Annotated in this window: 69 protein-coding genes, 1 rRNA gene and 2 other annotated features; of the genes, 2 read left to right on the top strand and 68 right to left on the bottom strand. The window is 40.7% G+C overall.

Annotated elements, in window-relative coordinates; genetic code table 11:
* Positions 1–139: 139 nt before the first annotated feature.
* Together M3182_RS22930 and M3182_RS22925 are read left to right on the top strand one after the other, a co-directional pair.
* Positions 140–1,411: an MFS transporter gene (locus M3182_RS22930; protein WP_251435825.1), complete on the top strand. Its 1,272-nt coding sequence runs from the start codon at positions 140–142 to the stop codon at positions 1,409–1,411.
* Entirely contained in the window at positions 1,365–1,985 is a 621-nt protein-coding gene (locus tag M3182_RS22925) for a TetR/AcrR family transcriptional regulator (protein WP_251435822.1), read from the top strand. Before M3182_RS22930 ends, M3182_RS22925 begins: the two co-directional genes overlap by 47 nt.
* 360 nt (positions 1,986–2,345) lie before the next feature.
* On the opposite strand, the gene M3182_RS22920 is transcribed toward M3182_RS22925, so the two are convergent.
* The 68 genes from M3182_RS22920 to rrf all read right to left on the bottom strand — a co-directional run bounded on the left by M3182_RS22920 (position 2,346) and on the right by rrf (position 56,857).
* On the bottom strand, positions 2,346–3,317 hold the full coding sequence (locus M3182_RS22920) for a hypothetical protein (RefSeq protein WP_251560266.1): 972 nt from the start codon (positions 3,315–3,317) through the stop codon (positions 2,346–2,348).
* Positions 3,318–3,599: 282 nt separating this feature from the next.
* On the bottom strand, positions 3,600–3,992 hold the full coding sequence (gene rpsI / locus M3182_RS22915) for a 30S ribosomal protein S9 (protein ID WP_251435815.1): 393 nt from the start codon (positions 3,990–3,992) through the stop codon (positions 3,600–3,602).
* A 20-nt stretch (positions 3,993–4,012) separates the two neighbouring features.
* Positions 4,013–4,450: a 50S ribosomal protein L13 gene (gene rplM / locus M3182_RS22910; RefSeq protein ID WP_251435812.1), complete on the bottom strand. Its 438-nt coding sequence runs from the start codon at positions 4,448–4,450 to the stop codon at positions 4,013–4,015.
* 169 nt (positions 4,451–4,619) lie between these two features.
* A complete protein-coding gene (gene truA, locus M3182_RS22905; protein WP_251435809.1) occupies positions 4,620–5,366 on the bottom strand; it encodes a tRNA pseudouridine(38-40) synthase TruA in 747 nt (248 codons plus the stop codon).
* Positions 5,367–5,374: 8 nt separating this feature from the next.
* Complete coding sequence (locus tag M3182_RS22900; protein ID WP_251435806.1) at positions 5,375–6,172, bottom strand: energy-coupling factor transporter transmembrane component T family protein; 798 nt, start codon at positions 6,170–6,172, stop codon at positions 5,375–5,377.
* On the bottom strand, positions 6,169–7,038 hold the full coding sequence (locus M3182_RS22895; RefSeq protein ID WP_251435802.1) for an energy-coupling factor ABC transporter ATP-binding protein: 870 nt from the start codon (positions 7,036–7,038) through the stop codon (positions 6,169–6,171). Before M3182_RS22895 ends, M3182_RS22900 begins: the two co-directional genes overlap by 4 nt.
* Positions 7,014–7,853, bottom strand: a complete 840-nt coding sequence (locus M3182_RS22890) for an energy-coupling factor ABC transporter ATP-binding protein (RefSeq protein WP_251435799.1) — start codon at positions 7,851–7,853, stop codon at positions 7,014–7,016. The genes M3182_RS22895 and M3182_RS22890 overlap by 25 nt, the downstream gene beginning before the upstream one ends.
* Positions 7,854–8,318: 465 nt before the next feature.
* Positions 8,319–8,681, bottom strand: coding sequence for a 50S ribosomal protein L17 (gene rplQ / locus M3182_RS22885; protein ID WP_251435796.1), 363 nt, complete (start codon positions 8,679–8,681; stop codon positions 8,319–8,321).
* A gap of 77 nt (positions 8,682–8,758) precedes the next feature.
* On the bottom strand, positions 8,759–9,703 hold the full coding sequence (locus tag M3182_RS22880) for a DNA-directed RNA polymerase subunit alpha (RefSeq protein ID WP_251435793.1): 945 nt from the start codon (positions 9,701–9,703) through the stop codon (positions 8,759–8,761).
* Positions 9,704–9,870: 167 nt separating this feature from the next.
* Positions 9,871–10,260: a 30S ribosomal protein S11 gene (gene rpsK, locus M3182_RS22875; protein ID WP_046524788.1), complete on the bottom strand. Its 390-nt coding sequence runs from the start codon at positions 10,258–10,260 to the stop codon at positions 9,871–9,873.
* Between the two features lie 24 nt (positions 10,261–10,284).
* On the bottom strand, positions 10,285–10,650 hold the full coding sequence (gene rpsM, locus M3182_RS22870; RefSeq protein WP_251435790.1) for a 30S ribosomal protein S13: 366 nt from the start codon (positions 10,648–10,650) through the stop codon (positions 10,285–10,287).
* A gap of 22 nt (positions 10,651–10,672) precedes the next feature.
* The gene (rpmJ, locus tag M3182_RS22865; protein ID WP_003156543.1) at positions 10,673–10,786 is read right to left on the bottom strand and encodes a 50S ribosomal protein L36; all 114 of its coding nucleotides are present in this window, start codon (positions 10,784–10,786) and stop codon (positions 10,673–10,675) included.
* A 35-nt stretch (positions 10,787–10,821) separates the two neighbouring features.
* On the bottom strand, positions 10,822–11,040 hold the full coding sequence (gene infA / locus M3182_RS22860) for a translation initiation factor IF-1 (RefSeq protein ID WP_251435786.1): 219 nt from the start codon (positions 11,038–11,040) through the stop codon (positions 10,822–10,824).
* Between the two features lie 149 nt (positions 11,041–11,189).
* A complete protein-coding gene (gene map / locus M3182_RS22855; RefSeq protein ID WP_251560264.1) occupies positions 11,190–11,936 on the bottom strand; it encodes a type I methionyl aminopeptidase in 747 nt (248 codons plus the stop codon).
* Positions 11,936–12,586, bottom strand: a complete 651-nt coding sequence (locus tag M3182_RS22850; RefSeq protein WP_251435780.1) for an adenylate kinase — start codon at positions 12,584–12,586, stop codon at positions 11,936–11,938. Before M3182_RS22850 ends, map begins: the two co-directional genes overlap by 1 nt.
* Before the next feature lie 56 nt (positions 12,587–12,642).
* The gene (gene secY, locus M3182_RS22845; RefSeq protein WP_251435777.1) at positions 12,643–13,938 is read right to left on the bottom strand and encodes a preprotein translocase subunit SecY; all 1,296 of its coding nucleotides are present in this window, start codon (positions 13,936–13,938) and stop codon (positions 12,643–12,645) included.
* Positions 13,938–14,378: a 50S ribosomal protein L15 gene (gene rplO / locus M3182_RS22840; RefSeq protein WP_251435774.1), complete on the bottom strand. Its 441-nt coding sequence runs from the start codon at positions 14,376–14,378 to the stop codon at positions 13,938–13,940. Before rplO ends, secY begins: the two co-directional genes overlap by 1 nt.
* A gap of 29 nt (positions 14,379–14,407) precedes the next feature.
* Positions 14,408–14,590: a 50S ribosomal protein L30 gene (gene rpmD / locus M3182_RS22835; RefSeq protein ID WP_251435771.1), complete on the bottom strand. Its 183-nt coding sequence runs from the start codon at positions 14,588–14,590 to the stop codon at positions 14,408–14,410.
* A 13-nt stretch (positions 14,591–14,603) separates the two neighbouring features.
* Complete coding sequence (gene rpsE, locus M3182_RS22830; protein ID WP_251435768.1) at positions 14,604–15,104, bottom strand: 30S ribosomal protein S5; 501 nt, start codon at positions 15,102–15,104, stop codon at positions 14,604–14,606.
* Between the two features lie 24 nt (positions 15,105–15,128).
* Complete coding sequence (gene rplR / locus M3182_RS22825) at positions 15,129–15,491, bottom strand: 50S ribosomal protein L18 (RefSeq protein ID WP_251435765.1); 363 nt, start codon at positions 15,489–15,491, stop codon at positions 15,129–15,131.
* A gap of 33 nt (positions 15,492–15,524) precedes the next feature.
* Entirely contained in the window at positions 15,525–16,061 is a 537-nt protein-coding gene (rplF, locus tag M3182_RS22820) for a 50S ribosomal protein L6 (protein WP_251435762.1), read from the bottom strand.
* A 31-nt stretch (positions 16,062–16,092) separates the two neighbouring features.
* Entirely contained in the window at positions 16,093–16,491 is a 399-nt protein-coding gene (rpsH, locus tag M3182_RS22815; protein ID WP_251435759.1) for a 30S ribosomal protein S8, read from the bottom strand.
* A gap of 30 nt (positions 16,492–16,521) precedes the next feature.
* Positions 16,522–16,707, bottom strand: coding sequence for a 30S ribosomal protein S14 (gene rpsN, locus M3182_RS22810; protein ID WP_251435756.1), 186 nt, complete (start codon positions 16,705–16,707; stop codon positions 16,522–16,524).
* A 25-nt stretch (positions 16,708–16,732) separates the two neighbouring features.
* On the bottom strand, positions 16,733–17,272 hold the full coding sequence (rplE, locus tag M3182_RS22805; protein ID WP_251435753.1) for a 50S ribosomal protein L5: 540 nt from the start codon (positions 17,270–17,272) through the stop codon (positions 16,733–16,735).
* Positions 17,273–17,299: 27 nt separating this feature from the next.
* Entirely contained in the window at positions 17,300–17,611 is a 312-nt protein-coding gene (gene rplX, locus M3182_RS22800; RefSeq protein ID WP_251435750.1) for a 50S ribosomal protein L24, read from the bottom strand.
* 34 nt (positions 17,612–17,645) lie between these two features.
* Positions 17,646–18,014 carry a 50S ribosomal protein L14 gene (gene rplN, locus M3182_RS22795; RefSeq protein ID WP_251435746.1) on the bottom strand — a complete coding sequence of 123 codons (369 nt, stop codon included), beginning with the start codon at positions 18,012–18,014 and terminating at the stop codon, positions 17,646–17,648.
* Positions 18,015–18,055: 41 nt separating this feature from the next.
* On the bottom strand, positions 18,056–18,319 hold the full coding sequence (gene rpsQ, locus M3182_RS22790) for a 30S ribosomal protein S17 (protein ID WP_251435743.1): 264 nt from the start codon (positions 18,317–18,319) through the stop codon (positions 18,056–18,058).
* Positions 18,320–18,343: 24 nt separating this feature from the next.
* On the bottom strand, positions 18,344–18,544 hold the full coding sequence (gene rpmC / locus M3182_RS22785; protein WP_090749663.1) for a 50S ribosomal protein L29: 201 nt from the start codon (positions 18,542–18,544) through the stop codon (positions 18,344–18,346).
* Positions 18,534–18,968: a 50S ribosomal protein L16 gene (gene rplP, locus M3182_RS22780; protein WP_203557171.1), complete on the bottom strand. Its 435-nt coding sequence runs from the start codon at positions 18,966–18,968 to the stop codon at positions 18,534–18,536. Before rplP ends, rpmC begins: the two co-directional genes overlap by 11 nt.
* A gap of 1 nt (position 18,969) precedes the next feature.
* On the bottom strand, positions 18,970–19,626 hold the full coding sequence (gene rpsC, locus M3182_RS22775; RefSeq protein WP_251435739.1) for a 30S ribosomal protein S3: 657 nt from the start codon (positions 19,624–19,626) through the stop codon (positions 18,970–18,972).
* A gap of 3 nt (positions 19,627–19,629) precedes the next feature.
* Positions 19,630–19,971: a 50S ribosomal protein L22 gene (gene rplV, locus M3182_RS22770; protein WP_251435736.1), complete on the bottom strand. Its 342-nt coding sequence runs from the start codon at positions 19,969–19,971 to the stop codon at positions 19,630–19,632.
* A gap of 19 nt (positions 19,972–19,990) precedes the next feature.
* Positions 19,991–20,269 (bottom strand): 30S ribosomal protein S19, encoded by a 279-nt coding sequence (gene rpsS, locus M3182_RS22765; RefSeq protein WP_251435733.1) that lies wholly within the window; start codon positions 20,267–20,269, stop codon positions 19,991–19,993.
* A 57-nt stretch (positions 20,270–20,326) separates the two neighbouring features.
* Entirely contained in the window at positions 20,327–21,157 is an 831-nt protein-coding gene (rplB, locus tag M3182_RS22760) for a 50S ribosomal protein L2 (protein ID WP_251435730.1), read from the bottom strand.
* Between the two features lie 29 nt (positions 21,158–21,186).
* Entirely contained in the window at positions 21,187–21,471 is a 285-nt protein-coding gene (gene rplW / locus M3182_RS22755) for a 50S ribosomal protein L23 (RefSeq protein ID WP_251435727.1), read from the bottom strand.
* The gene (rplD, locus tag M3182_RS22750; protein WP_251435724.1) at positions 21,471–22,094 is read right to left on the bottom strand and encodes a 50S ribosomal protein L4; all 624 of its coding nucleotides are present in this window, start codon (positions 22,092–22,094) and stop codon (positions 21,471–21,473) included. Before rplD ends, rplW begins: the two co-directional genes overlap by 1 nt.
* 25 nt (positions 22,095–22,119) lie before the next feature.
* Complete coding sequence (gene rplC / locus M3182_RS22745; protein WP_251560262.1) at positions 22,120–22,749, bottom strand: 50S ribosomal protein L3; 630 nt, start codon at positions 22,747–22,749, stop codon at positions 22,120–22,122.
* Positions 22,750–22,784: 35 nt separating this feature from the next.
* Positions 22,785–23,093 carry a 30S ribosomal protein S10 gene (rpsJ, locus tag M3182_RS22740; RefSeq protein WP_046524765.1) on the bottom strand — a complete coding sequence of 103 codons (309 nt, stop codon included), beginning with the start codon at positions 23,091–23,093 and terminating at the stop codon, positions 22,785–22,787.
* Between the two features lie 539 nt (positions 23,094–23,632).
* The gene (gene tuf / locus M3182_RS22735) at positions 23,633–24,820 is read right to left on the bottom strand and encodes an elongation factor Tu (RefSeq protein ID WP_251435717.1); all 1,188 of its coding nucleotides are present in this window, start codon (positions 24,818–24,820) and stop codon (positions 23,633–23,635) included.
* A gap of 120 nt (positions 24,821–24,940) precedes the next feature.
* A complete protein-coding gene (gene fusA / locus M3182_RS22730; protein ID WP_251435714.1) occupies positions 24,941–27,019 on the bottom strand; it encodes an elongation factor G in 2,079 nt (692 codons plus the stop codon).
* Positions 27,020–27,067: 48 nt separating this feature from the next.
* Entirely contained in the window at positions 27,068–27,538 is a 471-nt protein-coding gene (rpsG, locus tag M3182_RS22725; protein ID WP_251435711.1) for a 30S ribosomal protein S7, read from the bottom strand.
* A 39-nt stretch (positions 27,539–27,577) separates the two neighbouring features.
* Positions 27,578–28,000, bottom strand: coding sequence for a 30S ribosomal protein S12 (gene rpsL / locus M3182_RS22720; protein ID WP_251435708.1), 423 nt, complete (start codon positions 27,998–28,000; stop codon positions 27,578–27,580).
* Positions 28,001–28,308: 308 nt separating this feature from the next.
* Positions 28,309–31,911 carry a DNA-directed RNA polymerase subunit beta' gene (gene rpoC, locus M3182_RS22715; protein WP_251435705.1) on the bottom strand — a complete coding sequence of 1,201 codons (3,603 nt, stop codon included), beginning with the start codon at positions 31,909–31,911 and terminating at the stop codon, positions 28,309–28,311.
* Between the two features lie 195 nt (positions 31,912–32,106).
* Positions 32,107–35,667 carry a DNA-directed RNA polymerase subunit beta gene (gene rpoB, locus M3182_RS22710; RefSeq protein ID WP_251560260.1) on the bottom strand — a complete coding sequence of 1,187 codons (3,561 nt, stop codon included), beginning with the start codon at positions 35,665–35,667 and terminating at the stop codon, positions 32,107–32,109.
* Between the two features lie 227 nt (positions 35,668–35,894).
* Entirely contained in the window at positions 35,895–36,503 is a 609-nt protein-coding gene (locus M3182_RS22705) for a class I SAM-dependent methyltransferase (protein WP_251435699.1), read from the bottom strand.
* 103 nt (positions 36,504–36,606) lie between these two features.
* A complete protein-coding gene (gene rplL, locus M3182_RS22700; protein ID WP_251435696.1) occupies positions 36,607–36,972 on the bottom strand; it encodes a 50S ribosomal protein L7/L12 in 366 nt (121 codons plus the stop codon).
* A 53-nt stretch (positions 36,973–37,025) separates the two neighbouring features.
* Positions 37,026–37,526, bottom strand: a complete 501-nt coding sequence (gene rplJ, locus M3182_RS22695; protein WP_251435692.1) for a 50S ribosomal protein L10 — start codon at positions 37,524–37,526, stop codon at positions 37,026–37,028.
* Positions 37,527–37,561: 35 nt separating this feature from the next.
* Positions 37,562–37,699, bottom strand: a sequence feature (ribosomal protein L10 leader region).
* Positions 37,700–37,749: 50 nt separating this feature from the next.
* A complete protein-coding gene (gene rplA, locus M3182_RS22690; RefSeq protein WP_251435689.1) occupies positions 37,750–38,448 on the bottom strand; it encodes a 50S ribosomal protein L1 in 699 nt (232 codons plus the stop codon).
* A 211-nt stretch (positions 38,449–38,659) separates the two neighbouring features.
* On the bottom strand, positions 38,660–39,085 hold the full coding sequence (gene rplK, locus M3182_RS22685; RefSeq protein WP_251435685.1) for a 50S ribosomal protein L11: 426 nt from the start codon (positions 39,083–39,085) through the stop codon (positions 38,660–38,662).
* 180 nt (positions 39,086–39,265) lie between these two features.
* Entirely contained in the window at positions 39,266–39,799 is a 534-nt protein-coding gene (gene nusG / locus M3182_RS22680) for a transcription termination/antitermination protein NusG (RefSeq protein WP_251435683.1), read from the bottom strand.
* A 114-nt stretch (positions 39,800–39,913) separates the two neighbouring features.
* Positions 39,914–40,093, bottom strand: a complete 180-nt coding sequence (gene secE, locus M3182_RS22675; RefSeq protein WP_251435681.1) for a preprotein translocase subunit SecE — start codon at positions 40,091–40,093, stop codon at positions 39,914–39,916.
* Between the two features lie 44 nt (positions 40,094–40,137).
* Positions 40,138–40,302, bottom strand: coding sequence for a 50S ribosomal protein L33 (gene rpmG / locus M3182_RS22670; protein WP_285869275.1), 165 nt, complete (start codon positions 40,300–40,302; stop codon positions 40,138–40,140).
* 93 nt (positions 40,303–40,395) lie between these two features.
* Positions 40,396–41,046, bottom strand: a complete 651-nt coding sequence (gene sigH, locus M3182_RS22665; RefSeq protein WP_251435677.1) for an RNA polymerase sporulation sigma factor SigH — start codon at positions 41,044–41,046, stop codon at positions 40,396–40,398.
* A 71-nt stretch (positions 41,047–41,117) separates the two neighbouring features.
* A complete protein-coding gene (locus M3182_RS22660; protein ID WP_251435675.1) occupies positions 41,118–41,627 on the bottom strand; it encodes an NYN domain-containing protein in 510 nt (169 codons plus the stop codon).
* 1 nt (position 41,628) lies between these two features.
* Positions 41,629–42,372 carry a 23S rRNA (guanosine(2251)-2'-O)-methyltransferase RlmB gene (rlmB, locus tag M3182_RS22655; protein WP_251560258.1) on the bottom strand — a complete coding sequence of 248 codons (744 nt, stop codon included), beginning with the start codon at positions 42,370–42,372 and terminating at the stop codon, positions 41,629–41,631.
* On the bottom strand, positions 42,365–42,787 hold the full coding sequence (locus M3182_RS22650; RefSeq protein WP_251560256.1) for a Mini-ribonuclease 3: 423 nt from the start codon (positions 42,785–42,787) through the stop codon (positions 42,365–42,367). The genes rlmB and M3182_RS22650 overlap by 8 nt, the downstream gene beginning before the upstream one ends.
* Positions 42,788–42,790: 3 nt before the next feature.
* Positions 42,791–44,188 (bottom strand): cysteine--tRNA ligase, encoded by a 1,398-nt coding sequence (gene cysS / locus M3182_RS22645; RefSeq protein WP_251435667.1) that lies wholly within the window; start codon positions 44,186–44,188, stop codon positions 42,791–42,793.
* Positions 44,169–44,837 carry a serine O-acetyltransferase gene (gene cysE, locus M3182_RS22640; protein ID WP_251435663.1) on the bottom strand — a complete coding sequence of 223 codons (669 nt, stop codon included), beginning with the start codon at positions 44,835–44,837 and terminating at the stop codon, positions 44,169–44,171. Before cysE ends, cysS begins: the two co-directional genes overlap by 20 nt.
* A gap of 146 nt (positions 44,838–44,983) precedes the next feature.
* Positions 44,984–45,205 (bottom strand) — a binding site (T-box leader).
* A 60-nt stretch (positions 45,206–45,265) separates the two neighbouring features.
* On the bottom strand, positions 45,266–46,726 hold the full coding sequence (gene gltX, locus M3182_RS22635) for a glutamate--tRNA ligase (protein WP_251435660.1): 1,461 nt from the start codon (positions 46,724–46,726) through the stop codon (positions 45,266–45,268).
* A 26-nt stretch (positions 46,727–46,752) separates the two neighbouring features.
* Entirely contained in the window at positions 46,753–47,229 is a 477-nt protein-coding gene (ispF, locus tag M3182_RS22630) for a 2-C-methyl-D-erythritol 2,4-cyclodiphosphate synthase (RefSeq protein ID WP_251435657.1), read from the bottom strand.
* 46 nt (positions 47,230–47,275) lie between these two features.
* Positions 47,276–47,965, bottom strand: coding sequence for a 2-C-methyl-D-erythritol 4-phosphate cytidylyltransferase (gene ispD, locus M3182_RS22625; RefSeq protein ID WP_251435654.1), 690 nt, complete (start codon positions 47,963–47,965; stop codon positions 47,276–47,278).
* Between the two features lie 20 nt (positions 47,966–47,985).
* Entirely contained in the window at positions 47,986–49,068 is a 1,083-nt protein-coding gene (locus tag M3182_RS22620) for a PIN/TRAM domain-containing protein (protein ID WP_251435650.1), read from the bottom strand.
* Positions 49,069–49,235: 167 nt separating this feature from the next.
* On the bottom strand, positions 49,236–50,309 hold the full coding sequence (disA, locus tag M3182_RS22615; protein WP_251435647.1) for a DNA integrity scanning diadenylate cyclase DisA: 1,074 nt from the start codon (positions 50,307–50,309) through the stop codon (positions 49,236–49,238).
* Positions 50,310–50,314: 5 nt separating this feature from the next.
* Positions 50,315–51,694 carry a DNA repair protein RadA gene (radA, locus tag M3182_RS22610; RefSeq protein ID WP_251435644.1) on the bottom strand — a complete coding sequence of 460 codons (1,380 nt, stop codon included), beginning with the start codon at positions 51,692–51,694 and terminating at the stop codon, positions 50,315–50,317.
* Positions 51,695–51,877: 183 nt separating this feature from the next.
* Positions 51,878–54,316 carry an ATP-dependent protease ATP-binding subunit ClpC gene (gene clpC, locus M3182_RS22605; protein WP_251435640.1) on the bottom strand — a complete coding sequence of 813 codons (2,439 nt, stop codon included), beginning with the start codon at positions 54,314–54,316 and terminating at the stop codon, positions 51,878–51,880.
* A gap of 17 nt (positions 54,317–54,333) precedes the next feature.
* On the bottom strand, positions 54,334–55,404 hold the full coding sequence (gene mcsB / locus M3182_RS22600; RefSeq protein WP_251435636.1) for a protein-arginine kinase McsB: 1,071 nt from the start codon (positions 55,402–55,404) through the stop codon (positions 54,334–54,336).
* Positions 55,405–55,408: 4 nt separating this feature from the next.
* The gene (gene mcsA, locus M3182_RS22595; protein ID WP_251435633.1) at positions 55,409–55,960 is read right to left on the bottom strand and encodes a protein-arginine kinase activator protein McsA; all 552 of its coding nucleotides are present in this window, start codon (positions 55,958–55,960) and stop codon (positions 55,409–55,411) included.
* A gap of 26 nt (positions 55,961–55,986) precedes the next feature.
* Positions 55,987–56,448: a CtsR family transcriptional regulator gene (locus tag M3182_RS22590; protein WP_251435630.1), complete on the bottom strand. Its 462-nt coding sequence runs from the start codon at positions 56,446–56,448 to the stop codon at positions 55,987–55,989.
* Between the two features lie 293 nt (positions 56,449–56,741).
* Positions 56,742–56,857, bottom strand: a 5S ribosomal RNA gene (gene rrf, locus M3182_RS22585).
* Positions 56,858–56,864 lie beyond the last annotated feature (7 nt).

The following is a 56,864-nucleotide window of genomic DNA, read 5'->3' as shown; positions in this document are numbered from 1 at the left end:
CGCTTGACCTAGACATGCAAAAATCCAATTTCCAATTTTAAAAGGAAAATCCAATTTTGGGCTTGATAAAACGACACGAGTGTCGTTATAATGAGATTAATAAAAAACGACACGGGTGTCGTTAAAGGATGGTGAATTTATGAAAGGGTTATTGAAGAATCGGGAATATCTTATCCTCATGATGGCACAAGGTATTTCAAGTATTGGCGATTGGCTTAGTATGGTCGCTATTATTACTCTTGTAGGTCTTAAATGGAATGCCTCACCGATGGAAGTTTCTTTTATCATCTTATGCCTAGCGCTGCCGATGGCACTTTTAGGACCAGTAGCAGGAACTTTAGCTGACCGAGTCAATCGAAAGTCTTTAATGATGATCTCTGACCTTGTCCGTGCTGGCCTAATCCTTGTCTTAACAATTGCAAATACAATTGGGGTTGTATACATCTGCCTATTTACGATTGGGGTATTTTCGGCTGTTTTCGTCCCAGCCAAAAATGGAAAGCTTAAAGAATTGGTTGCAGAAGAGGATTTAAAAGCAGCTATGTCTGTTACCTCCATGATTGACTCCAGCACTAAAATAATCGGACCATTGCTCAGTGGCATATTCGTAACTGCTTTTGGAGCACAAACAGTATTCTATCTTGATTCCCTAACATTTCTAGCGTCAGCACTTCTAATCATGGCTTTACCCAAAACCTTAAGTGGCTCGAAGGACTCTACTCAATTAAGCCCAGCAAATAACTATTCGTTTAAAAAGGATTTTATTCTCGGCATTTCATATATGAAATCCAATAAATATTTATTAGTTGGTCTATTTTTCTTAGGCGTCAGTTTACTCATCCTTCAATTATCCGATTCACAAATTATCGTTTTACTCAGAGAACTTACACATTCTTCCCCTGACTTGTTTGGCTATATTGTTGCCGCCTCAGGTATTGGAATGTTTTTATCGGGAATGTTTCTGACCAAGAAAACAAATTACCCATCCTACCCATTGATGCTATTAGGTGTTTGTGGGATTGGCTTTAGTTTTGGTATCATGGCTGTATTCACAAACTTTGATTATCACGGCTCCATTATCTGGGCCCCTTTATTAGGGTTATTGGCAGGTTTTTCAGCAAGCTTTGTCTTCATTCCTTTTCAAGCTACCCTCCAACTAGACACTCCTGTCCATATGACTGGTAGGGTGTTTGGTGTCGTCAATAGCGTGACTACAACTGCAACAATTATTGGTCCGTTACTAGGCGGTTGGCTCGCTACCGAGTTTGGGATTATTCCAACCTTTATCCTAACCGCCTCCCTATTATTGGTATTATCAGTCATTGGATTTTTTGTAAAAAGCAAAGTAGAGCGAGGGAAAGTCGATGTCTCCAAAGGTCAGCCAGGAACACTTGAAACAACGAAGGGCTAAAATACTAGCAGCCGCCACGGAAGTCTTCACTGAACAGGGTTATGAACGGACAACAATGAAACATGTAATGGAGGCAGCCGGTGTCAGTCGAGGGGGATTGTATCATTACTTCTCGAATAAAGAGGATCTTTATGAAGCTATATTAGAAGATAACCTATTACGTGAACATACTTCCACTCAGAACATCCTTGAAAAAAAGGTTGATTCCTACTGGGAATTGCTCTTAAAGGTTCTTTTCGGTGAGGAAATGAACCCTAATGATGAAATGGATGCACTTGCACCTAGTAACTTAGAATTTTTCATTACTGGTAGGCAAGATGAGCGAAGAAGAGCATATGGCCAAAAACGTTATCAGCTAGGGTTAAAAATTTATCGAGATATCCTTCAAGCTGGTCAAGATAAAGGTGAGTTTAGCAAAAAATATAAGAGTGATATCTTAGCTCGTACGATTATCGCTTTTATCGACGGTCTCGCCTTAGAGGATGCCATCTTGCCAAAAGAAGAAGTAAAATTAAAAGAGCAATCCATTATGCTTATTGATTATTTAAAAATGGCGCTAGAAGTTAAGGTGTAGAACCTTATCGTCCCGTTATGATCGCTTGCTCATCTTTTCGGGAACGTGAGATTTTCCTTGCATTCCCTTACTATTGTTTTCTCGTCTGTTCGGGTACGCGAGAATACCCTTGCGTTCCCTTCTTTCCAGTTTCTCGTCTTTTCGGCTACTTGAGACTACCCTTGCGTTCTCAAGACGAACGTTATTTTCTAAACAGTCTATTGGCCCTCTTCAACTACAAATAAATAGACTCTCAACATTAAGCTAAGAGCCCTAATCATCATTTTATAGACAGCCGCCAAGCCAATTGGTCACCCGTTCTCACTAATTCCACTTATTCTGGTATGCATTTAAATAATCATCAAATAGAAGTTACTACTTCTAATAATGTCCCGTTTTATTCTTTTTCCAAAGAAAATAAGGAATTGTGCTTAGTAACAAGAGTAAAATGATACTAATTAGCGTCATATACACTGTCTCTGTCATCAATATATTTATAAAGTCCATAAAATCCATGTCCCGAATAAACACTTGATACGGATTATCGGTATTATAAACGATTGGAATTTCTTCCTCATACTTATTGTACGTATGCAATGTAACTCCTTTCACAATAAATACACTTTCCGCGTTCTCTGGTTTATACATCAAAGAAAGATAGTATTCATTTTGATTGCCGCCGTACCTAGTCCAATTTAAATCCTCACCGCGATCCAAAATAATTGCATTTGCTTTAGCATGATTGTCACCAAAAAACTTCTCATAGCCATTTTCGAGCGTACTCTTTGTATATGTGGATAGAAAAAGGTAGATTAAGCCTAGCAATCCCCCAAAAAGAATTAGGTAAAAAATAATATTGCCAATCAAAGAGAAGCGTAAAAGTTTACTTATTTGGCTAAAGGCGGAACGAACCCTGCTTATTTTTAAAAGCCAAAAAAGGATATAACCAACCGGGTATAAGCTCGCAATCGCCATTAAAATGTATAGCCAACGTTCTTCTTCATTTAAATGACTTTCAGTATAAAACTTTCCATCGACACGATAACCAGAAATATCCTCCCCAACTGCCACTTGACCAAAAACCTCACGAGCGACTCCGACCATCGATGAATTACGATCATTAGGAATACTGCTCTCTGGCATTACTCCTATCTGAACGGAGTACCGTGGTCCCTCTAATAGATCGAGGACAACAAATTTCCGCGATACCTTCTCTTCGGCGGGATTGCTCTTGGCTTCATCAATAAAAGTTTGATGTTCTTGCCAGTTATCATAAATGGTATAAAGCATAAAGATAAACGCTGCAAAAGCAAAAAACTTTGGCCAACTAATGTTCCATTTTCTCCCCTTCATCTTTAACTCCTTACTTTAATAAATTTTTCTTAGTGTCAAATCAATAGTCTTAGCTAAAAACCTTTTACCTTCCCCCTTCAGGCATTTGTGATTAACTATATGTATAAATCCTACTATAAAATGAATCCAGTTTCTCATCAGTAACAAATCAATAGCAAATCCTAATTAGCGTTAGACTTCTAAGCAAGAATAACAACCAAAGTTATACTTTGATAAACAGGCTCAACACAAAAAAATAAAAAAGCCCCCAAGCATAGCTTGAGAGCTTTTGATAAGCGATAATTAACGCTTTGAGAACTGAGGAGCACGACGAGCGCCTTTAAGACCGTATTTTTTACGTTCTTTCATACGAGCGTCACGAGTTAATAAACCTGCAGTCTTAAGAGTTGGACGGTATTCTGGGTCAGCTTGAAGTAACGCACGAGCGATACCGTGGCGGATTGCGCCAGCTTGACCAGTGTAGCCGCCGCCTTTTACGTTGACAAGAATGTCATAAGCACCAACTGTTTCAGTTGCTACTAAAGGTTGCTTAACAACCTCACGTAAAGCTGCGAATGGGATATAATCTTCAATTTCACGATTGTTAACGATGATTTTACCGTCGCCAGGTACTAAACGAACTCGTGCAACGGAGCTCTTACGACGACCAGTACCGATATATTGAACTTGTGCCAAGTAAATAACCTCCTTAATAATTATCCGCGAAGTTCGTAAACTTCAGGTTTTTGTGCTTGATGCTGATGCTCGCTACCTGCATATACATGAAGCTTCTTGAACATTTGACGACCAAGAGAGTTCTTTGGAAGCATACCTTTGATAGCTAGCTCAAGCATTTTTTCAGGGTAGTTTGTACGCATTTCAAGAGCCGTTCTTTGCTTCAAACCACCTGGGTGCATTGTGTGACGGTAGTAGATTTTATCATTTAACTTGTTACCAGTTAATTGAATCTTTGAAGCATTTAAGATGATCACATGATCACCAGTATCCACATGTGGAGTATATGTTGGTTTATGTTTACCGCGTAAGATGGATGCAACTTCGCTTGCTAGACGACCAAGAGTTTGGCCTTCTGCATCAACTACGTACCATTTACGCTCGATATTCTTGGCATTAGCCATAAATGTTGAACGCATGAGTGTCCCTCCTAATTTTCAATCAATCATTTTTTTCGATCACAAAGTCTTTGATATATTTACACAGATAAGTTCCGGGGCTTATCAGTGGGTTTAAAAATATCACACTTAAACATAATATAACTTTAGGTCCTCAATGTCAACACCAGGATTAGTTGTCATAGAATTTTTATTTATCATGATAAAAGACTTCCCATAAGTATAAACCATGCCCTGGTGCTGTTTTTCCAGCATAACGCCGATCTTTCTTTTCCAGTATTTCTTTTACATTATTTGGTTCCCGTTCGCCTCGTCCCACCTCAAGCAATGTGCCCACAAGGATTCGGACCATATTATAAAGGAATCCATTGCCAATAAAGCGTATCACCAACAGGCCCTTTTCTTCAGTAAAATCAATTGCTTCGATGGTTCTTACCTTGTCCACCACTTCTGTTTTGGCTGAGCAAAAACTTGTAAAATCATGTGTCCCTGTTAAACATATGGCAGCCTCTCTCATCAAGGCAACGTCCACTGGAAATGAGTATTGATAAGCATAGTTGCGCATAAACGGATCCCGCTGTTTCGATAATTGAATGAAATAACGGTATTCCTTTCTAGCTGCATTATATCGGGCATGAAAGTCAGTATTTACTTGCTCAGCTTTTACGATGACGACATCATCAGGTAACAGTGAATTTAAAGCAATGGGCCATTTCGTTTCTGGAAGAGTCAGGTGGCTATCAAAATGGATAACCTGACCTTTAGCATGCACACCCGCATCCGTACGGCCAGAAGCTGTAACCTTGATTTCCTGTCCTTTATGAAGCTTCGCTAACGCTGCTTCAATTTCTGCTTGTACTGTACGTTTATTGGGTTGAACTTGGTAGCCAGCATACGCAGTACCATCGTAAGAAACTATACATTTTAATCTTTGCATCAACACCACTACCCTCTAAAAACAATCAATAGAACCGTTACTGCTAAAAGAAGAAGAATCATTAACGTATCTACCGTTGACCACGATAGCTGACGATATTTCGTCCTGCCTTCTCCACCTTTATACCCGCGTGCTTCCATTGCAACAGCCAATTCTTCTGCTCGTTTAAATGAGCTAATAAACAAGGGGATTAATAACGGGACTACAGCCTTTAGGCGCTCTTTTATCGGGCCACTTGTATATTCGACTCCTCTAGCTGTTTGAGCTTTCATAATTTTATCAGTCTCTTGCATTAGAGTTGGAATAAACCTGAGGGCGATCGACATCATTAATGCCAATTCATGGACAGGAAACTTCAATTTCTTTAATGGTCCCAACAATCGTTCCAACCCATCGGTTATTTCAATCGGAGTAGTAGTCAAGGTTAATAAGGAAGTAATGAGAATAAGTAGGAAAAATCTCATTGAGATAAAAATACCTTGGCGTAGTCCTTCTTCATAGATTTTGAACCAACCTAAATCAAAAATCACTGCACCTTCTCTGGTTAGGAATAAATGAAGAAAAAAGGTGAAGATGACCAGCCAAAGTACAGGCTTTAATCCACCAATTAAAAAGCGTGGTGGTATTTTTGAAAATCCAGCCATTAATAAGGTATAAATTAATAGAATTCCATAAGTCCAAAAATTGTTTGCTAAGAAGATAACCCCAACAAATAAAAAGACAAGTATTAATTTAGAACGTGGGTCCATCCGATGGAGAAGAGAATCCGCTGGAACGTAGCGACCAATAATCATTTTTTCCATCATTGCGCACCCCTCCTTTTCAGAAAGGCAGCGAGCATGTTGATTAATTCATCTTCCTTTAAACAAATACGATCAAACTTTGTTTGAAACGTTTTTTCTATTCTAAGTTGAAAACGTACGACATCCGGAACATCTAAACCGTGTGCTAAAAGTCTCTCCGGGTCTGAGAATATTTCATTTGGAGTCCCTTTTTGCAGGACCGTTCCCTTATGCATGATGACAATTTCATCCGCATATCGTGCGGCATCTTCCATGCTGTGAGTAACGAGTACGGTCGCTAGATCTCGTTCCTGATGAAGCTTATAAAACAAGTCCATGATTTCTTTCCGACCTCTTGGGTCAAGGCCAGCTGTAGGCTCGTCTAGAACAATACATTCTGGTTCCATCGCTAAAACCCCAGCTATTGCTACACGCCTCATTTGTCCACCAGAAAGGTCAAAAGGAGATTTTTCTAGTATCTCTTCGGACAATCCAACCTGTTTAATGGCCTCGTTAGCCCGCTTTTTAGCTTCAGTCTCGGAAACACCAAAATTTAATGGCCCAAAACAAATGTCTTTTTCCACTGTTTCTTCAAAAAGCTGATGTTCAGGAAATTGAAATACAATTCCAACCTTTTCACGAATCCCTTTTAGATTCTTTTCCTTCCGTCCAGCTTTGATTTCACGGTTTCCAATGAAGACTGTTCCCTTTGTCGGTTTTAGAAGCGCATTTAAATGTTGAAGAACTGTCGACTTTCCTGAACCAGTATGCCCAATAATAGCCGTATAGGAACCTGAAGAAATATCGATATTCACATCTTGAATCGCCAACCGTTCAAAAGGTGTATCAGCAGAATAGCGGTATTCTACATTTTTGAGTGAGATGTCCATAATCCTGCCACCAACTCTTCTTCTGTAAGATACTGCTGACCAAGGCTTATTCCCTTCTCCCGCAGCTTGTTACTCATTTTAATTGGAAATGGAATATCCAAACCGAGTTTAATTAGTTCCTCATCCATTAGAAAAATTTCATTAGGAGTTCCTTCTCGGTATACCTCCCCTTTGTTCATCACAATGATTCGATCAGCTCTTGAGGCTTCCTCTAAATCATGGGTAATCGATATAACCGTAATTTTATCCTGTTTTTGAAGTTTCATAATCGTTTCAATCACCTCTGCCCTACCTCTTGGGTCAAGCATCGAGGTCGCCTCATCAAGAATAATAATAGAAGGTTTTAGTGCTAAAACACCAGCAATTGCAACTCGCTGCTTCTGTCCTCCAGAAAGATGGTGCGGCTCTTGATCTAGAAAGCTATCCATATTCACCTTTTTCAATGCGTCGACCACACGTTCACTCATGACATCAACTGGAATTCCGTTGTTTTCAAGACCAAAAGCCACATCATCCTGTACCGTGGTCCCAACAAACTGGTTATCTGGGTTTTGAAAAACCATACCAATTTGACGGCGGATATCCCAGATCGTCTCTTCAGCAAGTGTAATCCCAGCAACAGTAATGGAGCCCTCTTTGGGGAATTGCAAACCATTTAACAATCTTGCTAATGTTGATTTCCCTGATCCATTATGCCCAACAATCGCTAGCCATTCTCCCTCATAAACCTCCATATTGATCTGGTTAAGTGCTAAGGATTCTTGAGAATCATACTGAAAGCTTACATCTTTTATCACAACAAGAGGTGATTCCATTGCTTTCCTCCCCTTCACTCACGATTCCTTGTCCATCTGTTGGTCCCTATTATGGCACATTATAACTCAGCTTGTGCTTACTAAGAATCGTTTCTAAACTAAATTACTATTTTTAAATACAAAAAAAGCCTGCACCTCGTCCCAACGGTAACGTTTACCGTAAATACATAAGCATCCAGGTATGGATGGGGAGGAGGTGCATGAGCTAGACGAGTCATACAAGAATGGCAAAGTGTGAGCTAGTCCAAACGAGATGCATTTCTTCGTTCAGAATGGCATAAAGCAACCATTAAATCACAATAACTGAGTGTTATCAGCTTGCCAATTCCGTTTAGTAGTATGCACATCATAACGCTCGTATTGGCTTGTTCGTAAAAATATATTTGGATATCATTTTGTAAAAAAGGACGATGAAACAAGTTTGTTCAAACTGTCCATCGCCCTTGTTGTGAGTGTTTAATGATATTAAACTAGCTCAATGATAACCATTGGCGCACCGTCACCGCGACGTGGTCCAAGTTTCATGATGCGAGTATATCCACCTTGGCGCTCAGCATAACGTGGAGCGATGTCTGCAAACAATTTTTGGAGAGCATCTTGGTTCGTTTCTGCATTTGCTACCTCGTTACGTACCCAAGCAGCTGCTTGACGACGTGCATGAAGGTCACCGCGTTTTCCCAAAGTAATCATTTTTTCAACAACTGAACGAAGTTCTTTCGCACGAGTTTCAGTTGTTTCGATTCTCTCATTGATGATTAGGTCTGTAGTTAAATCGCGCAGCATAGCTTTACGCTGGGCACTTGTACGTCCTAACTTTCTGTATCCCATGAGTTTTCCCTCCTTTTTTGAAGTTCACTAGAAGTCTGATAGAGGCAACAGTAAAATGCCTAGTTAATCGCAATTAACTAGTCATCTTTACGCAAGCCTAAGCCTAGCTCATCTAGTTTTGCTTTAACCTCTTCTAACGATTTTCTTCCTAGGTTACGAACCTTCATCATATCTTCTTCAGTTTTATGAGCAAGCTCTTGAACAGTGTTGATTCCGGCACGCTTTAGGCAGTTATAGGAACGAACAGAAAGGTCAAGTTCTTCAATTGTCATTTCTAGAACTTTTTCTTTTTGATCTTCTTCTTTTTCTACCATAATTTCAGCATTTTGCGCTTCGTCGGTTAGACCAACAAAAAGGTTTAAATGCTCATTTAAAATTTTGGCCCCAAGAGCTACTGCTTCTTTAGGTCCATTGCTTCCATCTGTCCAAACGTCAAATGTCAGCTTATCAAAGTTCGTCATCTGTCCCACGCGAGTGTTCTCCACTTGGTAAGATACACGTGAAACCGGAGTATAGATGGAATCGATTGGGATAACCCCGATCGGTTGATCTTCTCTTTTATTTTGATCAGCAGGTGTATACCCACGACCTCTTTTAGCAGTAAGGCGCATTCTAAGTGAACCTTTGCTTGAAAGAGTTGCAATATGAAGATCCGGATTCAAAATCTCGACATCACTATCGTGTGTAATGTCAGCAGCTTTTACAGCTCCCTCGCCCTGCATATCGATCTCAAGTGTCTTCTCATCATCTGAGTAAATTTTTAATGCCAATTTCTTTACATTTAAGATGATAGAAGTGACATCTTCTACAACACCCTCAACAGTAGAGAACTCATGAAGTACTCCATCAATTTGAATGGATGTTACAGCGGCACCTGGGAGTGAGGATAATAGAATACGACGTAAGGAGTTACCCAAAGTTGTACCATATCCACGCTCAAGCGGTTCTACGACAAACTTGCCGTATTTGGCATCATCGCTGATCTCAACCGTTTCGATTTTTGGTTTTTCTATTTCGATCATCAAATATACCCTCCTTCAAAACGTCGAAACCCCGGTAGGTGTTCTTTCCTGACCGAAAGTCCCCATGTATACGTTCCCGTATGTGCACAACAACTGAACCATTATCTGCACGAATATTTTGTATCATATCCCATTATTGACATAGATACAAATTCTATACAGAAAAATTAAACACGACGACGTTTTGGTGGGCGGCAACCGTTATGTGGAACTGGAGTAACATCTTTGATTGCAGTAACTTCTAGTCCAGCAGCTTGAAGCGCACGAATAGCAGCTTCACGACCAGCACCAGGTCCTTTTACTGTTACTTCAAGAGTCTTCATTCCATGTTCCATTGAAGTCTTAGCTGCAGTTTCTGCTGCCATTTGTGCTGCGAATGGAGTGGATTTACGAGAACCCTTGAAACCTAGAGCACCTGCACTTGACCAAGAAATTGCATTACCATGAACGTCTGTAATAGTGACAATTGTATTATTGAAAGTTGAACGAATATGCGCAACTCCTGCCTCAATATTCTTTTTGACGCGGCGTTTGCGTGTATTAGTTTTACGAGCCATTGATCTATTGACCTCCTTTACCAATTATTTTTTCTTGTTAGCTACAGTCTTACGAGGACCTTTACGTGTACGAGCATTGTTCTTAGTATTTTGACCACGAACAGGAAGCCCACGACGATGACGTAAACCGCGATAAGAACCGATTTCCATCAAACGCTTGATGTTTAGGGAAACTTCACGACGAAGGTCACCCTCTACCTTTAATTTATCAACGATTTCACGAATTTTTGTTAATTCGTCTTCTGTTAAATCGCGAACGCGAGTGTCTTCAGAAACACCGGCTTCTGCAAGGATTTTTTCAGCAGTTGCTCTGCCAATTCCAAAAATGTATGTTAAAGAAATTACTACACGCTTTTCACGTGGAATATCTACACCAGCAATACGTGCCATTTATGCGCACCTCCTTCTACGTTTATCCTTGTTTTTGTTTATGCTTAGGGTTTTCACAGATCACCATAACTTTGCCTTTTCTACGGATAACTTTGCACTTTTCGCAGATTGGCTTAACCGATGGTCTCACTTTCATTACTCTAACCTCCTTAATAGTACGGAGCAACCAGTTTATTTAAAGCGGTAGGTAATTCTTCCGCGAGTCAAATCATATGGAGATAGCTCAACTGTCACTTTATCACCCGGTAGGATACGAATAAAGTGCATTCTGATTTTCCCAGAAACATGAGCTAAAATTGTATGACCGTTCTCTAACTCTACCTTAAACATGGCATTCGGCAAAGTTTCAAGAACCGTGCCTTCCACTTCAATTACATCGTCTTTTGCCATTGAACATTGTCTCCCTTCTTCACGTCATATGTGGTTTAAATCAAACAGGGCATTTTCAACCTTATGATTATACCATAAAAAAGTTGAATCCGTCTGCTAATATGATGCTAGCATTTCTAATTTCTGATTTCGAACCAATCATCTAAATTTTATGCTTTAGTCAATATCTCAAAACCAGTTTCAGTAATCGCAACTGTATGCTCAAAGTGGGCACAAAGGCTACCATCCAATGTCACGACAGTCCAATTATCGGCTAGTGTTTTCACATATCGGCTTCCAGCGTTCACCATTGGTTCAACACATAGAACCATACCGGGCTCCAAGATCGGTCCCCTATTAGGTTTACCGAAATGAGGAATTGGTGGTTCCTCATGTAATTCTTGCCCGATTCCATGTCCGACATACTCACGCACAATCGAAAAGCCGTTTGTTTCCACATACGTTTGAATGGCATGGGAGATGTTCGTTAGTCGTTCACCTGGCTTAGCTTCGTTTAGGCCACGGGTAAGCGACTCTTCTGTAATGTTTAAGAGACGCTGCGCTTCTTCACTGATTTCCCCAACAGGATATGTCCAGGCTGAATCACCATGATACCCGTTGTATTTCGCACCGATATCGATGCTGATTATATCGCCCTCTTTTAGAACTCGTCCTCCAAGAATCCCGTGAACCAGCTCATGATTGACCGAAGTACAGATGCTGCCCGAAAACCCATTATATCCCTTAAAAGAAGCTGTGGCCCCATGCTTTCGGATAAACTCCTCAGCAATTTCATCCAGTTCTTTTGTAGTGATACCCGGAGTCAAATGTTTTTTCAACTCCTGATGAGTAAGTGCAACAATGCGCCCGGCTTCTCGCATCAGATCAATCTCACGAGAAGTTTTGCAAATGATCATTAAGCGAGGCTCCCTAGCAATTGATCAACTTCAGCAAAAACCGTTGTAATTTCTTGCTGTCCATTGATATTGCGTAAGTAACCTTTGCTTTCATAGAAATCTAATAATGGTTTTGTTTGTTGGATATTAACTTCCAAACGGTTTTGAACAGTGTCTGCATTATCATCTGCGCGTTGATATAATTCACCGCCACATTTGTCGCAAACACCTTCTTTTGCCGGTGGGTTAAATACAAGATGATAGGTAGAGCCACAATCTTTACAGATTCGGCGACCTGTCAAACGTTCCATTAAAATGCTTTGATCCACATCAATATTAATGACGTAATCAATTTGTTTATTTAGGTCTGCAAGCATTGTTTCAAGAGCTTCTGCTTGAGCAACCGTACGTGGGAAACCGTCTAAAAGGAATCCTTTTTCACAATCTGGTTTGCTTAAACGCTCACGAACGATTCCAATCGTAACTTCATCAGGAACAAGTGCACCTTGGTCCATAAATGATTTAGCTTGCAAGCCTAGTTCCGTTCCTTCTTTGATAGCCGCACGGAACATATCTCCTGTTGAGATATGAGGGATGTTGTATTTTGAAACAATTTTTTCGGCCTGAGTGCCTTTACCTGCACCTGGGAGCCCCATTAGAACTAAATTCACAAGAATTCCCCCTCAGTCTCTTTGAAGGATTAGGAGACGTCTGTCCCCTAAACCATCTATTTAATAAAACCTTTATAGTGTCGTTTCACTAGCTGGCTTTCTAGTTTTTTCATTGTGTCTAATGCAACACCAACTACAATTAGTAGCCCTGTTCCACCGATCTGAACACTTTGTGGGAGTCCAGCAATTTTGATGAAGAAAACTGGTAATACAGAAATGACAGCAAGAAAGATTGCGCCGACAAATGTTAACCTTGTTAGAACACTCGTCAAATATTCCTGTGTTGCTTTACCTGGGCGTATTCCAGGAACATAACCACCTTGATTTTTCAGGTTTTCAGCTACCTTCTCAGGATTCACTTGGATGAAAGCATAGAAATACGTAAACGCAACAATTAATGCAACATAAATGATCATTCCAAGAGGTCTTGTATAATCAAATGTATTTTGAATCCAAATCGTAACGTCATTTGTTCCGAAGAATTGAGCAATCGTCGGTGGCACAATGACAAACGAGATAGCAAAAATAACTGGGATAACACCTGCAGCATTCACCTTCAATGGTAAATGTGAAGATTGAGCACCAATAGAGTTATTACCAGCTGAAGCTCTTTTTGCGTATTGGATTGGAATCTTTCTTAACGCTTCTTGGATAAAAATAACCCCAACGATAATTGCAATGATCGCTAATAGGATTAAAACAATCGTTAGAATGCGTAAGAAAAGAGCTTCCCCAGCACCTTCAAACTGTTGAGTATAAATCTGGTTTACGATAGTAGGTAGTCCAGCAACGATACCAGCAAAAATGATAATTGAGATACCATTTCCAGCACCTTTTTCTGTGATTTGCTCACCAAGCCACATTAAAAAGGCTGTTCCAGCGGTTAACACTGTAGCAATTAGTAAATAGCTACCGATTCCACTATCTTTAATTAAAGATCCACCAGCTAGATTATTAAACCCATAAGACATTCCAAATGCTTGAATGAAACCAAGAATGATGGTGAAATATCTAGTAAATTGAGCTAGTTTTCTTCGACCAGCATCACCTTGTTTAGACCACTCAGTAAACTTTGGAACAACGTCCATCTGTAACAACTGAATAATAATCGAAGCTGTGATGTAAGGCATAATTCCCATTGCAAAAATGGAGAAGTTTTGTAGTGCACCGCCGCCAAAAACGTTCAGTACACCAAACGCACTCATTGTATCTTGTGCTTTTAATATATCAGAATTCACTCCTGGAACCGGTATAAAGGCTCCAAGGCGAAATACAATCAACATTAAAAGGGTGAAGAGAATTTTGCTTCTGATTTCACCCACGCGCATAAAATTGGAGATTGTCTGAAACATTAGATCACCTCAGTTTGACCACCCGCAGCTTGAATTGCTTCTTGTGCTGCAGAGGAGAACTTGTGAGCTTTAACAGTTAACTTTTTCTCCAAAGTTCCACTAGCAAGAATCTTAATTCCTGCAAGTTCCTTCTTGACAAGTCCTGTTTCGATCATAAGTTCTGGAGTCACTTCGGTTCCATCTTCAAAACGGTTTAAAGCATCAAGATTTACAATTGCATATTCTTTACGGTTTACATTTGTAAATCCACGTTTAGGCAAACGTCTAGCTAAAGGTGTTTGACCACCCTCGAATCCTGGGCGTACTCCGCCACCTGAACGAGCATTTTGACCTTTGTGTCCTTTACCAGCTGTTTTACCGTTACCAGTACCGATACCACGGCCTTTACGCTTACGCTCATGACGTGAACCTTCTGCAGGCTTTAATTCGTGAAGTTTCATGTTGGCACCTCCTTATAAAGAAGTATTAATTATTTTTCGTTCACCTTTACAAGATGAGACACTTTATTGATCATACCACGGATAGCGGCATTGTCTTCGTGTTCAACTGTTTGGTGGACTTTCTTTAGACCAAGAGCCTTAACTGTTTCACGCTGATCTTGTGGACGACCAATCAAGCTGCGTGTGAGGGTAACTTCCAATTTAGTTGCCATGTGATTTCCCTCCCTATCCTAACAGTTCTTCTACTGATTTACCGCGTAACTTCGCTACGTCTTCAGCACGCTTTAATTGTTTTAATCCATCAACAGTAGCACGTACCATGTTGATTGGAGTGTTTGTTCCTAAAGACTTAGAAAGGATGTTTTGAACACCCGCTAATTCTAATACTGCACGAACTGGTCCACCAGCGATAACTCCAGTACCTTCAGCCGCAGGCTTAAGTAGGATTTCACCAGCACCAAAGTGACCAATAACCTCGTGAGGAATAGATGTACCAACCATTGGTACGAATACTAAGTTTTTCTTAGCATCTTCAATTGCTTTACGGATTGCATCTGGTACCTCTTGTGCTTTACCAGTTCCAAATCCTACATAGCCATTTTTGTCTCCAACTACTACAAGAGCAGTAAAACGGAAACGACGACCACCTTTAACAACTTTCGCAACACGGTTAACCGTAACTACGCGTTCTTCTAGTTCAAGTTTGTTTGGATCAATGCGACGCATCTAAATATGTCCCTCCTTTTTACTTTAAAATTGTAATCCGTTCTCACGTGCAGCTTCTGCAAGGGCCTTAATACGGCCATGATACAAGTAGCCTCCACGGTCGAAAACGACTTCGCTAACACCTTTTTCTACAGCGCGCTTAGCAACTAGTTCTCCAACTTTAACAGCTGCATCAACATTGCTTGTAGATTCTAGGCTGACATCTTTATCTAAAGTAGAAGCACTCGCTAAAGTAACTCCATTCACATCGTCGATTAATTGAGCATAAATGTGCTTGTTAGAACGGAACACATTTAAACGAGGACGAGCTGCAGTACCGCTAACTTTTGAGCGAACACGAGCATGTCTTTTGCGACGCACAGCGTTTTTATCAGCTTTCGTAATCATTTACGTCACTCCTTTCGTTTAACCTATGAGGCCTTACTTACCAGTCTTACCTTCCTTACGGCGTACAAATTCGCCTTCGTAACGGATACCTTTACCTTTATAAGGCTCTGGTGGGCGTACTTGACGAATATTGGCAGCAAGTGCTCCAACACGTTCTTTATCAGTTCCTTTTACAATAACTTTATTGTTAGCTGGAACTTCGATTTCGATGCCCTCTTCAGCTTCGATCTCAACCGGATGAGAGTAACCTACGTTTAGAACAAGCTTTTTACCTTGTTTTGCAGCACGGTAACCCACACCGATTAGGTCTAGAGATTTTTCGAAACCTTTAGAAACACCTTCAACCATGTTTGAAAGAACCGCGCGAGTTGTACCGTGCAAAGCGCGGTGATTCTTGGCGTCAGAAGGACGAGAGATAGTGATTACATTCTCTTCGATTGAAATTTGAATATCTTTGTCAAAAGCACGAGAAAGTTCGCCTTTTGGACCTTTAACTGTTACGAAGTTGTTTTCGTTCGTAACTGTAACCCCAGCAGGGATCTCAATTGGTTTTTTACCTACGCGAGACATTTATTGCACCTCCATTCGTTCTGAAAATCTATTACCAAACGTAAGCTAATACTTCTCCGCCAACTTGCTTAGCGCGAGCTTCTTTATCAGTCAATACGCCATTTGATGTTGAAACAAGTGCGATTCCTAAGCCGTTAAGTACGCGAGGTACCTCATTTGATTTAGCATATACGCGTAAACCAGGCTTACTAATACGCTTTAGACCTGTAATAACACGCTCGTTATTAGAACCGTACTTTAAGAAGATACGGATAATACCTTGCTTGTTATCTTCGATATATTCTACGTCACGTACGAAACCTTCACGCTTAAGAATTTCGGCGATCTCTTTTTTCATGTTAGAAGCAGGTACTTCTAATTTTTCGTGACGAACCATATTCGCATTACGAATACGAGTAAGCAAATCTGCAATTGGATCTGTCATGACCATGGTTTTTACCTCCTTCCAGAGCTTTCAGTTTTACCAGCTAGCTTTTTTCACACCAGGAATTTGTCCTTTGTATGCTAATTCACGGAAACAAATACGGCAAAGCTTGAATTTACGGTATACAGAGTGCGGACGTCCGCAGCGCTCACAGCGGCTGTACTCTTGTACTTTAAATTTAGGCGTGCGTCTTTGTTTCGCAATCATTGATTTTTTAGCCACGATTTCGCCTCCCTCTATTTAGAGATTACTTTTTAAATGGCATTCCGAATTGAGTTAATAGTTCACGAGCTTCTTCATCAGTGTTTGCAGTCGTAACAATAACGATATCCATGCCACGTAATTTTGATACTTTATCGTAATCAATCTCAGGGAAGATTAATTGTTCTTTAACACCCATTGTGTAGTTTCCGCGTCCATCGAAAGATTTCTTTGAAACACCGCGGAAGTCACGTACACGTGGTAGAGAAACTGAAACTAACTTATCGAAGAATTCGTACATGCGCTCACCGCGAAGAGTAACCTTTGCGCCGATCGGCATTCCTTCACGAAGACGGAAACCTGCGATAGACTTTTTAGCACGAGTGATTAAAGGCTTTTGACCAGAAATCAATGATAATTCTTCAACAGCAGTATCTAATGCTTTTGCGTTTGCAACTGCATCACCAACACCCATGTTGATTACGATTTTTTCTAACTTTGGTACTTCCATTACGGATTTATAATTAAACTTGCTCATTAGAGCAGGAGAAATTTCCTTGTTATACTTTTCTTTTAGGCGGTTCATTTATGAGTACCTCCCTTCATCTATATACTATTTATCTAGAACTTCACCTGATTTTTTTGCTACGCGTACCTTCTTACCGTTTTCTACTGTGTAACCAACACGAGTTGGTTGACCAGACTTCGGATCGATAGGCATAACATTTGATACATGAATAGGTGCCTCTTGGCTGATGATTCCGCCTTGCGGATTCTCTTGAGAAGGCTTAGCGTGTTTCTTCACGATATTGATCCCTTCTACTAGAACGCGGCTTTGCTTAGGGAAAGCTGCAAGGATGTTCCCTGTTTTGCCTTTGTCCTTACCAGAGATGACCATTACTTTGTCACCTTTTTTGACATGCATCTGTCGCACCTCCTTAGAGCCATTTGTTTTGGAATTATAGTACTTCTGGAGCTAATGAAACGATTTTCATGAAGTTGTTTTCACGAAGTTCACGTGCAACTGGTCCGAAGATACGAGTACCACGAGGGCTCTTATCGTCACGGATGATTACACATGCGTTCTCATCAAACTTGATATATGTTCCGTCAGAGCGACGTGCACCAGACTTTGTACGAACGATAACAGCCTTTACGACGTCACCTTTCTTAACAACTCCACCTGGTGTTGCTTGTTTGACAGTACATACGATAACATCTCCGATGTTTGCAGTCTTACGACCAGAACCACCGAGTACTTTGATTGTCAAAACTTCACGAGCACCTGAATTATCAGCAACTTTTAAACGACTTTCCTGTTGGATCATGTGAGTAACCTCCCTTCGGAATAAACCTAATACCGAACGATTTAGATAATAACAGCTTTCTCAACAACTTCTACTAATCGGAAGCGTTTTGTCGCAGAAAGTGGACGAGTTTCCATGATACGTACGATATCGCCTACTTTAGCAACGTTTTGCTCATCATGAGCCTTAAACTTTTTAGAGTATTTTACGCGCTTGCCATATAGAGGATGTGTTTTGTATGTTTCAATCATGACAGTAACAGTCTTATCCATCTTGTCAGAAACAACACGTCCAGTATAGACCTTACGCTGGTTGCGTTCACTCATTGTGAAGGGCCTCCTCTCTGGTTATCAATTATTAACGCCGATCTCTCTTTCACGAATCACAGTTTTCATACGGGCAATCGCCTTCCGTACTTCACGGATGCGAGCTGTGTTTTCAAGCTGCCCAGTCGCTAATTGAAAGCGCAGGTTAAAAAGCTCTTCTTTTAAAGATTTCACTTTTTGTTCGATTTCAGCAGTGGTAAGGTCACGAATTTCATTAGCTTTCATTGGATTCACCACCAATTTCTTCTCGTTTTACAAACTTGCACTTAACAGGTAGCTTATGTGCTGCAAGACGTAATGCTTCACGAGCAACCTCTTCAGATACTCCAGCGATTTCAAACATAACTTTCCCTGGTTTTACTACTGCTACCCATCCTTCAGGAGAACCTTTACCAGAACCCATTCGGACTTCTAGAGGCTTTGCAGTGTATGGCTTATGAGGGAAGATTTTAATCCAAACTTTACCGCCACGCTTCATATAACGAGTCATCGCGATACGAGCTGCTTCGATCTGACGGTTTGTAATCCAGGAGGCTTCAGTAGCTTGTAGGCCGAATTCACCGAATGCTACCTCAGTGCCGCCCTTTGCGCGTCCGCGCATTTTTCCACGGTGTTCGCGGCGATATTTAACGCGTTTTGGCAATAACATATTATTTGCCTCCTTCCTCAGTTTTCTTCTTCGTTGGAAGGACTTCGCCTTTATAGATCCACACTTTAACTCCGAGCTTACCGTATGTTGTATCAGCTTCTGCTGTTGCATAGTCGATATCAGCGCGAAGAGTATGAAGAGGCACTGTTCCTTCACTATAGTGTTCTGCACGAGCAATATCTGCTCCGCCTAGACGACCAGATACCTGTGTTTTAATACCTTTTGCACCAGCACGCATTGCACGTTGGATTGCTTGCTTTTGTGCACGACGGAATGAAACACGGTTTTCTAATTGACGAGCAATGTTTTCAGCAACAAGTTTAGCATCAACATCTGCTCTCTTGATTTCAAGAATGTTTATATGAACGCGTTTGCCAGTTAATGCATTTAGGGCTTTACGAAGCGCTTCGACTTCTGTACCACCCTTACCAATTACCATACCTGGCTTCGCAGTGTGTACTGTTACATTTAAGCGATTAGCTGCACGCTCAATTTCAATTTTAGAAAGAGAAGCATCGCGTAGGCGCTTAGTGATGTACTCACGAACTTTAATATCTTCGTGTAAAAGATCAGCGTAGTCTTTACCTGCGTACCATTTAGATTCCCAATCACGGATAACACCGATACGCAAACCGACTGGATTTACTTTTTGACCCACTAATTATCCCTCCTTCTTTTCTGATACAACAATAGTAATATGGCTAGTGCGTTTGTTAATAGCACTTGCACGACCTTGTGCACGTGGACGGAAACGTTTCAGTGTTGGTCCCTCGTTAGCGTATGCTTGAGAAACTACAAGATTATTTACATCCATTTCGTAATTGTGTTCTGCATTAGCAAGTGCAGATTTTAAAACTTTCTCAACGATTGGAGAAGCTGCTTTTGGTGTTAGTTTAAGAATAGCTACCGCTTCGCCAACTTGCTTTCCTCGAATTAAATCTAGTACTAAACGAGCTTTACGAGGAGCAATACGAACTGTTCTTGCAACAGCTTTTGCTTGCATCTGGATACCCTCCTCTCAATTAGCGTCTTGTTTTCTTATCGTCAGCGGCATGGCCTTTATAAGTACGAGATGGAGCAAATTCTCCAAGCTTATGGCCTACCATGTCTTCAGTCACATATACCGGCACGTGCTTACGCCCATCATAAACGGCGATTGTGTGTCCGATGAATTGCGGGAAGATCGTTGAGCGACGGGACCAAGTTTTAACAACCTGCTTACCCTCAGTCTCATTTAGCTTTTCGATCTTTTTAATTAAATGATCATCAACAAAAGGTCCTTTTTTTAAGCTACGACCCATGATTGAACCTCCCTTCGTGATTGTCCTACGGTTCTCCAGAACCGTAGCTCAATCCCGTTATTTTTTACGACTACGTACGATAAATTTATCGGATTTGTTCGTCTTCTTACGAGTTTTATATCCAAGAGTTGGTTTACCCCATGGAGACATTGGTGATTTACGTCCAATTGGAGCGCGTCCTTCACCACCACCGTGTGGGTGATCGTTAGGGTTCATTACAGAACCACGAACAGTTGGGCGCTTGCCTAACCAGCGTGAACGTCCTGCTTTACCAATGTTAATTAGTTCGTGTTGTTCATTACCAACTTGACCTACAGTTGCGCGGCACTCTGAAAGAATCATGCGTACTTCACCTGAGTTTAAACGGATAAGAACGTATTTACCTTCTTTACCAAGCACTTGTGCACTTGTACCTGCAGAACGAACTAATTGTCCGCCTTTACCAGGCTTCATTTCAATGTTGTGTACAACAGTACCAACAGGAATGTTAGTTAATGGTAGTGCGTTTCCTACTTTAATATCCGCAGTTGGTCCAGACATAACTTCCATTCCAACTTTAAGATTTTTAGGTGCTAGGATATAACGCTTTTCACCGTCAACATAGTTGATTAACGCAATGTTTGCTGAACGGTTTGGATCGTACTCAATTGTGGCAACGCGTCCTGGTATGCCATCTTTGTTACGTTTGAAATCGATGATACGGTATTGACGCTTATGACCGCCACCGTGATGACGAACAGTTAACTTACCTTGGTTATTACGGCCGCCTTTTTTGTGCAACGGAGCAAGTAAAGACTTTTCCGGTGAATCAGTCGTGATTTCTGCGAAATCAGACGCTGTCATGTTACGACGACCATTAGAGGTAGGTTTGTACTTTTTAATCGCCATTTCTTTTCCCTCCTCTTCTATTTAACAGATTAGACTTCGAATAATTCGATTTCTTTGCTGTCTTGAGTTAAAGTGATGATGGCTTTGCGGCGTTTGTTAGTATAACCACCGAATTTGCCCATACGCTTAAATTTACCTTTATAGTTCATGATGTTTACATTTTTCACTGCAACACCAAAGATTTCTTGTACAGCATCTTTAACTTGTGTTTTATTCGCTCTAACATCAACTTCGAAAGTATATTTCTTCTCAGCCATTAAGTCAGATGAACGTTCAGTGATAACGGGGCGCTTAATGATATCGCGTGCATCCATTATGCAAGCACCTCCTCTACTTTTTCAACTGCTGCTTTAGTCATGATTAATTTATCATGATTTAAAACATCAAGTACGTTAATACCTTCAGCTGTAACAACTGTAATACCAGGAATATTACGTGCAGAAAGGGCTACGTTTTCGTCAACACCAGCTGTAACAACTAATGCTTTTTTCTCAACAGAAAGTCCTTTTAGAACGTTTGTGAATTCCTTTGTTTTTGGAGCTTCAAAACTTAAGCTATCAAGTACTAGGATCTCTTCAGCAACAACTTTAGAAGAAAGTGCTGATTTGATTGCTAAGCGACGCACCTTTTTAGGTAGTTTGTAGCTGTAGCTACGTGGAACTGGTCCAAATACTGTTCCACCACCACGCCATTGTGGAGAACGGATAGATCCCTGACGGGCACGACCTGTTCCTTTTTGGCGCCAAGGCTTACGGCCACCGCCAGATACTTCAGAACGAATTTTTGTTTTATGAGTTCCTTGACGTAAGGAAGCTCTTTGCATAACAACCGCTTCAAACATAACGTGGTTGTTTGGTTCGATACCAAATACTGAATCGTTAAGCTCAACATCGCCAACCTTAGATCCAGCTTGGTTATATAATGCTACTTTAGGCATTCCTGTTTCCTCCTTTCTTTAGACGTTACTTCGATTTAACTGAACTCTTTATTTTTAATAAAGCTTTTTTAGCTCCAGGAACATTCCCTTTAATTAAAAGAAGGTTGCGTTCTTCGTCTACTCTAACAATTTCAAGGTTTTGAACTGTTACTTGTTCTCCGCCCATGCGTCCAGGTAGCAATTTTCCTTTGAAAACACGGTTTGGAGCAACTGGTCCCATTGAACCGGGGCGACGGTGATAACGAGAACCGTGTGACATAGGTCCACGAGATTGTCCATGACGCTTAATAGCACCTTGGAAACCTTTCCCTTTAGATACACCTGTTACATCTACTAAATCGCCTTCTGCGAAAATATTAACTTTGACTTCCTGACCAACTTCATACTCAGCTAAGTCTACTCCGTTAAATTCACGTACGAAGCGCTTAGGAGCAGTATTTGCTTTGGCAACATGTCCCTTTTCAGGTTTGTTTGAAAGTTTTTCACGCTTATCTTCAAAACCAAGCTGTACAGCTTCGTAATTATCAGTTTCAGCGTTTTTCACTTGTAGCACTACGTTTGGAGTAGCTTCAACAACTGTTACTGGGATAAGATCACCGTTTTCAGCAAAAACTTGAGTCATACCGATCTTTCTTCCTAAGATTCCTTTGGTCATTCGTCACACCTCCTGTATGTTTGTTATTTATCTAATTATAATTTGATTTCGATATCTACGCCTGATGGCAAGTCTAAACGCATCAATGAATCAACTGTTTGTGGAGTTGGGTTGATGATATCGATTAGACGTTTATGTGTACGCATTTCGAATTGCTCACGAGAATCTTTGTACTTATGCACCGCACGAAGAATTGTGTACACATTCTTTTCTGTTGGAAGTGGAATCGGACCTGATACAGCAGCACCAGAACGTTTCGCAGTCTCAACAATTTTTTCTGCAGATTGATCAAGAATTCTATGATCATATGCTTTTAAACGGATACGAATTTTTTGTTTTGCCATTATTTTCCCTCCTTTTCGCCTATTTTCTAATAGACATTCTCCGCGAAAATTTCCCACACACTCGCCATGGCAAAGCGGCCGGGTGTGTCGGCAACCTTCCGCATCATCGCAGTCGAAGACCAACATTGTCTATTATACAGAAGTATGATAATGAAAGCAAGGCTTTTTATCAATTCCTGTATCACTAACGCACTTTTATTATTATAGACGCTCACCTAAGTGATTTCAAGTCAAGATAACAAATATATTTAACTTTATTCGTTGAAAGTCTTTCCAGCAAAACATAAATCATCCTATTGGACATATCTATATAGAAGAAACTTGCGTTACATCACTCGTAAACGCACTTATGATTTTGAAAAGCTTTAAAGAAATTATAAAAAGTATAAGCTCAGTATTACACTAAATGAAAAAACAAAAGAGCATTAATGCTAGATCAAGATTGAAGTTGTGAACACAAGGAATCAGATTCAAATTTGATAAAATTTAATTCAAAATAAAAACAGGTGAGCAAAAGCCCACCTGTTTAGAATATAAGATTACTCTTGGATTGAAGCAACAACGCCAGCGCCTACTGTACGTCCACCTTCACGAATTGAGAACTTAGTTCCTTCTTCGATTGCGATTGGAGCGATTAGCTCAACTGACATTTCAATGTTATCTCCAGGCATAACCATTTCTACGCCTTCTGGAAGGTTACAAATACCAGTTACATCAGTTGTACGGAAGTAGAACTGTGGGCGGTAGTTAGAGAAGAACGGAGTGTGACGTCCACCTTCTTCTTTAGATAAAACGTAAACTTCTGCTTTGAACTTAGTGTGTGGAGTGATTGAACCTGGCTTAGCAAGTACTTGTCCACGCTGGATGTCTTCACGTGCAACCCCACGAAGAAGAGCTCCAATGTTATCTCCAGCTTCTGCATAATCAAGAAGCTTACGGAACATTTCAACACCTGTTACAGTCGTTTGTTTTGGTTCTTCAGCTAAACCGATGATGTCAACAACGTCACCAACTTTAACTTGTCCACGCTCAACACGACCAGTAGCAACTGTTCCACGACCTGTGATTGAGAATACATCCTCAACAGGCATCATGAATGGCTTGTCAGTGTCACGAGTTGGATTTGGAATATATTCGTCAACAGCAGCCATAAGCTCGATGATTTTCTCTTCCCACTCAGCTTCTCCTTCAAGAGCCTTAAGAGCAGAACCTTTAACAACTGGGATGTCGTCGCCAGGGAAATCGTACTCAGAAAGTAGGTCACGTACTTCCATTTCAACTAGTTCTAGTAGTTCTTCATCGTCAACCATGTCACACTTGTTCATGAATACAACAAGGAAAGGTACACCTACCTGACGAGAAAGAAGGATGTGCTCACGAGTTTGTGGCATTGGACCATCAGCTGCAGATACAACTAAGATACCGCCGTCCATTTGAGCAGCACCTGTGATCATGTTTTTAACATAGTCAGCGTGTCCTGGGCAGTCAACGTGTGCATAGTGACGGTTTGCAGTTTCGTACTCAACGTGAGATGTGTTGATTGTGATACCACGCTCTTTTTCTTCTGGAGCGTTATCGATTTGGTCATAACCGCGTGCGTCTCCACCGCCAGCTTTAGCTAGAACAGTAGTGATTGCAGCTGTTAGAGTTGTTTTACCATGGTCAACGTGACCAATAGTTCCGATATTAACGTGTGGCTTTGAACGATCAAATTTAGCTTTTGCCATTTTAGGAATCCTCCTTGTTAATTAAGAAATAAGTATATTTTAGGCTATGAAAAAGGGAAAACCCTTTTCATAGCTATGTCTTACATTAGTAGTTATACTTGATTAAAGGTTTAAAATCAATTATTCACCTTTATTTTTTTTGATGATTTCTTCAGAAACTGATTTTGGAACTTCTTCGTAGTGGTCGAAGTGCATAGAGAATACACCACGTCCTTGTGTACTAGAACGAAGAGCAGTTGCATATCCAAACATCTCTGAAAGAGGAACCATCGCACGAACAACTTGTGCATTACCGCGAGCATCCATACCTTCTACACGTCCACGACGAGCAGTGATCATACCCATGATATCTCCAAGATATTCTTCAGGAATAACAACTTCAACCTTCATTACAGGTTCTAAGATAACTGGTTGACATTTTGAAGCAGCATTTTTAAGTGCCATAGAAGCGGCAATCTTAAACGCCATTTCAGAGGAGTCAACATCATGATAAGAACCATCATATAACTTAGCTTTGATGTCTACTAGTGGATAACCAGCAAGAACACCACGGTCTAAAGCATCTTCAAGACCTGCTTGTACAGCTGGGATGTATTCACGAGGTACAACCCCACCGACAATTGCGTTTTCGAATTCGAAGCCTTTTCCTTCTTCGTTAGGTGAGAATTCAATCCATACGTGTCCGAATTGTCCACGTCCACCAGATTGGCGAGCAAATTTTCCTTCTACCTGTGCTGAAGCACGGAAAGTTTCACGGTATGCAACTTGTGGTGCACCCACATTTGCTTCTACCTTGAATTCACGCTTCATACGGTCAACGATGATGTCAAGATGAAGTTCACCCATACCAGCGATGATAACTTGTCCAGTTTCCTGGTCAGTATGCGCACGGAATGTTGGATCTTCTTCTTGAAGCTTTTGTAGAGCAGTCGACATTTTATCTTGGTCCGCTTTTGATTTTGGCTCAACAGAAAGTTGGATAACTGGCTCAGGGAACTGCATGGATTCAAGGATAACTGGAGCCTTTTCATCACACAAAGTATCGCCTGTAGTTGTATCTTTTAAACCTACTGCTGCAGCAATATCTCCAGAGTGAACAACAGAGATTTCCTGACGGCTGTTTGCGTGCATTTGTAGGATACGTCCTACACGCTCACGCTTACCTTTAGTTGAGTTCTTTACGTAAGAACCAGATTCTAGAGTACCAGAATATACACGGAAGAATGTAAGTTTACCAACATAAGGGTCTGTCATAACTTTAAATGCTAGAGCAGAGAATGGCTCTTCATCGCTAGAATGACGTTCTACTTCTTCTTCACTGTCAGGAACATGTCCTTTGATTGCTGGTACATCTAATGGAGATGGAAGGTAGTCGATTACTGCATCTAGCATTAACTGAACACCTTTGTTTTTAAATGCTGATCCACACAATACCGGGTAGAACTCAACATTTGTAGTACCTTTACGGATCGCAGCTTTAATTTCTTCTTTTGTAAGCTCTTCTCCACCAAGGTATTTTTCCATTAGTTCTTCATCAAGCTCAGCAACAGCTTCGATTAATTTTTCGCGCCATTCTTCAGCTAGTTCTTTGTACTCATCAGGGATTTCTCCTTCAGTGATTTCAGTACCTAAGTCATTACCGTAGAATCGTGCATTCATATCAATTAAATCGATAATACCACTGAACTCATCTTCCGCACCGATTGGTAATTGGACAGGATGAGCATTTGCTTGTAAACGATCATGAATTGTTCCTACAGAATATAAGAAGTCTGCACCTAACTTATCCATCTTATTTACAAACACAATGCGTGGTACGCCATATGTTGTTGCTTGGCGCCAAACAGTTTCTGTTTGTGGCTCAACACCAGATTGAGCATCTAATACTGTAACCGCACCATCAAGAACACGTAGAGAACGTTCAACTTCAACAGTGAAGTCTACGTGTCCTGGAGTGTCGATGATGTTTACACGGTGGTTGTTCCAAGAAGCTGTTGTCGCAGCAGACGTGATTGTAATACCACGTTCTTGCTCTTGCTCCATCCAGTCCATTTGAGAAGCACCTTCGTGAGTTTCACCGATTTTATGAATACGGCCTGTATAATATAGGATACGCTCAGTTGTTGTTGTTTTACCAGCATCAATGTGCGCCATGATACCAATATTACGAGTTTTTTCTAAGGAGAACTCTCTTGCCATTGGGTCTTTCTCCTTCCTTGTATGAGTGTTTTAGTTTTGAAGATGATTTTACCAACGATAGTGAGCAAACGCTTTGTTCGCTTCAGCCATTTTGTGTGTATCTTCGCGTTTCTTAACAGATGCTCCAGTGTTGTTCGCAGCATCTAAAATTTCGTTTGCTAAACGCTCTTCCATCGTCTTTTCTCCACGAAGACGAGCGTAGTTTACTAACCAACGTAATCCAAGTGTAGTACGACGATCTGGACGCACCTCAACTGGAACTTGGTAGTTAGCACCACCAACACGGCGTGCTCTTACCTCTAGAACTGGCATGATGTTCTTCAATGCTTGATCGAAGATTTCCATTGCATCTTTGCCAGTACGCTCAGCGATGATATCAAATGCAGAGTATAAAATCTTTTGAGATTTACCTCTCTTGCCATCTACCATCATTTTGTTAATTAAACGAGTAACTAACTTTGAATTGTAAATCGGATCCGGTAATACATCTCTTTTTGCAACAGGACCTTTACGTGGCATATTATTTCCTCCTTTCAAAAAGGCTATGATTGATTGTTATTATTTCTTAGCTGCTTTCGGACGCTTAGTACCGTATTTAGAACGACTTTGCATACGGTTGTTAACACCAGCTGTATCTAAAGCTCCACGAACGATATGGTAACGTACCCCTGGTAAGTCTTTTACACGTCCACCACGGATAAGAACAACACTGTGCTCTTGTAAGTTGTGGCCGATACCAGGAATGTATGCAGTTACCTCGATTCCGTTTGTTAAACGAACACGAGCATATTTACGAAGCGCTGAGTTTGGCTTCTTAGGTGTCATAGTACCAACACGAGTACATACACCACGTTTTTGTGGAGCTGTTTGGTTTGTTTGAGCTTTTTTGAAGCTATTGTAACCTTTGTTTAATGCTGGTGATTTTGAAGTTTCCTCGACAGATTTACGAGGTTTGCGTACTAATTGGTTAATTGTAGGCATTATTTTTCCTCCTTTCACTACTTTGGTAGACCCACACATCCAGGTGGTTCATTTTTTGCTAAAAAACAAAGCTTTTGCGGTAAACGCCACAAAAACAGTTTTTACAATAAAAAGATATATCAGCTGTTCCCTATTATTCACTTCCTGACCATCTGAATGAATGTACCAGGTAAGTAGGAACACCTTTGCTATAATAGCATTTCAAAAAAGAGATGTCAACAGCATCTTCATTTTATTTTTAAAAATGCGGTACCTCTGATTAAAGAAGTACCGCATTAATTAGAGGAAATCTTTTAATAGATCGACTTTTATTCTACCGGAACGGCATCTTCCGTATTTTCTTCTTCCAGTAAAACTGGCTCTGCTTTACGGTAACGCTGCATACCTGTTCCAGCAGGAACAAGTTTACCGATGATTACATTCTCTTTCAAGCCGAGAAGTTCATCCCGTTTTCCTTTAATTGCCGCATCTGTAAGAACTCTTGTTGTTTCTTGGAACGATGCAGCAGACAAGAATGAATCTGTTTCAAGAGACGCTTTTGTAATTCCGAGAATAACTGGGCGTCCAGTCGCTGGTAATCTTCCATTAAGAATTGCTTTACGGTTCGCATCGGTGAACTGATGGATTTCAAGCAATGTGCCCGGAAGAACATCTGTTTCCCCTGCATCAATGACTCTGATTTTTCTCATCATTTGGCGAACCATAACTTCAACGTGTTTATCGCCAATTTCTACCCCTTGCATGCGATATACTTTCTGCACTTCTTTTAAGAGGTATTCTTGGACAGACTTCACGTCTTTTACGCGCAATAGTTCTTTCGGGTCAATCGATCCTTCTGTTAGTTCCTGACCACGTTCTACATGACTGTTAACAGCTACCTTAAGTCTTGCGGTATATGGAGCTGTGTAAGTACGAGACTCAACATCACCTTGAACGATGATTTCATGTTGTCTGTCACGACCTTCATTTATACCGACAACTACTCCACTGATTTCCGAAATCACCGCAACCCCTTTAGGATTACGTGCTTCAAAGATTTCCTGAATACGTGGAAGACCTTGGGTAATATCATCTCCAGCAACCCCACCAGTATGGAAAGTACGCATCGTTAACTGTGTACCTGGCTCACCAATAGATTGAGCGGCAATAATTCCAACTGCCTCGCCAACTTCAACTTCTTGGCCAGTTGCCAAGTTACGACCGTAACACTTCTTACATACTCCGTGGCGTGTGTTACAAGTAAATGCCGAACGGATCCATACTTCTTCATGTCCAGCATTCACAATTTCTAATGCAAGATCTTCGGTGATCAATTCATTTTCACGAACAATGATTTCATTCGTTTCAGGATGTTTGATCGTTTTTCTTGAATAACGGCCAATTAAACGTTCGTCAAGAGCTTCAATGATTTCCGTTCCATCTTTTAATGCAGAAACGTTTAGTCCTCTGTCTGTTCCACAATCATCCTCACGAACAATAACATCTTGTGCAACATCGACGAGACGACGCGTTAAATAACCTGAGTCCGCTGTCTTAAGAGCTGTATCGGCAAGTCCCTTACGCGCACCGTGTGTGGAGATAAAGTATTCCAATACAGTTAGACCTTCACGGAAACTGGATTTAATCGGTAACTCAATAATACGACCAGCCGGGTTGGCCATCAATCCACGCATACCTGCTAACTGCGTGAAGTTTGATGCATTACCACGGGCCCCTGAGTCACTCATCATAAAGATTGGGTTTGTTCGACTTAAGGAACTCATAAGCTTAGATTGAATTATATCTTTCGCCGCACTCCAGATTGAGATAACCCGATCATAACGCTCATCTTCTGTGATTAAACCACGTCTAAACTGCTTCATTACATTATCAACTTTTGCTTGAGCATCATTGATAATTTCTTCTTTTTCTCCTAGGACAACGATGTCAGCTACACCGACAGTAATACCAGCCTTCGAAGAATAACGGAAACCTAGATCCTTCATACGATCCAGCATTTTAGATGTTTCTGTAATTTGGAACTTCTTAAAGACTTCAGCAATGATATTTCCAAGAATTTTCTTCTTGAAAGGATCGATTAGAGGCATTTCTTTAATCGCAGCTCTAACGTCAGTCCCTTTGGCTAAGAAGTATTTCTCTGGAGTCTTTTCTTCCAAGTTTGTTTTCGTTGGTTCATTGATATATGGGAACGATGCAGGAAGAATTTCATTGAAAATCAACTTACCTACTGTAGTAACAAGAAGTTGGTTGTTCTGTTCCTCAGTAAATGTTTCATTCCCTAATGTACCCGCATCAACAGCTACACGTGTGTGAAGGTGTACATAACCGTTTTGGTAAGCAATCAAAGCTTCATTGCGGTCTTTAAAAATCATTCCTTCACCAACAGCATCTTCACGCTCTAATGTTAAGTAGTAATTTCCAAGAACCATATCCTGGGATGGTGTAACAACTGGCTTTCCATCCTTAGGATTTAGGATGTTTTGCGCAGCAAGCATAAGCAAGCGAGCCTCTGCTTGTGCTTCAGCAGATAATGGGACGTGAACAGCCATCTGGTCACCGTCAAAGTCCGCATTGTATGCTGTACATACAAGTGGATGTAGACGAATCGCACGACCCTCTACTAATGTAGGTTCGAACGCCTGAATTCCCAATCTATGAAGCGTAGGGGCGCGGTTAAGTAATACTGGGTGTTCTTTAATAACATCCTCTAAAACATCCCATACTTCCGGCTGAACTCTTTCAATCTTCCGTTTTGCAGACTTAATATTGTGTGCAAGTCCCTTTTGGACAAGTTCTTTCATAACAAATGGTTTGAATAGTTCAAGAGCCATTTCTTTTGGAAGACCACATTGATACATTTTAAGGTTTGGACCTACGACAATAACAGAACGGCCAGAATAGTCAACACGCTTCCCTAATAGGTTCTGACGGAAACGTCCTTGCTTCCCTTTTAGCATATGGGAAAGTGACTTTAACGGGCGATTCCCCGGTCCTGTAACAGGACGACCACGACGTCCATTATCGATTAACGCATCTACAGCTTCTTGAAGCATCCGTTTTTCGTTTTGAACAATGATGCTAGGTGCACCAAGATCTAATAAACGCTTTAAACGATTGTTACGGTTAATGACACGACGGTATAAATCGTTTAGGTCGGATGTCGCAAAACGACCACCATCAAGCTGTACCATCGGGCGAAGTTCTGGTGGAATAACCGGAAGAACATCTAAAATCATCCAAGAAGGTTCATTTCCAGAATTACGGAAAGCCTCAAGAACTTCTAGACGCTTGATCGCACGAGTACGACGCTGACCTTGAGCTGTTTTTAACTCTTCTTTCAAGGCGTCTACTTCTTTATCTAAATCAATATCAGAAAGAAGCTTTTTAATCGCTTCAGCACCCATTCCCGCATGGAACTTGCTTCCATATTTATCGCGGTATGCACGGTATTCTTTTTCTGATAACAGTTGTTTCTTCTCCAAGGCTGTGTCGCCTGTTTCTGTAACAACATATGACGCAAAGTAAATGATTTCCTCAAGCGCACGAGGAGACATATCTAAAACAAGACCCATACGGCTTGGGATACCTTTGAAATACCAAATGTGGGATACAGGAGCAGCAAGCTCAATATGGCCCATACGTTCACGGCGTACTTTTGAACGTGTTACTTCGACTCCACAACGGTCACAAACGACTCCTTTATAACGTACACGTTTGTATTTTCCACAATGACATTCCCAGTCTTTTGTAGGACCGAAAATCCGCTCACAGAATAACCCGTCTTTTTCTGGCTTTAATGTTCGGTAGTTAATTGTTTCTGGCTTTTTTACTTCACCATATGACCATGAACGAATCTTGTCTGGTGAAGCAAGCCCAATCTTCATGTATTCAAAATTATTAACATCCAGCAAGGGGCCTACCTCCCTTTTAATCTAGGGTTTTACCCAATTTAAAACAATAACGTTATCATTCACTCAAAAAACAGACCTAACCCTCTTTGCAGGGAAACCAATCTTCGAGTTTTGTCCATAAGCATAAGCTATATTGATTGTGCAATAGCCATGCCTACTATAAAAGAGGATGGCTATCGCACTTCTTCAACCTATTTATTCTTTGGAACCAACCTTTTCAGAATCAACATCACCTGATCCAGATGCGATGTTCAATGTTTCCGGTTGTTGTATTTCATCATCTTCATCAAAATCGCGCATTTCGATTTCTTGTTCATCACCTGAAAGAATCTTAACATCCATTCCAAGACTCTGAAGCTCTTTCATTAAGACCTTGAACGATTCAGGAACACCAGGCTCAGGAACGTTTTCACCTTTTACAATCGCTTCATAAGTCTTAACACGTCCGACAACATCGTCCGATTTAACTGTTAAGATTTCCTGAAGTGTGTAAGCTGCACCATATGCTTCAAGTGCCCATACTTCCATTTCCCCGAAGCGCTGACCACCGAACTGAGCTTTACCACCCAGTGGTTGTTGCGTAACAAGAGAGTAAGGTCCTGTAGAACGAGCATGAAGCTTATCGTCAACCATGTGCGCAAGTTTAATCATGTACATGACCCCAACAGATACGCGGTTGTCAAACGGTTCGCCTGTACGGCCATCATAAAGAACGGTTTTCGCATCACGTGCCATACCAGCTTCTTCAATCGTAGACCACACATCTTCTTCTGTTGCACCATCAAATACAGGAGACGCCACATGAATTCCAAGGCTACGAGCAGCCATACCTAAGTGAAGTTCCAATACCTGACCGATGTTCATACGTGATGGAACCCCTAATGGGTTCAACATGATATCAATCGGCGTACCATCTGGTAAGAATGGCATATCCTCTTCAGGTAAAATGCGGGAAATAACCCCTTTATTACCATGTCGTCCAGCCATCTTATCGCCTTCGTGAATCTTACGTTTTTGAACAATATAAACGCGAACAAGTTGATTTACACCTGGAGGCAGTTCGTCACCGTCTTCACGGTTAAAGACTTTCACATCAAGAACAATTCCTCCACCACCATGTGGTACACGAAGAGAGGTGTCGCGAACTTCACGAGCTTTTTCACCAAAGATTGCATGTAAAAGACGTTCTTCTGCTGTTAGTTCTGTAACTCCCTTAGGTGTAACCTTTCCAACAAGCAAGTCTCCATCTTTCACCTCAGCACCTACACGAATGATTCCACGCTCATCGAGGTTACGCAATGCATCTTCCCCGACGTTTGGAATATCACGTGTAATTTCTTCAGGCCCAAGCTTTGTATCACGAGACTCTGATTCATATTCTTCAATATGGATAGAAGTGTAAACATCGTCTTTAACAAGACGTTCACTCATGATAATCGCATCCTCGTAGTTATAACCATCCCAGTTAATAAATCCTACAAGAACGTTTCTTCCTAATGCTAGTTCTCCTTTTTCCATTGAAGGACCATCGGCAAGAATCTCACCTTTTGTCACATGGTCACCCACACTTACGATTGGGCGCTGGTTATAACAAGTCCCTTGGTTTGAACGGATGAACTTTTGCATTTTATATTTATCAAGGTCACCTTTTGTTTGTTGACCATCTACTTCAGTAATCCGACGAACCCAAACTTGGCGAGCTTCAACGTGCTCAACAATTCCCTCATGTTTACAGATAACAGCTGCACCAGAGTCTTTTGCTGATACATGCTCCATACCTGTTCCGACTCTCGGTGCTTCTGGTTGCAACAACGGCACAGCTTGGCGCTGCATGTTCGCTCCCATTAGGGCACGGTTCGAGTCATCATTCTCAAGGAATGGGATACATGCTGTCGCGGCAGAAACAACCTGTTTCGGTGATACATCCATATAATCAATGCGCTCACGACGAACAACGGTGTTTTCACCACGGAAACGAGCAACTACCATGTCATCAAGGAATTCCCCTTCATCAGATAGAACCGCATTTGCCTGAGCGACAACATAGTTATCCTCTTCATCAGCAGTTAGATAATCAAAATGATCAGTAACTCTACCTGTTTCTGGGTCGACACGACGATATGGAGTTTCAATAAATCCGAACTTATTCACTTTCGCAAAAGAAGAAAGTGAGTTAATCAGCCCGATGTTTGGACCCTCAGGAGTTTCAATCGGACACATACGACCATAGTGTGAATAGTGAACGTCACGTACTTCGAAGCCTGCACGTTCACGAGTCAAACCACCTGGTCCAAGTGCAGATAGACGACGCTTATGCGTCAATTCTGCCAATGGATTCGTTTGGTCCATGAACTGTGATAACTGAGAACTACCAAAGAACTCTTTAATTGAAGCAATAACCGGTCGGATATTAATGAGTTGCTGTGGTGTAATTGTGTTTGTGTCTTGAATCGACATTCTTTCACGAACAACTCTTTCCATACGGGATAAACCGATACGGAACTGGTTTTGTAAAAGTTCACCAACAGAGCGAAGTCGTCTGTTTCCAAGATGGTCGATGTCATCCGTATCACCAACACCATGCAATAAGTTAAAGAAATAACTAATAGATGCAATGATATCAGCTGGTGTAATATTTTTAATTGGTTCAGGAACATAGGCATTCCCGATTATATTAATCACTTTTTCGCCTTCATCATTTGGAGCGTAAATTTTAATTGACTGAAGTAAGATATCATCTTCTACTACGCCGCCATATGGTTTATGCGTTTCGAAGCCAACATTCTTTTCAAGACTATCAAGGATTTTATCAAGCGTACGACGGTCTAGTGTTACGCCTTGCTCCGCAATAATCTCTCCTGTCTCTGGATCAACTAATGTTTCAGCTAATTTTTGCCCAAACAGGCGATTTTTTATATGAAGCTTCTTGTTAATCTTATAACGGCCCACATTCGCTAAGTCATAGCGCTTTGGATCAAAGAATCTTGAAACAAGAAGGCTTTTAGCATTCTCAACGGTTGGCGGCTCACCAGGGCGTAAACGCTCATAGATTTCAAGAAGCGCTTTTTCAGAACTCTCTGTGTTATCCTTCTCTAGCGTATTTCGGATGTACTCGTTGTCACCAATTAAATCAATGATCTCTTGGTCAGAGCCAAACCCTAGAGCACGCAAAAGAACCGTAACAGGGAGTTTCCTCGTACGATCTATCCTGACATATACAACATCTTTCGCATCGGTTTCATATTCAAGCCAAGCTCCGCGATTTGGAATAACGGTTGCAGTAAAACCCTTTTTCCCGTTTTTATCCATCTTTGCGCTGTAATATACGCTAGGAGATCGTACTAATTGGGAAACAATAACCCTTTCAGCACCATTGATTACAAAGGTACCCGTTTCAGTCATAAGTGGGAAATCACCCATAAAGACATCTTGGTCCTTTACTTCACCTGTTTCCTTATTTACAAGACGAACTTTCACCCTTAATGGAGCAGAGTATGTAACATCTCTCTCTTTTGACTCATCTACTGGATACTTTGGTTCCGCAAGACTATAATCAATAAACTCTAGCGACAAATTACCAGTAAAGTCTTCAATTGGAGAAATATCTTGAAACATTTCTCTTAAACCTTCATCAAGAAACCATTGGTAAGAAGCTGTTTGAATTTCTATTAAATTCGGCAGTTCCAATACTTCACTGATGCGTGCATAACTCCTACGTTGGCGGTGTCGTCCATACTGAACTAGTTGACCTGTCAACTGATTCACCCCTCAAATCAAGCGTAATTATTCCACTAATGTGTTCTTCTTGCTCACTTTCAATAGACAAAAAGAAAAAGGGTTTTCACGTTAAAAACCACATTTTCTAGACGTACATTATTTTGTTAGTTTTCCCCAAAAAAGCAAAAATATACTTATAAAAGACATTTTTAGCATTTTAAAGGAAACTAATCTATGGCATTTTATAATACTATCATAGCTAATTTTTATCTGTCAACCTTTTTTGCTTTGATGATAAAATACCCTTTCTTTTTCAACACCACTTCTACTTGAGCAAACATACTTTCTAGTTTTTCAATCGCAGAGGGAGCCCCTTGCTTTTTTTGAATCACAACCCATAACTCTCCTGATTCCACTAACCGGTCGAAGCTCTGTTCGAAAATATCATGAACGACACTTTTTCCCGCTCGGATCGGGGGATTGGTTAAAATTGCTTGGAACTGATTCCCTTCAACTTGCAAAAGCCGATCACTTTCATATATTTTAACGTTCTTCACTTGATTCAACTCTGCATTTTCCTTAGCAAGGTCAAGGGCCCTCTGGTTCACATCTACCATATGGACAAAGGCCTCTGGATAAGACTTTGCCAACGACAAACCAATCGGTCCATAGCCACACCCTACATCCAATAGGTTCCCTTCCTCTTTTTCAAATTGAAATGCCTCAATTAACAACCGCGAACCAAAGTCAACTTCCTTTTTTGAGAAAACTCCGCGGTCTGTCTTGAAGCGCAAGGAATGCCCCTTTAATACAAAGTCCCAATAAACAGGTTTGCTCTCCACTTCGGGATTCTTTGAATAGTAATGATTTGACATTGACTCCACCACCTACGAAAGCATCTTGCCCTTTTCATAAATCATTCATACTTAGACATAGCTAAAAAAGCCCGCTTGACAGCGAGCTTTTTCTACAATCAAATTACTTAACTTCGACGCTAGCTCCAACTTCTTCAAGCTTAGCTTTAAGTTCTTCAGCTTCTTCTTTAGATACGCCTTCTTTAAGAGCCTTCGGAGCGTTGTCAACAACTTCTTTAGCTTCTTTAAGTCCAAGGCCAGTGATTTCACGAACAACCTTGATAACTTTGATTTTTTGATCTCCAGCAGATGCTAGAACTACATCAAACTCAGTTTGTTCTGCAGCAGCATCTCCAGCAGCAGCGCCACCCATAACAGCTACAGGAGCTGCAGCAGTTACGCCGAATTCTTCTTCGATTGCTTTTACTAAATCGTTTAGTTCTAAAACAGTCATATTTTTAACTGCTTCAATGATTTGTTCTTTAGTCATTGTTCATTTCCTCCTATTGGTTGGTTGATTTTATTTAATAAACGTAGATTAACTTACGCGCCTTGTTCTTCTTTTTGGTCTGCAACAGCTTTTGCAGCAAGAGCAAGATTGCGGATAGGTGCTTGAAGCACGCTGAGTAGCATAGAAAGTAAACCTTCGCGAGATGGTAGATCTGCAAGAGCCTTAACTTCTTCTACTGTTGCAACGTTTCCTTCAATGATACCTGCTTTGATTTCAAGTGCTTCGTTCTTTTTCGCGAATTCGTTAAGAATCTTCGCTGGAGCGACAACATCTTCAGTACTGAATGCGATCGCATTTGGTCCTGTTAATACTTCGTTAAGTCCTTCAAGACCAGCTGCTTCAGCGGCACGGCGAGTCATTGTATTTTTGTATACTTTGAATTCAACACCTGCTTCACGAAGCTGTTTACGAAGTTCAGTAACCTCACCAACAGATAAACCACGGTAATCAACTACGATTGTTGATTGACTAGCTTTAAATTTGTCGGTAATTTCGTCAACTAATTGTTTTTTAGTTTCGATAGCGCTGCTCATTTATTACACCTCCTGTAGAATTCTCTACACTCATACCGGTCAATAAAAAACCTCTATGTCTTTGCAGACATAGAGGTTGTATACAATAGTCGAACAATAAATCTATCGTATGACCTCGGCAGGGAATTAAGCCATATGGCACCTGCTGTCTGCGGTACAAATGTTATTTTATTTTAACAACAAGATACATTATAGAAAATCTATCTTAGAATGTCAATTGGTATTATTTTGCAACAACTGTTGAAGGGTCGATTTTAACGCCAGGCCCCATTGTTGTAGAAATCGTTACATTCTTCATGTAAGTTCCTTTAGCAGCTGAAGGCTTAACTTTCATCATTGTTTCAAAGATTGTGTTGAAGTTTTCAACAAGCTTTTGATCTTCGAAAGAAACCTTACCGATTGGAACATGAATGTTACCAGCTTTATCAACACGGTATTCTACTTTACCAGCTTTGATTTCGTTAACAGCTTTTGTTACATCAAATGTAACAGTACCTGTCTTAGGGTTTGGCATTAAGCCTTTAGGTCCTAATACACGACCAAGCTTACCAACTTCACCCATCATGTCTGGAGTAGCAACGATTACATCAAACTCGAACCAACCTTGTTGGATTTTGTTGATGAACTCAGAATCTCCAACGTAATCTGCACCAGCAGCTTCAGCTTCTTTTGCTTTTTCTCCTTTAGCAAATACCAACACGCGTTGAGTTTTACCAGTTCCGTTCGGAAGAACAACTGCTCCACGAATTTGTTGGTCTGCTTTCTTAGGGTCAACCCCTAAACGGAAAGCCGCTTCAACAGTAGCGTCAAACTTAACAGTGCTAGTCTTTTTCGCTAGCTCAACTGCTTCTTGGATATCATAAGCCTTAGTACGATCTATTAGCTTAACGGCTTCTTGATACTTCTTACCTTTGTTAGCCATTATAATTTCCTCCTCAAATGTGGTTTTAGCGGAATAACCTCCCACTTAGAAAGGCGAGGCGTCTTGGTCAGCTCAGGCGGGCCAGAACTAATTCGGACACCATTACCAAACATATAAGCTTCTATTCCTAAAGCGGAACAAAAACCTAAAACAAAGCAAAGGTTGCGAGAGAATCTATTCGTCATCGCAACCTCTACATCCTGCATAGCAATTAGTCTTCGATGTTGATACCCATGCTGCGTGCAGTACCTTCAACCATGCGCATTGCTGCTTCAACGCTTGCTGCGTTCAGGTCAGGCATTTTCTGTTCCGCAATCTCGCGTACCTTGTCGCGCTTAACTGTTGCTACTTTATTACGGTTTGGTTCACCAGAACCAGACTGAATTCCAGCTGCTACTTTCAAAAGAACGGCAGCAGGAGGAGTTTTCGTAATAAATGTAAATGAACGGTCTTCAAATACCGTAATTTCAACAGGAATGATTAAACCAGCCTGATCAGCTGTACGTGCGTTAAATTCCTTACAGAATCCCATGATGTTTACACCTGCTTGACCTAGTGCAGGACCAACCGGTGGCGCTGGGTTCGCTTTACCAGCAGGGATTTGCAATTTTACAATTTTAATTACTTTTTTAGCCACGAGACACACCTCCTTAAAGTCCGTGATGTGGTAATAGGGGTTTCCCCTCCCACTCAGTTCAGTCTTATCTGGACAATGACCATTATAGCCATACTTCGATAAGAACATAATCTATGTTTGTCCCGTACCCGAGACATACTGACCTATGAAATATTACCACTATTCCTTTTTAATTTCAAGTTATAATTTTTCAATCTGTGAAAATTCCAATTCAACCGGTGTATCCCGACCAAACATATTGACTAGAACTTTTAGTTTTCCTTTATCTTTATCGATTTCTTCAATTGAACCTGTAAAGTTTGCAAAAGGCCCTTCACTTACTTTAACTGTTTCGCCTAATTCGAAGTCGATGTCTATACGCTGTTCCTCTACACCCATGCGTTTTAAAATCATTGCAACCTCTTCCGGTAACAATGGGGTCGGCTTTGAACCATGACCTGATGAACCAACAAACCCTGTTACGCCAGGTGTATTACGAACGACGTACCAAGAGTCATCCGTCATAACCAACTCTACTAACACATAGCCAGGGAAGGTCTTTCTTTTAACAACCTTCTTTTTTCCATTTTTAATATCAGTTTCTTCATCTTCAGGTACGACCACGCGGAAAATTTTATCCTGCATACCCATTGTTTCTACACGTTTTTCTAAATTTGTTTTTACTTTATTTTCATACCCAGAGTACGTATGAACGACATACCAATTCTTTTCCATTGCAGAGGACTATAGCGTCCTTCCCTCCCTTTTTTAGCAAACAAAAAACCCGTTAGCCGGGTTCTTGTAAAAACTTCCTTCGTTATTTTCCATTATACCATGAGATTGCACAGGTTATTCAAGGATTAAACGAATCAATTCAGAAAATCCAAGGTCAACTACTGTAAAAAACAATGCCATAAAAACAACCGTCGTTAAAACGACAACGGTATAACGAAATAGCTCCCTCCGTTTAGGCCAGCTAACTTTTCTCATCTCGCGGGCAACTTCAGGTAAGAACTTAGTAATGCGCATTTTGTAACCTCCAACTTGTGAATAGCAAACTATCTATCTAAAAGTCATTTTGTTTCTCGATGAACAGTATGAGCATTACACGTTTTACAGTATTTCTTCAGTTCACGGCGCTCTGTTTGATTCTCTTGGTTGCTAGTGGTCGTGTAATTGCGCGAACCACACTCCGCACAGGCAAGCGTTATCTTTTTGCTCATGATACACCTTCTCATTGTGTATTTCCTTAAAACTTTATCATGCACGAAAGGAAACTGTCAATAACTGTCGAAATGGATGATAAGGCGGTTTGATGGCTTATATAAACTTTATTTTTTGATTTCACGGATTTCTATATAACGCTCAAGCTTACGCTTCACTCTTTGCAAGGCATTATCAATTGACTTCACATGGCGGTTTAACTCTTCAGAGATTTCCTGATAGGTTTGTCCATCTAAGTAAAGAGCAAGTACTTTCCGCTCTAAATCACTTAAAAGTTCTTCCATCTTTATTTCAATCTGATCAAATTCTTCCTGATTAATAATCAATTCTTCCGGGTTCATGACCTTGGCACCTGTGAGAACGTCCATTAAGGTACGATCAGATTCTTCATCATAGATTGGTTTATCTAGAGAGACATAGGAATTAAGCGGAATATGCTTCTGTCTTGTGGCTGTCTTTATTGCCGTTATGATTTGTCTAGTAATACACAATTCAGCGAATGCCTTAAATGATGATAGCTTGTCCTCCTTAAAGTCACGAATGGCTTTATAAAGACCAATCATTCCTTCCTGGACGATATCTTCTTTGTCTGCTCCAATTAGAAAATAAGATCGAGCTTTGGCACGGACAAAGTTCCGGTATTTATTTATTAAATAGTCAAGTGCCTCACTATCTCCTTGGTGAACAGCTTCAACTATTTGTTCGTCTTCAAGATTGATATAATTCAAACCCTGTTTAACTCCGAAACCAGCATTCACTCAGATCCCCCCACCGGACTTTTCCATGGATAGAAATATTATACAGTAGAAATTTTTCAAGCGTCAACCGCTTACCGGCCACCTCGGCGCCATTTTTCAAAAATTTCCGCCATTTCGTCACTAAGTGGAATCTTACTTAGCGGCTTCTTTTTCTGGATTTTCCGGACTCTTTTCTCAATCTTCTGTTCCATCACATTCATTTCGGTATATAATTCCCGTGCTGATTTCCTCAGAGCACCTTGGCCAAAAATAGCCCATTGTTCGGTGAAATCCGAGGTTGCTACATGAATCTGGGTTTTACGATTACTTAAATCAATCGCTAATTTTTCGATTCGCTCATCTGCCGTTTCATTTTCTCGTGTATAGATGACTTCGACATTATAGTTTTTATATCGCTGTTCGGTACCTTGTACATAATGAGCATCAAAAACAATAATCACTCGATACCCTGTATATGCTCTATACTCGGCCATTTTCTCAACCAGCAGATCCCTTGCTGCTGCTAAGTCCTTTGTTTTTAATGCTCTAAGTTCTGGCCACGCTCCGATAATGTTATATCCGTCTACCAATAGGATATCCATACTACTGCCCTATAGGATAACGTTTGCGGTGTACCTCATACATTAGCAAAGCTGCTGCTACTGAGGCATTTAAAGATGTAACCTTCCCAACCATCGGAAGACGAAGTAGGAAATCACATTTCTCACGAATGATTCTACCCATTCCTTTTCCTTCACTGCCAATGACAAGAGCGAGTGGCATTGTCCCATCAAACTCGCGGTAATCCTCCTTACCAGCAGCATCTGTCCCTGCAACCCATACGCCACGGTCTTTTAATTCGTCGATCGTTCGTGATAGATTTGTCACACGAACAACCGGGATATGCTCAATAGCCCCTGTTGAGGACTTTGCTACTGTTGCTGTTAGTCCGACCGCTCTTCTTTTCGGAATGATAATCCCATGGGCACCAGTTGCATCCGCAGTCCGCATAATGGAACCTAGATTATGGGGATCTTCAATTTCATCTAATATCAAGAAAAATGGGGCTTCGTTCCGCTTCTCAGCAAGTGCGAATAAATCGTCTAATTCAGCGTACTCATAAGCAGCAACCTGTGCAATAACTCCTTGGTGGCTACCTTCGTACATTTGATCTAACTTCTTTTTAGGGACAAACTGTACAAGCACATTTGCTTCTTTTGCAAGTCTTGTCACTTGTTGCATTTGCCCGCGCTGAGATCCCTCTGCGACTAAAATTTTATTGATTTCACGCTGGGACTTTAATGCTTCAATTACGGGGTTTTTCCCACCGATGTATTCTTCACTCATGATGAACATCCTCCTCTTCAACGATTGCAAATGCAGCTTGAATCAGTTCCTCTAATCGCTGCTGCTTTCCCCCTAAAAATAAATAACCTATCAGTGCCTCAAAAGCAGTACTATAGCGATAAGTTTGGACATCCGTATTTTTCGGCACTGAACCGGACTTTGCATTTCTCCCTCGCCTTAAAACAGCTTGTTCCTCAGCGGTTAAAATCTGTTTTTCATTGAATGCATGAATGATTTTTGCTTGTGCTTTAGCAGAAACAAAGTGAGTAGCCTCACGATGCAGCTTGTTCGGCCTTACCTTCCCGCTCTGCAGCAGGTGATACCGCACATATTTTTCATAGACGGCATCACCCATATAGGCAAGAGCTAGGCTATTTAACTGTTTTTCATCCACTTTTTGATTATACGACAGCATTCTTTATCCTCTTTTCCATCTCGTACCTTGAGCTGTATCTTCAAGAATAATGTTCATGTCTTTTAGTTGGTCACGGATTTCATCTGCTAGTTTAAAGTCTCGGTCTTTTCTAGCTTGGTTTCGTTTTTCAATCAAGGCTTCAATCTCTTCATCTAGTAGTTCATTATTGCCTATCGTGATTCCAAACACACCAAACAATTGTTCAAATTCATGTAAAAATGCATTGATTACTTCTTCTGCCGTATTCTTTTCTAGTAAATAAAGATTCGCCAACTTTGATAGTTCAAACAATACGGATACACCATTTGCTGTATTGAAATCATCATCCATTTCGGTAATAAATTGCTCACGTAGGGCAGAAATTTTATCAAGCCATTCTTGATTGTTATTCGTTAGATTTGTACTAGCACCCACTCGGTGCTGTAAATTTTGATAAGAAGTCTTTAATCTTTCAAAAGCTGCCTTTGTGTTTTCTAACAATTCTTCACTATAATTGATCGGATTACGATAATGAACTGATAACATAAAGAATCTCAACACTTGTGGGTCATGATGTTTAATGATGTCATGTACAAGCACAAAGTTTCCTAATGATTTAGACATTTTTTCGTTATTGATGTTGATATATCCATTATGCATCCAATAGCGTGCAAACGTCTTGCCAGTTAATGCCTCGGACTGGGCTATTTCATTTTCGTGATGCGGGAAAGCGAGGTCCTGACCACCTGCGTGAATGTCAATCGTATCGCCAAGATATTGTTTTGCCATTGCAGAGCATTCAATATGCCAACCTGGTCTTCCTTCCCCCCACGGGCTTTCCCAGGAAATTTCTCCTTCTTTGGCGTTTTTCCATAAAGCAAAATCAAGCGCATCTTGTTTCTTTTCACCAACTTGGATTCTGGCACCAATTTTCAACTCATCAACTGATTGATGTGATAACTTCCCATACTCAGAAAACGCTCTTGTGCGAAAATAAACATCACCGCCGGATTCATACGCATATCCTTTTTCGATTAACGCTTCAATAAATTCAATGATGACATCCATTGTCTCAGTTACACGTGGGTGAACATCCGCTCGCTTGCATCCTAAAGCGGATGTATCCTCAAAATAAGCATCAATAAAGCGATTTGCTATTGTTGGTACATCTTCTCCTAATTCTTTTGCTGCTCGAATCAACTTATCATCTACATCTGTAAAGTTTGAAACAAAGTTTACATCATACCCTCGAAACTCTAGGTAACGTCGAACGGTATCAAAAACGATCGCTGGACGAGCATTCCCAATATGAATATAGTTATAAACGGTTGGCCCACAAACATACATTTTTACTTTTCCTTCCTCAAGTGGGACAAACTCTTCCTTTTGTCGTGTCAGTGTATTAAATATTTGAATTGGCATTCACTTTACTCCTTTCTTCCTTTAACCCTTTTAACTCTTGTTGTAAACCTTGAATTTCCGCTTCAAGCACCTTAAAACGGTCTGCAATCGGATCTGGAAGATCTGAATGATTTAAATCTTTTTTAATTCTCACTCCATCCTGGATGACCACTCTTCCCGGAACACCCACAACAGTAGAATTTGGTGGAACATCTTTAAGAACGACAGAACCGCCCCCGATTTTCGAGTTTTCTCCGATGGTGATGGACCCTAATACTTTTGCACCTGTTGCAATCAAAGCATTATCCATCACTGTCGGATGTCGCTTTCCTTTTTCCTTCCCAGTTCCACCTAATGTTACCCCTTGGTAAATCGTCACATTATCGCCAATTTCACAGGTCTCGCCAATCACCACTCCCATGCCATGGTCGATAAATAGCTTACGTCCGATTTTAGCACCTGGGTGAATTTCAATCCCTGTAAAGAAACGACTGATTTGTGAAATGACTCTTGCAATAAAGTATAGCTTTCGCTTAAATAAGGCATGCGCTAGTCGATGCGACCAAATAGCATGGAGCCCAGCGTAGGTTAAAATGACTTCTAAACGACTTCTAGCAGCAGGATCTTGCTCAAAAACAACATCGATATCTTCCTTTAGTATCTTAAACATCTTTACCATCCCCCAGTATCTCCAAAAATAAATGCAGTGACCTTAATTCAAACCTACAACAGAGTTTGTTTGCTAGATAGGTTCATCCCCCATTCACGAAACCTGTTTGTTATCTAGCAATAAAAAAAGCGCCCCTGTCATCAACTGACAGAGACGCTTACGCGCGGTTCCACTCTGTTTAGGCCCCTTTAAAAACCTCAACTTAACCCTGTTAACGGGAGGACCCGCCCTGAACTAATAAGCTTTAACTGTTCATTCAGAGGCTCCGAGGCGCATTTCAAAAAATGAGAGGCTTAAACCACTTTCAGCCGATGATGGTTCTCTCTTTAAAGCGTCATTTTTCTACTTTTCCTCTTCTACACTTTGTGCTATTTGAATTACTTTTACTATATTATATTTCTAAGATGTTGTTAACTATCTTGATTAAATTATTTCGTTTGGAGTAGACTTTCAACCCGTTCAACAACTTTTTCCTTGCCAAGCAATTCCATTGCAAGCATCAAATCAGGACCATGTGTTTGCCCAGTGACAGCAGCACGAATTGGCATAAACAGCTTCTGTCCTTTATGCCCAGTACCCTTTTGCACCGCTTTAACGGCAGCTTTGATTTGAGGAGCAGTGAACTCAGCTAACGCATCAATTTCCTTTAAGAAAGCCTCCATCACTTCTGGAACTTGCTCTCCTGCCAATACTTCCTTCGCTTCTGCTTCAAATGTTAATTCATCTTGGAAGAATAAAGCGGACATTTCCACGATTTCTGCGCCATAACTCATTTTTTCTTGGTAAAGGGCAATTAAATCACGAACCCACTTATCTTCTTCAGCCGAACGAGCTTCGCTTACCTTCCCTGCCTTAATGAGATGTGGAAGCGCCAATTCAATAACCCTTTCAAGATCAGCCTTTTTCATGTACTGATTGTTCATCCAAGTAAGTTTCTGACGATCAAATAATGCTGGTGATTTGGAAAGACGTTCTGCATCAAACTTTTCAACGAACTCTTCTTTTGAGAAGATTTCTTCTTCGCCAGCCGGTGACCATCCAAGAAGCCCAATAAAGTTAAACAAGGCCTCTGGTAAATAGCCTAATTCCTCGTATTGCTCGATAAATTGAATAATGGACTCATCTCTTTTGCTCAACTTCTTCCGGCTTTCGTTCACAATCAAAGTCATATGACCAAACACCGGTGGCTCCCAGTTAAAAGCATCGTAAATTAATAATTGCTTTGGTGTATTAGAAATATGATCATCTCCGCGGAGCACATGAGAGATTTTCATTAAATAGTCATCGATTACCACTGCATAGTTATAGGTCGGGATCCCATCTTTTTTGACAATAACAAAATCACCGAAACCTTCCGATTCGAATGATACTTCTCCTTTTACCATATCGGTAAAGGTAAGCACTTTATCGGTAGGCACCTTAAAACGGATACTTGGCTTTCTACCTTCCGCTTCAAGTTTCTCTCTGTCTTCTGCTGATAAATGACGACATCTTCCTGAATACTTAGGTGTTTCATTGCGCTCCATTTGCGCTGCACGGTCGGCCTCAAGCTCTTCTTCTGTACAATAACATTTGTAAGCAAGGTCTTTTTCGAACAATTGTCTTGTGTACTCATCATAAATTGCCGTGCGCTCTGATTGACGGTACGGTCCATACTCACCGCCGACATCGATGCTTTCATCCCAATCCATACCTAACCATTTTAGATAATGAAGCTGGCTTTGTTCACCACCTTCAATATTTCTCTTTTGATCGGTATCTTCAATGCGGATGATAAACTTTCCGCCTTGGTTACGAGCAAATAAATAGTTAAATAATGCTGTACGAGCATTCCCAATATGTAAATGTCCCGTTGGGCTTGGGGCATAACGAACTCGAATTTCTGACATTGTAACTCCTCCTAAACTCAATCCACTTAAACTTTCTGTAGCAAGATGACTGCCTGAGCCGCAATCCCTTCTCCACGTCCAGCAAAGCCTAACTTCTCTGTTGTAGTAGCTTTCACATTTACTTGATCAACCGCTCCCTCGAGAAGAGTGGCGATTCTTTCTTTAATTGGTTCAATGTATGGTGCCATTTTAGGCCTTTGAGCAATGATTGTGCAATCAATATTTACAAGACGATAGCCTTTATCCTTTACAATTCCCCATACATGCTCAAGTAGCTTTGCGGAATCCGCATCCTTAAACAATGGGTCTGTATCAGGAAAATGTTTACCTATGTCTCCTTCACCGATTGCTCCTAGAGCGGCATCCGCTATCGTATGTAATAACACATCGGCATCCGAATGGCCTAATAATCCCTTTTCATATGGAATCGTAACTCCTCCGATGATCAGCGGACGACCCTCGGTTAGTTGATGCACATCGAAACCTTGTCCAATTCGAAACATCTGTTAATAGCTCCTTTTAATCAATAATCAGTCCCAATGAAGCTGTTTATCCTAATTGTTTTCGTTTTTTTAATATTGCTTCTGCAAAATAAACATCTTCTGGTGTCGTCAGCTTAATATTATCATAATCTCCCTCAATAATGACGACTTTATGTGGAAGCCTTTCAACAAGACTTGCATCATCTGTCCCAGTAAACTGGTCTTCCACTGCTTTTTCATGAGCGTCTCTAAGAATAGAAATGCGAAAAGCTTGTGGGGTTTGAACCGCCCACAAGCTAGAACGCTCAATTGTCTCAGAAACAACTTGCTGCTCTGCCTTTTTAATCGTGTCCTTAACGGGGACTGCAACAATTGCAGCTCCCACATTCTGAGCCGCTTGTACAAGCTGATGAATCGTCTCTTGGCGAACAAATGGTCTTGCGGCATCATGCACGAGAACGACTCCATCAGCTTGGGCAGCCTTCACACCATTATAAACACTGTCCTGGCGTTCTTTGCCTCCATGAACAAGCTTTGTTACCTTCTGAATCCTATACTCTTTTAATAATTCCTTAAAGGGCTTCTCATCGTCTTGATGAATCGATAAGATAATTCCCTTACATTCTTCATCTTCATCAAATACTCTTAACGTATGAATCAAAATAGGTATTTCTTCAAGCGTCAAAAAAAGCTTATTTCTCCCTGCTCCCATTCGTTTCCCTTGCCCCGCGGCAGGAATAATGACTTGGTAAGCCATAATCTGTTATCTCCTATCCTCTATAGCGCTTTTTCTAGTAATTTTGGTTTGGCAAAAATCATTCTGCCCGCTGAGGTTTGAAGTACACTTGTGACCAAAACCTCAATTCGTTTGCCAATATAATTGCGGCCTTCTTCAACCACAATCATTGTACCATCATCCAAATAGGCAATTCCTTGATTATGCTCTTTGCCATCTTTTATCACTTGGATGTTTAACTCTTCTCCTGGTAAAACAACTGGCTTAACCGCATTTGCCAAGTCATTAATATTTAATACAGCTACACCTTGTAGTTCACAAACTTTATTTAAGTTAAAATCATTCGTTACGACAACCCCGTTTGTTAACTTTGCTAACTTAACGAGTTTGGAATCGACCTCGTGGATGTCTTCAAAGTCCCCTTCATAGATGTCAACTTGAATGGCTAATTCTTTTTGGATTCGATTCAAAATATCAAGACCACGTCGTCCACGGTTACGTTTTAACACATCAGAAGAGTCAGCAATATGCTGCAATTCCTCAAGTACAAACTGCGGAATAATAATCGTACCTTCTAAAAAACCCGTTTGACAAATATCAGCAATTCTTCCATCAATAATGACACTGGTATCAAGAATTTTCCATGTGCTTACTGGTTTTGCTTCGACATCCTCTTCCCCTGACTTTTTCTTTCGACTCGAAAATAGTCCTAGAAGTTCATCGCGTTTTTTAAAACCTACCTGAAAACCAAGATAACCAAAAACAAGTGTTAAGAGTATTGGCGCTACCGTATTAAAAACTGGAACTTGGATCGCATTAAAGGCAAAACCAATTAGAAAGGCAACCAATAATCCAAAGAATAGCCCGACACCGCCAGACAATAAATCGGCTAGTGGCGCTTTAATTAATGACTCCTCAAGCCATTTGATAAAATTGGTTACATAATCAACAGCCCAAAAAGTAATGAAATAAAAAATAAGTGCACCAAGTATAGCAGAAACATACGGATTTGCTAAAAAGGAAATATTCTCGAGTTCAATTAACCAAATTAAATCGGGAATCAAGAATATCCCAAGTGTTCCTCCAATAATTAAGAAACAAGCTTGGATAATACGCCTTAACATCACATCACCTCCTAATTATCATTATAAACAATTTCAAAAAATTGAAACCTTGACTAACCAATTAATTTACCCAACTGTAAAAAAGGAAATGAGTTCACATGAGGCTGTAATAATTACATCTTCATACTTTCATAGAGGCTACTATCTATAGGTTGAAAGAAGAAACCTTAAATATGGCGATCGGATATCAGTTGTTCGAGAATTCGTTTCAGCCCTTCTTTTATCTTTTTCGCCCTAACTTCGCCAATCCCTTCTACTTCATCTAAATCACTTACTGAAGCCGAAACAATTCCACTGAAACCTTGAAAATGATCGACTAAATTCTCGATAATAACAGGCGGAAGGCGTGGAATTTTATTTAACATACGATAGCCTCGTGGACAAATTACCTCTTCAAGATGAACATAACCTTGGTACCCTAATAGCTTTAGCAAAATGGTATCCTCCACTACGCCTGATTTAGCCAACTCTTGAAAGCGGGTCAAAACCTCTTCTGATTTAATCTCCTCATCTTTTACATAATCCTTGATAATTAGATTGGCTTCAATCTCCATATCCGTCATTATCTCCTGCATTTGTAAGCGGATAAGACGGCCTTCAATTCCAAGTTCACTTAAATAAGCTAATAGTTCATTCTTAATTCGTAACACCATCTCAAACCGATGTAGCACTTGCAGCAAATCATTATATGTAACTAATTCTTCAAATTCTAGCAATCCCAAATTGGTGATACTTTGCTCTAATACAATTTTGTATTTTTCAAGTGTTTGGGTAGCAAGATTGGCTTTCGTTAAAATCACAGAGATGTCCTTTAATGAATAGCGCAAATTCCCTTGATATAGCGTGATCACATTTCTTCGTTGTGAAATCGCAATGACAAGTGACCTTGTTTGTTTCGCTACTCGCTCAGCTGTTCGGTGGCGCATTCCTGTTTCAGTCGATGGCACTTCTGAGTTCGGAGCCAGCTGTGCATTAGCAAAAAGGATCTCATTTCCTGTCTCATTTAAAATGATAGCCCCATCCATTTTTGCTAGTTCATACAATGAACTTGGTGTAAACTGACAATTAATCTTAAATCCTCCATCTACCAACTCCTGAACCCGCTCATCAAAACCGACAACAATAAGACCACCAGTATTCGCACGTAGGACATTATCAATACCTTCTCTTAAAGGTGTTCCAGGAGCGATAAATTGTAAAATTTCACTCAAAGCTAGATTTTCGGTTTTTCGATTTTCCAATTCTTTTATCCCTCCAGTGTGACTTTTAGTGCCTCCCCCACAGAGGAAACGCCAACTAAGGCAACTCCTTTCGGTGCCGTCCAACCACCTAGATTATTCTCAGGCAGGATGACTCTCTCGAAACCTAGCTTTGCTGCTTCTTGTACACGCTGTTCAATCCGTGAGACTCGCCGTACTTCCCCTGTAAGGCCGACCTCACCAATAAAGCAATCCGTTGAACGAGTCGGCTTATCGCGGAAACTGGATGCAATGCTAATCGCAACCGCTAAGTCAATTGCCGGTTCATCTAGCTTTACTCCGCCAGCTACTTTTAAATAAGCATCTTGATTAGCCAAGAGCAAGCCTACTCTCTTTTCTAAAACAGCCATCAATAAATTGACCCGATTATGGTCAATCCCTGTTGCCATTCTCCGCGGATTGTTGTAGCTAGATGGGGAAATTAAAGCTTGAATCTCAACTAACACTGGTCTTGTTCCCTCCATTGAGGCTACAACCGTTGAACCTGATGCTCCCTGTGAACGCTCCTCCAAAAAGATTTCTGACGGATTTGCCACTTCTTCAAGTCCTTTTTCCTTCATTTCAAAAATCCCCATTTCATTTGTTGACCCAAAACGGTTCTTTACTGCTCGCAAAATCCGATACGTATGATGACGCTCCCCTTCAAAATATAAGACAGTATCCACCATATGTTCCAGTAGTCGAGGACCAGCGATTGATCCTTCTTTTGTGACATGACCAACAATGAAAATGGCAATTCCGTTCGTTTTGGCAATGCGCATAAGTTCTGCGGTACTTTCCCTTACTTGGGAAACACTACCTGGAGCAGATGTCACTTCAGGATGGAAAACGGTTTGAATTGAGTCCACAATGACAAAATCCGGGGAATTTTTTTCGATTGTCCGGCTTATTTCTTCCAAGTTTGTTTCTGAATAGACAAGTAAGTTTTCAGAGGATATTCCCAAACGTTCCGCGCGGAGCTTGGTTTGCCTTAGAGACTCTTCACCAGATATATATAAGACAGAGTGGTCAATTTTAGCTAATTGATGTGAGACCTGAAGCAAGAGAGTCGATTTTCCAATTCCAGGGTCGCCCCCAATTAACACTAACGAACCTTTGACAACTCCCCCACCAAGGACACGATTTAACTCAACCAATTCCGTTTTAATTCTCGGCTCACTTACTGTCTCGATGCTTGTAATTGGCGTTGCTTTCGCTGCAACTCCCGTTGATGCTGAGTGTTGAAACGCCCCACGCCGACCAGTTCCAACAACTTCAGTTTCTTCGACCATTTTATTCCATTGCCCACAGCCCGGACATCTCCCCATCCATTTAGGAGATTCATAGCCGCACTCCTGGCACATAAATTTTGTTTTTCGTTTCGCCATTTTATTCTTCCCTTCACTTGACTATTACCCTAACTTTTCTATTTTAACCATTTAAACGTAAAACTGTGTTTATCGCTATTAGAAAAAGAAAGGAAAAAGCGAATATTCTATCTGCCTATCCTTATGATTAGCAAAAGAGGTATACGTAACAATACGTATACCTCTTATTATAATTTGGGCTTGTTATTTGTTCAAAGCGGTCTTTGGCGTTTGAACAGTAAATTCATCATTCTCAACGTCAATAATGACTTTTTGCCCTTTAAGCACTGTTCCTTTTAAAAGTTCCTCAGAGAGATGGTCTTCGATATGCTTTTGAATCGCTCTGCGAAGAGGACGAGCTCCATACTCTGGATCATAGCCTTCATTCGCGATTTTTTCCTTCGCACTCTCCGTTAATTCTAGGTCAATATCTTGTTCTTCAAGACGCTTCATTAATTGCTCCGACATAAGAGTAACAATTTGTTTTAAGTGCTCTTTTTCGAGTGCATGGAAAACAATGATCTCATCAATACGATTCAGGAATTCCGGACGGAAGGCACGCTTTAACTCTTCCATCACTTTCCCTTTCATATCTTTGTAGTCTTGCTCCCCATCTTGAATATTAAAGCCAACGTATTTATTGCGCTTTAATGCTTCGGCACCAACATTGGACGTCATAATAAGCACTGTGTTACGGAAGTCTACCGTACGGCCTTTAGAGTCTGTTAAACGCCCATCTTCAAGCACTTGAAGTAAAATATTGAAAACATCTGGGTGAGCCTTTTCAATTTCATCCAAGAGGACGACAGAGTATGGCTTACGACGAACTTTTTCTGTTAATTGTCCACCTTCATCATATCCAACATATCCTGGAGGTGAACCAACTAGACGTGAAGTCGAATGTTTTTCCATGTACTCAGACATATCAACGCGAATCATTGCATCTTCGTCGCCAAACATTGCTTCAGCTAAAGCTCGCGCTAATTCTGTTTTTCCGACACCTGTTGGTCCTAGGAAAATGAATGAACCAATTGGTCGTTTTGGGTCTTTAAGACCCGCTCTCGCACGTCGCACAGCTTTTGAAACAGCTTTAACCGCTTCTTCTTGACCAATTAAGCGCGAATGTAAAATTTCCTCGAGCTTTAGTAGCTTCTGGGTCTCTGTTTCAGCTAATCTTGAAACTGGAACACCCGTCCAGCTGGAGACAACATTCGCAATATCTTCTACTGTGACTTCACTATTTTCTTGCCCTTGTTTTTCTTTCCATGTTTTCTTCGTATTTTCTAATTGTTCACGAAGACGCTGTTCTGTATCTCGTAAAGACGCAGCCTTTTCAAACTCTTGGCTTTGAACGGAAGCATCCTTTTCTTTACGAACTTCCTCGAGTTTTTGCTCAAGTTCTTTTAAATTAGGTGGTGTTGTATAAGAACGAAGACGGACTTTAGACCCTGCCTCATCAATTAAATCAATCGCTTTATCCGGTAAGAAACGATCTGAGATATAGCGGTCAGAAAGCTTCACTGCTGCTTCAATTGCCTCATCAGTAATGGATACACGGTGATGCGCTTCATAACGATCACGTAGACCTTTTAAAATTTGAACAGATTCTTCCGCTGTTGGCTCATCAACAGTAATCGGTTGGAAACGCCTTTCTAAAGCTGCATCTTTTTCAATATATTTACGATACTCGTCAAGAGTGGTCGCCCCAATACACTGCAGCTCACCACGTGCAAGAGATGGCTTTAAAATATTGGAAGCATCAATCGCTCCTTCTGCTCCACCTGCGCCAATCAAAGTATGCAACTCGTCTATGAATAGAATGATATTTCCTGCTTGGCGTATTTCATCCATGACTTTCTTTAAACGGTCTTCAAACTCACCACGGTACTTTGTACCAGCAACAACCGTACCCATATCGAGGGTCATAACTCGCTTATCACGAAGGATTTCAGGAACTTCATTATTGACGATTTGCTGTGCAAGCCCTTCAGCAATTGCTGTTTTTCCAACACCAGGTTCGCCAATTAATACTGGGTTATTTTTGGTACGGCGACTAAGCACCTCAATGACTCTTTGAATCTCTTTGCTTCGCCCAATAACAGGATCAAGACTTCCCTCTCTTGCAATTGCCGTTAAATCCCGTGCAAGGCTATCAAGCGTAGGTGTGTTTGCATTGACTGCGCCTCCGCCTTGATGACTAGATGTTTCGTTGCTCCCTAAAAGTTGTAGAACTTGCTGGCGCGCTTTATTCAAACTAACCCCAAGATTATTTAAAACTCGGGCTGCCACTCCTTCTCCTTCACGAATAAGGCCAAGGAGAATGTGTTCTGTTCCAACATAAGAATGTCCCAATTTTCTCGCTTCATCCATGGAAAGTTCAATAACCTTCTTTGCTCTAGGCGTATAATGGATTGTTTGAGAACCTTCTTGCCCTTTACCTATCAGATTTTCAACTTCCTTTTGAATCTTTTCAGAACCAAGACCTAGTCCGTAAAGTGCCTTTGCGGCGATGCCTTCTCCTTCGCGAACAAGCCCCAACAAAATATGCTCTGTTCCAATATTATTATGTCCAAGGCGAATTGCTTCTTCCTGTGCCAGTGCTAGCACTTTTTGCGCTCTTTCAGTAAACCGTCCAAACATCATAAAGCTCATCCTCCTTATTATTCATTCGATTCCATTTGGATTCTTTCCCTTATTAAAGCCGCTCTGCGGATATCTCTATCATCCGGGCGGAGAGGACCCCCAGCATATTGTTGCAAAAATCCTGGCTGTGTTAAAATCATCAGTTCGTTTAAAATGTTTCTCGAAATATTTTTGATATAACCCATATCAATTCCAAGTCTAACATCAGAAAGACAGCTAGCCGCTTCTTTAGATTCAATGATTCGGCTATTTTGTAAAACCCCAAAGGATCGAAATACCCTATCTTCTAATTGTATGTTCGATGTTTTCGCTAATGCTTCTCTAGCTGACCTTTCCTGAGAAATTATTTGCGCTACAACCCCTTTTAGGTCATCAACAATATCCTCTTCTGACTTGCCAAGTGTAGTTTGGTTTGAGACTTGAAAGATATTACCTAAAGCTTCGCTACCTTCACCATAAATTCCTCTAACAACTAGACCTAATTGATTAATTGCCGGTAAAATTCGATTCATTTGTCTTGTAAGGACAAGTCCAGGCAAGTGCATCATAACCGATGCCCGTAATCCTGTACCAACGTTAGTCGGGCAGCTTGTTAAATAGCCGTATTGTTCATCATATGCATAATTCATTTTTTCTTCTAACCAGTCATCAACATCGTTGGCTACTTTTAATGCCTCTGATAATTGAAGTCCCGGAAACAAACATTGAATCCTTATATGGTCTTCTTCATTAATCATAATGCTAATCTCTTCATTCTCTGATAACAGAAAAGCCCCATTCAGGGAGTTTTCCGCAAGGTGCGGACTGATTAAATGTTTCTCAACTAGCACTCTTTTTTGGAGAGGTTGAATTTCATCCACCTTTAACAGTTCTAATGGGCCAAACTGTGTGGATGGGCCAGCTATAACTCTTTCCCTAATAGCCTGAATGACGGCCTCTGCTGAATCCTTTGTCGCAATGGTAGGAAATTTTATATCACTTAAATTTCTAGCAAGGCGGATACGGGAACTAAGAACTATATCTGAATCGGGTCCATCTTCGCTCATCCAGGAACTCACTGCCTGATTGATAAATCGCTCCAAAGACATACACCTATTCCCCTCCCCTACGTTCTTCTGCCAATTGTTTTTCTAAAGCACGGATTTCATCACGAACATCGACTGCCTTTTCAAACTCTTCTTTCGCAATCAAGTCGCTTAAAGTGTGTTTTAAGGTGGCAATATTTCTTTGCAATTGAATCGTTCCACCAACACGCTTCGGAATTTTTCCATGGTGTGTTGTATTTCCACTATGCAGTCGGCGAGTAACCGGAATTAGATACTCCCGAAAGGTATCATAACAATGACTGCATCCAAACCGTCCCACTTTTAAGAATTGCGGGAATGTCATTGAGCAATTTTCACATTGAAGGACTTCTTCTTGTTGTTGAAATGGATCCTTTGTTTTTGCTTGAAATGGTGAGTCCATATTCAACAACCCTTGTAAAAAGTGATTAATAGAAAATCCCGCTCCTTGATTCATTAAAAACATTTCACCTTGTTCTTGCGCACAACGTTCACATAAATGTAATTCTGTCTTTTCCCCATTACTAAAGTTTGTAAAATGGAGAGTTGCCGGTCTTTCATTACATTCCTGGCAAATCATGCTCTCACCTCGTAACTTACAGAGTATTACTTATATTTTATGGCCATCAGCATAGCCCTAAGCATCCTAGAGCGTAGCTCATCTCGCTGCGGCAATTCCAAATGAAGAACCGAACGATCTAATACACTTTGCATAATCTTTCCTTCCCTAACGGTAATCACTTTTTCCTCGATGAGCCGAAGAATAATACTTTCAGCACTAACTTGAGATATACGGTGATTAACTAAAGCGAGGAGTTGATCAATTAAATGGGCTTCATCATGTGTTTGAACCTTCATAATTCGGATATAGCCACCGCCACCACGTTTACTTTCAACGACATATCCCCGCTCAATTGTAAATCGTGTATTTATAACATAATTGATTTGGGATGGAACGCACTCAAATTTATCGGCAATTTCACTCCGTTTAATTTCAACGAGATCTTGGTCACTCATTTCCAATACCGCTTTTAGGTAATTTTCAATGATGTCCGATATATTCCTCACAGAACCTCCCCCAATCTGACTTTGACTATCTTTGACATTTATTATACATAAAAAAATACCCCTATGCAATTCTGGCGACAGTTCTATTTATGCCCATTTTTACTAAGGGTAAAACCTTATATACTAATTATATTAGTACCCTTGTCCTAAAAAGATAAACGAAATTCGTTCGACAATTATTGAAGGAAAACACAGAAAGGTAACATACTTTCAAACTATTTTATCTACTTAAGTAGATAGAAATTTTCTTTCCAAACAAAAAAAGACAACCAAAATTGGTTATCTTTTCGTTTGCCTGGCGACGTCCTACTCTCACAGGGGGAATCCCCCAACTACCATCGGCGCTGAGAAGCTTAACTTCCGTGTTCGGCATGGGAACGGGTGTGACCTTCTCGCCATCGTCACCAGACTATTTA

Origin of the sequence: Mesobacillus maritimus (assembly GCF_023715205.1) — a bacterium.
Lineage (GTDB): Bacteria > Bacillota > Bacilli > Bacillales > Cytobacillaceae > Mesobacillus_B > Mesobacillus_B maritimus_C.
Note: the sequence above shows the minus strand (reverse complement) of the source record. Positions and strands in the feature narration are given on the sequence as shown.

Coding starts and splice junctions, on each gene's coding strand:
- M3182_RS22930 (WP_251435825.1), top strand. CDS start 140: ATGAAAGGGTTATTGAAGAATCGGGAATATCTTATCCTCATGATGGCA.
- M3182_RS22925 (WP_251435822.1), top strand. CDS start 1,365: ATGTCTCCAAAGGTCAGCCAGGAACACTTGAAACAACGAAGGGCTAAA.
- M3182_RS22920 (WP_251560266.1), bottom strand. CDS start 3,317: ATGAAGGGGAGAAAATGGAACATTAGTTGGCCAAAGTTTTTTGCTTTT.
- rplM (WP_251435812.1), bottom strand. CDS start 4,450: ATGCGTTCAACATTTATGGCTAATGCCAAGAATATCGAGCGTAAATGG.
- truA (WP_251435809.1), bottom strand. CDS start 5,366: ATGCAAAGATTAAAATGTATAGTTTCTTACGATGGTACTGCGTATGCT.
- M3182_RS22900 (WP_251435806.1), bottom strand. CDS start 6,172: ATGATGGAAAAAATGATTATTGGTCGCTACGTTCCAGCGGATTCTCTT.
- M3182_RS22895 (WP_251435802.1), bottom strand. CDS start 7,038: ATGGACATCTCACTCAAAAATGTAGAATACCGCTATTCTGCTGATACA.
- M3182_RS22890 (WP_251435799.1), bottom strand. CDS start 7,853: ATGGAATCACCTCTTGTTGTGATAAAAGATGTAAGCTTTCAGTATGAT.
- rplQ (WP_251435796.1), bottom strand. CDS start 8,681: ATGGGATACAGAAAGTTAGGACGTACAAGTGCCCAGCGTAAAGCTATG.
- M3182_RS22880 (WP_251435793.1), bottom strand. CDS start 9,703: ATGATCGAAATAGAAAAACCAAAAATCGAAACGGTTGAGATCAGCGAT.
- rpsK (WP_046524788.1), bottom strand. CDS start 10,260: ATGGCTCGTAAAACTAATACACGCAAACGCCGCGTCAAAAAGAATATT.
- rpsM (WP_251435790.1), bottom strand. CDS start 10,650: ATGGCACGTATTGCTGGTGTAGATATTCCACGTGAAAAGCGTGTAGTA.
- rpmJ (WP_003156543.1), bottom strand. CDS start 10,786: ATGAAAGTGAGACCATCGGTTAAGCCAATCTGCGAAAAGTGCAAAGTT.
- infA (WP_251435786.1), bottom strand. CDS start 11,040: ATGGCAAAAGACGATGTAATTGAAGTGGAAGGCACGGTTCTTGAAACT.
- map (WP_251560264.1), bottom strand. CDS start 11,936: ATGATCATTTGCAAAACTTCTCGTGAGATTGATCTGATGCGAGAAGCC.
- secY (WP_251435777.1), bottom strand. CDS start 13,938: ATGTTTCAGACAATCTCCAATTTTATGCGCGTGGGTGAAATCAGAAGC.
- rplO (WP_251435774.1), bottom strand. CDS start 14,378: ATGAAACTTCACGAATTAAAGCCTGCAGAAGGTTCACGTCATGAGCGT.
- rpmD (WP_251435771.1), bottom strand. CDS start 14,590: ATGGCAACTAAATTGGAAGTTACCCTCACACGCAGCTTGATTGGTCGT.
- rpsE (WP_251435768.1), bottom strand. CDS start 15,104: ATGCGTCGCATTGATCCAAACAAACTTGAACTAGAAGAACGCGTAGTT.
- rplR (WP_251435765.1), bottom strand. CDS start 15,491: ATGATTACGAAAGCTGATAAAAACGCTGTGCGTCGCAAAAGACATGCT.
- rplF (WP_251435762.1), bottom strand. CDS start 16,061: ATGTCTCGCGTAGGTAAAAAACCAATTGAGATCCCTGCTGGGGTTACA.
- rpsH (WP_251435759.1), bottom strand. CDS start 16,491: ATGGTCATGACAGATCCAATTGCAGATTTGCTTACTCGTATTCGTAAT.
- rplE (WP_251435753.1), bottom strand. CDS start 17,272: ATGAACCGCCTAAAAGAAAAGTATAACAAGGAAATTTCTCCTGCTCTA.
- rplX (WP_251435750.1), bottom strand. CDS start 17,611: ATGCATGTCAAAAAAGGTGACAAAGTAATGGTCATCTCTGGTAAGGAC.
- rplN (WP_251435746.1), bottom strand. CDS start 18,014: ATGATCCAACAGGAAAGTCGTTTAAAAGTTGCTGATAATTCAGGTGCT.
- rpsQ (WP_251435743.1), bottom strand. CDS start 18,319: ATGAGTGAACGCAACCAGCGTAAGGTCTATACTGGACGTGTTGTTTCT.
- rpmC (WP_090749663.1), bottom strand. CDS start 18,544: ATGAAAGCTAATGAAATTCGTGACCTTACCACTGCTGAAATCGAACAA.
- rplP (WP_203557171.1), bottom strand. CDS start 18,968: ATGTTATTGCCAAAACGCGTTAAATATCGCCGCGAACACCGTGGAAAA.
- rplV (WP_251435736.1), bottom strand. CDS start 19,971: ATGCAAGCAAAAGCTGTTGCAAGAACAGTTCGTATTGCTCCTCGTAAA.
- rpsS (WP_251435733.1), bottom strand. CDS start 20,269: ATGGGTCGTAGCTTAAAAAAAGGACCTTTTGTTGATGATCATTTAATT.
- rplB (WP_251435730.1), bottom strand. CDS start 21,157: ATGGCGATTAAAAAGTACAAACCTACCTCTAATGGTCGTCGTAACATG.
- rplW (WP_251435727.1), bottom strand. CDS start 21,471: ATGGATGCACGCGATATCATTAAGCGCCCCGTTATCACTGAACGTTCA.
- rplD (WP_251435724.1), bottom strand. CDS start 22,094: ATGCCTAAAGTAGCATTATATAACCAAGCTGGATCTAAGGTTGGCGAT.
- rplC (WP_251560262.1), bottom strand. CDS start 22,749: ATGACCAAAGGAATCTTAGGAAGAAAGATCGGTATGACTCAAGTTTTT.
- rpsJ (WP_046524765.1), bottom strand. CDS start 23,093: ATGGCAAAACAAAAAATTCGTATCCGTTTAAAAGCATATGATCATAGA.
- tuf (WP_251435717.1), bottom strand. CDS start 24,820: ATGGCAAAAGCTAAATTTGATCGTTCAAAGCCACACGTTAATATCGGA.
- fusA (WP_251435714.1), bottom strand. CDS start 27,019: ATGGCAAGAGAGTTCTCCTTAGAAAAAACTCGTAATATTGGTATCATG.
- rpsG (WP_251435711.1), bottom strand. CDS start 27,538: ATGCCACGTAAAGGTCCTGTTGCAAAAAGAGATGTATTACCGGATCCG.
- rpsL (WP_251435708.1), bottom strand. CDS start 28,000: ATGCCTACAATTAACCAATTAGTACGCAAACCTCGTAAATCTGTCGAG.
- M3182_RS22705 (WP_251435699.1), bottom strand. CDS start 36,503: ATGTCAAATCATTACTATTCAAAGAATCCCGAAGTGGAGAGCAAACCT.
- rplL (WP_251435696.1), bottom strand. CDS start 36,972: ATGACTAAAGAACAAATCATTGAAGCAGTTAAAAATATGACTGTTTTA.
- rplJ (WP_251435692.1), bottom strand. CDS start 37,526: ATGAGCAGCGCTATCGAAACTAAAAAACAATTAGTTGACGAAATTACC.
- rplA (WP_251435689.1), bottom strand. CDS start 38,448: ATGGCTAACAAAGGTAAGAAGTATCAAGAAGCCGTTAAGCTAATAGAT.
- nusG (WP_251435683.1), bottom strand. CDS start 39,799: ATGGAAAAGAATTGGTATGTCGTTCATACGTACTCTGGGTATGAAAAT.
- secE (WP_251435681.1), bottom strand. CDS start 40,093: ATGCGCATTACTAAGTTCTTACCTGAAGTTGCCCGCGAGATGAGAAAA.
- rpmG (WP_285869275.1), bottom strand. CDS start 40,302: ATGAGAAGGTGTATCATGAGCAAAAAGATAACGCTTGCCTGTGCGGAG.
- M3182_RS22660 (WP_251435675.1), bottom strand. CDS start 41,627: ATGGATATCCTATTGGTAGACGGATATAACATTATCGGAGCGTGGCCA.
- rlmB (WP_251560258.1), bottom strand. CDS start 42,372: ATGAGTGAAGAATACATCGGTGGGAAAAACCCCGTAATTGAAGCATTA.
- M3182_RS22650 (WP_251560256.1), bottom strand. CDS start 42,787: ATGCTGTCGTATAATCAAAAAGTGGATGAAAAACAGTTAAATAGCCTA.
- cysS (WP_251435667.1), bottom strand. CDS start 44,188: ATGCCAATTCAAATATTTAATACACTGACACGACAAAAGGAAGAGTTT.
- cysE (WP_251435663.1), bottom strand. CDS start 44,837: ATGTTTAAGATACTAAAGGAAGATATCGATGTTGTTTTTGAGCAAGAT.
- gltX (WP_251435660.1), bottom strand. CDS start 46,726: ATGTCAGAAATTCGAGTTCGTTATGCCCCAAGCCCAACGGGACATTTA.
- ispF (WP_251435657.1), bottom strand. CDS start 47,229: ATGTTTCGAATTGGACAAGGTTTCGATGTGCATCAACTAACCGAGGGT.
- ispD (WP_251435654.1), bottom strand. CDS start 47,965: ATGGCTTACCAAGTCATTATTCCTGCCGCGGGGCAAGGGAAACGAATG.
- M3182_RS22620 (WP_251435650.1), bottom strand. CDS start 49,068: ATGTTAAGGCGTATTATCCAAGCTTGTTTCTTAATTATTGGAGGAACA.
- radA (WP_251435644.1), bottom strand. CDS start 51,694: ATGGCGAAACGAAAAACAAAATTTATGTGCCAGGAGTGCGGCTATGAA.
- clpC (WP_251435640.1), bottom strand. CDS start 54,316: ATGATGTTTGGACGGTTTACTGAAAGAGCGCAAAAAGTGCTAGCACTG.
- mcsB (WP_251435636.1), bottom strand. CDS start 55,404: ATGTCTTTGGAGCGATTTATCAATCAGGCAGTGAGTTCCTGGATGAGC.
- mcsA (WP_251435633.1), bottom strand. CDS start 55,960: ATGATTTGCCAGGAATGTAATGAAAGACCGGCAACTCTCCATTTTACA.